50 protein-coding genes, 1 tRNA gene and 1 CRISPR repeat array (2 of these 52 only partly in view) are annotated in these 57,671 nt (G+C 58.2%); of the genes, 43 read left to right on the top strand and 8 right to left on the bottom strand.

What is annotated here, in order from left to right; all coding sequences use genetic code 11:
• The 21 genes from B3H65_RS06230 to B3H65_RS06330 all read left to right on the top strand — a co-directional run.
• A protein-coding gene (locus B3H65_RS06230; protein ID WP_286684564.1) for a substrate-binding periplasmic protein crosses the window boundary here: on the top strand, window positions 1-45 show its final stretch. 990 nt of this gene lie to the left of the window's left edge; only the last 45 of its 1,035 coding nucleotides appear in the window; the start codon falls outside the window, past its left edge; it ends in the stop codon at window positions 43-45.
• Between the two features lie 148 nt (window positions 46-193).
• Window positions 194-781 (top strand): ribosome hibernation-promoting factor, HPF/YfiA family, encoded by a 588-nt coding sequence (hpf, locus tag B3H65_RS06235; RefSeq protein WP_117679522.1) that lies wholly within the window; start codon window positions 194-196, stop codon window positions 779-781.
• A gap of 76 nt (window positions 782-857) precedes the next feature.
• Window positions 858-1,814, top strand: coding sequence for a DegV family protein (locus B3H65_RS06240; RefSeq protein ID WP_286684565.1), 957 nt, complete (start codon window positions 858-860; stop codon window positions 1,812-1,814).
• Between the two features lie 40 nt (window positions 1,815-1,854).
• Entirely contained in the window at window positions 1,855-2,937 is a 1,083-nt protein-coding gene (locus B3H65_RS06245; protein ID WP_286684566.1) for an NAD(P)-dependent oxidoreductase, read from the top strand.
• A 6-nt stretch (window positions 2,938-2,943) separates the two neighbouring features.
• The gene (locus B3H65_RS06250; RefSeq protein ID WP_117679519.1) at window positions 2,944-3,357 is read left to right on the top strand and encodes a hypothetical protein; all 414 of its coding nucleotides are present in this window, start codon (window positions 2,944-2,946) and stop codon (window positions 3,355-3,357) included.
• Between the two features lie 4 nt (window positions 3,358-3,361).
• Complete coding sequence (locus B3H65_RS06255) at window positions 3,362-4,057, top strand: hypothetical protein (RefSeq protein WP_286684567.1); 696 nt, start codon at window positions 3,362-3,364, stop codon at window positions 4,055-4,057.
• A 6-nt stretch (window positions 4,058-4,063) separates the two neighbouring features.
• Window positions 4,064-5,158 carry an isocitrate/isopropylmalate dehydrogenase family protein gene (locus tag B3H65_RS06260; protein ID WP_286684568.1) on the top strand — a complete coding sequence of 365 codons (1,095 nt, stop codon included), beginning with the start codon at window positions 4,064-4,066 and terminating at the stop codon, window positions 5,156-5,158.
• Between the two features lie 83 nt (window positions 5,159-5,241).
• Complete coding sequence (locus tag B3H65_RS06265; protein WP_286684569.1) at window positions 5,242-6,450, top strand: hypothetical protein; 1,209 nt, start codon at window positions 5,242-5,244, stop codon at window positions 6,448-6,450.
• A gap of 164 nt (window positions 6,451-6,614) precedes the next feature.
• On the top strand, window positions 6,615-7,088 hold the full coding sequence (locus B3H65_RS06270) for a YhcH/YjgK/YiaL family protein (RefSeq protein ID WP_009140826.1): 474 nt from the start codon (window positions 6,615-6,617) through the stop codon (window positions 7,086-7,088).
• A 34-nt stretch (window positions 7,089-7,122) separates the two neighbouring features.
• A complete protein-coding gene (locus B3H65_RS06275; RefSeq protein WP_286684570.1) occupies window positions 7,123-7,935 on the top strand; it encodes a purine-nucleoside phosphorylase in 813 nt (270 codons plus the stop codon).
• A 115-nt stretch (window positions 7,936-8,050) separates the two neighbouring features.
• Window positions 8,051-8,126 (top strand) — tRNA-Thr (locus tag B3H65_RS06280).
• Between the two features lie 583 nt (window positions 8,127-8,709).
• On the top strand, window positions 8,710-9,156 hold the full coding sequence (locus B3H65_RS06285; protein ID WP_286684571.1) for a PTS fructose transporter subunit IIA: 447 nt from the start codon (window positions 8,710-8,712) through the stop codon (window positions 9,154-9,156).
• Window positions 9,156-9,440 (top strand): preprotein translocase subunit YajC, encoded by a 285-nt coding sequence (yajC, locus tag B3H65_RS06290; protein WP_009140809.1) that lies wholly within the window; start codon window positions 9,156-9,158, stop codon window positions 9,438-9,440. Before B3H65_RS06285 ends, yajC begins: the two co-directional genes overlap by 1 nt.
• A gap of 75 nt (window positions 9,441-9,515) precedes the next feature.
• Window positions 9,516-9,998, top strand: a complete 483-nt coding sequence (agaV, locus tag B3H65_RS06295; RefSeq protein ID WP_286684572.1) for a PTS N-acetylgalactosamine transporter subunit IIB — start codon at window positions 9,516-9,518, stop codon at window positions 9,996-9,998.
• Between the two features lie 92 nt (window positions 9,999-10,090).
• Window positions 10,091-10,888, top strand: coding sequence for a PTS mannose/fructose/sorbose/N-acetylgalactosamine transporter subunit IIC (locus tag B3H65_RS06300; protein WP_009140807.1), 798 nt, complete (start codon window positions 10,091-10,093; stop codon window positions 10,886-10,888).
• Window positions 10,878-11,960, top strand: a complete 1,083-nt coding sequence (locus tag B3H65_RS06305; protein WP_009140806.1) for a PTS system mannose/fructose/sorbose family transporter subunit IID — start codon at window positions 10,878-10,880, stop codon at window positions 11,958-11,960. Before B3H65_RS06300 ends, B3H65_RS06305 begins: the two co-directional genes overlap by 11 nt.
• 147 nt (window positions 11,961-12,107) lie before the next feature.
• Window positions 12,108-12,839: a GntR family transcriptional regulator gene (locus B3H65_RS06310; RefSeq protein ID WP_009140805.1), complete on the top strand. Its 732-nt coding sequence runs from the start codon at window positions 12,108-12,110 to the stop codon at window positions 12,837-12,839.
• Window positions 12,840-12,951: 112 nt separating this feature from the next.
• Window positions 12,952-14,118, top strand: a complete 1,167-nt coding sequence (locus B3H65_RS06315; RefSeq protein ID WP_286684573.1) for an SIS domain-containing protein — start codon at window positions 12,952-12,954, stop codon at window positions 14,116-14,118.
• Window positions 14,119-14,326: 208 nt separating this feature from the next.
• The gene (gene nagA / locus B3H65_RS06320) at window positions 14,327-15,487 is read left to right on the top strand and encodes an N-acetylglucosamine-6-phosphate deacetylase (protein WP_286684574.1); all 1,161 of its coding nucleotides are present in this window, start codon (window positions 14,327-14,329) and stop codon (window positions 15,485-15,487) included.
• Window positions 15,488-15,511: 24 nt separating this feature from the next.
• Window positions 15,512-16,387, top strand: coding sequence for an aldose 1-epimerase family protein (locus B3H65_RS06325; protein ID WP_286684575.1), 876 nt, complete (start codon window positions 15,512-15,514; stop codon window positions 16,385-16,387).
• Between the two features lie 80 nt (window positions 16,388-16,467).
• Entirely contained in the window at window positions 16,468-17,403 is a 936-nt protein-coding gene (locus B3H65_RS06330) for a hexose kinase (RefSeq protein ID WP_286684576.1), read from the top strand.
• A gap of 193 nt (window positions 17,404-17,596) precedes the next feature.
• Here B3H65_RS06330 and lacG (B3H65_RS06335) read toward each other — a convergent pair whose 3' ends face one another.
• Together lacG (B3H65_RS06335) and B3H65_RS06340 are read right to left on the bottom strand one after the other, a co-directional pair.
• A complete protein-coding gene (gene lacG, locus B3H65_RS06335; RefSeq protein ID WP_286684577.1) occupies window positions 17,597-19,027 on the bottom strand; it encodes a 6-phospho-beta-galactosidase in 1,431 nt (476 codons plus the stop codon).
• A gap of 139 nt (window positions 19,028-19,166) precedes the next feature.
• Window positions 19,167-21,053 (bottom strand): lactose/cellobiose PTS transporter subunit IIB, encoded by a 1,887-nt coding sequence (locus B3H65_RS06340; protein WP_286684578.1) that lies wholly within the window; start codon window positions 21,051-21,053, stop codon window positions 19,167-19,169.
• Between the two features lie 388 nt (window positions 21,054-21,441).
• Here B3H65_RS06340 and B3H65_RS06345 point away from each other — a divergent pair, with 388 nt between their 5' ends.
• Window positions 21,442-22,485, top strand: a complete 1,044-nt coding sequence (locus B3H65_RS06345) for a LacI family DNA-binding transcriptional regulator (RefSeq protein ID WP_286684579.1) — start codon at window positions 21,442-21,444, stop codon at window positions 22,483-22,485.
• Between the two features lie 153 nt (window positions 22,486-22,638).
• Here the strand turns inward: B3H65_RS06345 and lacG (B3H65_RS06350) are convergent, their stop codons facing one another.
• Both lacG (B3H65_RS06350) and B3H65_RS06355 read right to left on the bottom strand, forming a co-directional pair.
• Entirely contained in the window at window positions 22,639-24,048 is a 1,410-nt protein-coding gene (gene lacG, locus B3H65_RS06350) for a 6-phospho-beta-galactosidase (protein WP_286684580.1), read from the bottom strand.
• A 127-nt stretch (window positions 24,049-24,175) separates the two neighbouring features.
• Window positions 24,176-25,936 carry a lactose/cellobiose PTS transporter subunit IIB gene (locus B3H65_RS06355; RefSeq protein WP_286684581.1) on the bottom strand — a complete coding sequence of 587 codons (1,761 nt, stop codon included), beginning with the start codon at window positions 25,934-25,936 and terminating at the stop codon, window positions 24,176-24,178.
• Between the two features lie 344 nt (window positions 25,937-26,280).
• Here B3H65_RS06355 and B3H65_RS06360 point away from each other — a divergent pair, with 344 nt between their 5' ends.
• The gene (locus tag B3H65_RS06360) at window positions 26,281-27,294 is read left to right on the top strand and encodes a LacI family DNA-binding transcriptional regulator (protein ID WP_286684582.1); all 1,014 of its coding nucleotides are present in this window, start codon (window positions 26,281-26,283) and stop codon (window positions 27,292-27,294) included.
• Between the two features lie 166 nt (window positions 27,295-27,460).
• Here the strand turns inward: B3H65_RS06360 and B3H65_RS06365 are convergent, their stop codons facing one another.
• Window positions 27,461-27,799: a PTS lactose/cellobiose transporter subunit IIA gene (locus B3H65_RS06365; RefSeq protein WP_009140793.1), complete on the bottom strand. Its 339-nt coding sequence runs from the start codon at window positions 27,797-27,799 to the stop codon at window positions 27,461-27,463.
• Window positions 27,800-28,066: 267 nt separating this feature from the next.
• Between B3H65_RS06365 and B3H65_RS06370 the strand changes: the two genes are divergently transcribed.
• The 10 genes from B3H65_RS06370 to cas2 all read left to right on the top strand — a co-directional run bounded on the left by B3H65_RS06370 (window position 28,067) and on the right by cas2 (window position 38,051).
• Window positions 28,067-28,831, top strand: coding sequence for a DeoR/GlpR family DNA-binding transcription regulator (locus tag B3H65_RS06370; protein WP_278561820.1), 765 nt, complete (start codon window positions 28,067-28,069; stop codon window positions 28,829-28,831).
• A gap of 79 nt (window positions 28,832-28,910) precedes the next feature.
• Entirely contained in the window at window positions 28,911-29,339 is a 429-nt protein-coding gene (lacA, locus tag B3H65_RS06375; protein ID WP_281694581.1) for a galactose-6-phosphate isomerase subunit LacA, read from the top strand.
• 12 nt (window positions 29,340-29,351) lie between these two features.
• Window positions 29,352-29,870 carry a galactose-6-phosphate isomerase subunit LacB gene (gene lacB, locus B3H65_RS06380; protein WP_286684583.1) on the top strand — a complete coding sequence of 173 codons (519 nt, stop codon included), beginning with the start codon at window positions 29,352-29,354 and terminating at the stop codon, window positions 29,868-29,870.
• A 329-nt stretch (window positions 29,871-30,199) separates the two neighbouring features.
• Window positions 30,200-32,446 (top strand): CRISPR-associated endonuclease Cas3'', encoded by a 2,247-nt coding sequence (locus tag B3H65_RS06385; protein ID WP_286684584.1) that lies wholly within the window; start codon window positions 30,200-30,202, stop codon window positions 32,444-32,446.
• Window positions 32,447-32,705: 259 nt separating this feature from the next.
• A complete protein-coding gene (gene cas5c / locus B3H65_RS06390; RefSeq protein ID WP_286684585.1) occupies window positions 32,706-33,371 on the top strand; it encodes a type I-C CRISPR-associated protein Cas5c in 666 nt (221 codons plus the stop codon).
• Window positions 33,368-35,158 (top strand): type I-C CRISPR-associated protein Cas8c/Csd1, encoded by a 1,791-nt coding sequence (cas8c, locus tag B3H65_RS06395; protein ID WP_286684586.1) that lies wholly within the window; start codon window positions 33,368-33,370, stop codon window positions 35,156-35,158. The genes cas5c and cas8c overlap by 4 nt, the downstream gene beginning before the upstream one ends.
• A gap of 2 nt (window positions 35,159-35,160) precedes the next feature.
• Window positions 35,161-36,054: a type I-C CRISPR-associated protein Cas7/Csd2 gene (cas7c, locus tag B3H65_RS06400; protein WP_286684587.1), complete on the top strand. Its 894-nt coding sequence runs from the start codon at window positions 35,161-35,163 to the stop codon at window positions 36,052-36,054.
• Between the two features lie 14 nt (window positions 36,055-36,068).
• Entirely contained in the window at window positions 36,069-36,722 is a 654-nt protein-coding gene (cas4, locus tag B3H65_RS06405) for a CRISPR-associated protein Cas4 (protein WP_286684588.1), read from the top strand.
• Window positions 36,719-37,753: a type I-C CRISPR-associated endonuclease Cas1c gene (gene cas1c / locus B3H65_RS06410; RefSeq protein ID WP_286684589.1), complete on the top strand. Its 1,035-nt coding sequence runs from the start codon at window positions 36,719-36,721 to the stop codon at window positions 37,751-37,753. The genes cas4 and cas1c overlap by 4 nt, the downstream gene beginning before the upstream one ends.
• 10 nt (window positions 37,754-37,763) lie before the next feature.
• Window positions 37,764-38,051: a CRISPR-associated endonuclease Cas2 gene (gene cas2 / locus B3H65_RS06415; RefSeq protein WP_286684752.1), complete on the top strand. Its 288-nt coding sequence runs from the start codon at window positions 37,764-37,766 to the stop codon at window positions 38,049-38,051.
• 173 nt (window positions 38,052-38,224) lie between these two features.
• A CRISPR array of direct repeats spans window positions 38,225-41,360; the repeat unit is 33 nt; unit sequence GTCGCTCCCCACACGGGGAGCGTGGATTGAAAT.
• Window positions 41,361-41,501: 141 nt separating this feature from the next.
• On the opposite strand, the gene B3H65_RS06420 is transcribed toward cas2, so the two are convergent.
• Window positions 41,502-42,302 carry a DeoR/GlpR family DNA-binding transcription regulator gene (locus B3H65_RS06420; protein WP_286684590.1) on the bottom strand — a complete coding sequence of 267 codons (801 nt, stop codon included), beginning with the start codon at window positions 42,300-42,302 and terminating at the stop codon, window positions 41,502-41,504.
• Between the two features lie 391 nt (window positions 42,303-42,693).
• Here B3H65_RS06420 and B3H65_RS06425 point away from each other — a divergent pair, with 391 nt between their 5' ends.
• The 6 genes from B3H65_RS06425 (at window position 42,694) to B3H65_RS06450 (ending at window position 49,328) form a co-directional block, all read left to right on the top strand.
• Window positions 42,694-43,542 (top strand): class II fructose-bisphosphate aldolase, encoded by an 849-nt coding sequence (locus B3H65_RS06425; protein ID WP_286684591.1) that lies wholly within the window; start codon window positions 42,694-42,696, stop codon window positions 43,540-43,542.
• Window positions 43,543-43,748: 206 nt separating this feature from the next.
• Window positions 43,749-44,903, top strand: a complete 1,155-nt coding sequence (locus tag B3H65_RS06430) for an aminotransferase (protein ID WP_286684592.1) — start codon at window positions 43,749-43,751, stop codon at window positions 44,901-44,903.
• A gap of 767 nt (window positions 44,904-45,670) precedes the next feature.
• Window positions 45,671-46,891, top strand: coding sequence for a DMT family transporter (locus tag B3H65_RS06435; RefSeq protein ID WP_278561800.1), 1,221 nt, complete (start codon window positions 45,671-45,673; stop codon window positions 46,889-46,891).
• Between the two features lie 150 nt (window positions 46,892-47,041).
• Window positions 47,042-47,812 (top strand): glucose-6-phosphate isomerase family protein, encoded by a 771-nt coding sequence (locus B3H65_RS06440; RefSeq protein ID WP_286684593.1) that lies wholly within the window; start codon window positions 47,042-47,044, stop codon window positions 47,810-47,812.
• Between the two features lie 38 nt (window positions 47,813-47,850).
• Window positions 47,851-48,657: a 4Fe-4S binding protein gene (locus B3H65_RS06445; protein WP_286684594.1), complete on the top strand. Its 807-nt coding sequence runs from the start codon at window positions 47,851-47,853 to the stop codon at window positions 48,655-48,657.
• Between the two features lie 50 nt (window positions 48,658-48,707).
• A complete protein-coding gene (locus B3H65_RS06450) occupies window positions 48,708-49,328 on the top strand; it encodes a flavodoxin family protein (RefSeq protein ID WP_286684595.1) in 621 nt (206 codons plus the stop codon).
• 457 nt (window positions 49,329-49,785) lie between these two features.
• On the opposite strand, the gene B3H65_RS06455 is transcribed toward B3H65_RS06450, so the two are convergent.
• Window positions 49,786-50,862: a threonine aldolase family protein gene (locus tag B3H65_RS06455; RefSeq protein WP_286684596.1), complete on the bottom strand. Its 1,077-nt coding sequence runs from the start codon at window positions 50,860-50,862 to the stop codon at window positions 49,786-49,788.
• Window positions 50,863-51,090: 228 nt separating this feature from the next.
• Here B3H65_RS06455 and hisS point away from each other — a divergent pair, with 228 nt between their 5' ends.
• From hisS to B3H65_RS06470, 3 genes are all read left to right on the top strand, one after another.
• On the top strand, window positions 51,091-52,404 hold the full coding sequence (gene hisS / locus B3H65_RS06460; protein ID WP_286684597.1) for a histidine--tRNA ligase: 1,314 nt from the start codon (window positions 51,091-51,093) through the stop codon (window positions 52,402-52,404).
• A 316-nt stretch (window positions 52,405-52,720) separates the two neighbouring features.
• Complete coding sequence (locus B3H65_RS06465; protein WP_349675990.1) at window positions 52,721-55,459, top strand: phosphoenolpyruvate carboxylase; 2,739 nt, start codon at window positions 52,721-52,723, stop codon at window positions 55,457-55,459.
• 331 nt (window positions 55,460-55,790) lie between these two features.
• A complete protein-coding gene (locus tag B3H65_RS06470) occupies window positions 55,791-56,948 on the top strand; it encodes an ATP-binding protein (RefSeq protein ID WP_286684599.1) in 1,158 nt (385 codons plus the stop codon).
• 101 nt (window positions 56,949-57,049) lie between these two features.
• Here B3H65_RS06470 and B3H65_RS06475 read toward each other — a convergent pair whose 3' ends face one another.
• Window positions 57,050-57,619 carry a TraX family protein gene (locus tag B3H65_RS06475; RefSeq protein ID WP_286684600.1) on the bottom strand — a complete coding sequence of 190 codons (570 nt, stop codon included), beginning with the start codon at window positions 57,617-57,619 and terminating at the stop codon, window positions 57,050-57,052.
• Between B3H65_RS06475 and B3H65_RS10490 the strand changes: the two genes are divergently transcribed.
• Window positions 57,506-57,671 carry the start of a hypothetical protein gene (locus B3H65_RS10490; protein WP_414630711.1) on the top strand. Its footprint extends 227 nt past the window's final position, so only the first 166 of its 393 coding nucleotides appear in the window; it begins with the start codon at window positions 57,506-57,508; its stop codon lies beyond the right edge, outside the window. The two genes, B3H65_RS06475 and B3H65_RS10490, sit on opposite strands and share 114 nt — an antisense overlap.

Below are 57,671 nucleotides of genomic sequence, written 5' to 3' on the forward strand. Positions count from 1 at the left end.
ACCCTGGAGGACCCTGCCGTCGATAGCGAGGCGGAGGCCCTCTAATCCAACGGCGCGCCTTTCCAATCGATCAATCGGCGTCTGGCTGGATATGTTTCGCAAATGGACAAGCGAATATTTCTGGTTGAGCCTTGCATGAATGTGGGTACAACGAGAGTACGAAGTCATATCCCCGGATAGATTGGAGTCACGTATGGATATCAAGGTTTCTGGGCGTAAAACCACAGTTACCGATGCTCTGCGTGCTCACGTCGATGAGAAGATCGGCGAGGCTTGCAAGGTGTTTGACATCGAACCCATGACGGTCGATGTTGTTCTTCGTTATGAGAAAAACCCTTCAAACCCCAATCCCGCCATCGTCGAAGCTACCGTTCGCGCTCGCGGTTCCGTCATTCGCGTTGCCGAGCACGGTGCAGATATGTATGCCGCTATCGATCTGGCAGCTGATAAGGTGACCCGCCAGCTCCGTAAGTTCAAGACCAAGGTTGTCGACAACCGCCAGCAGGGTCTGTCCGCCGCAGAGGTCGCTCCCGTCCCGCGCGTTACCGACCTCGCCGACCTGCTTATTCCCGAGGACGAGGAAGACGGCCAGCTTGTTCGCGAGAAGTACATCGAGCTCACGCCCATGACCGAGGAGCAGGCGTTGGTCCAGATCGACCTGCTGGGCCATGACTTCTACGTCTTTGAGGACGCCGTTACAGGTTTGACGAATGTGGTGTATCACCGTAAGAATGGTGGATACGGCATCATCAAGCCCAAGTATGAGGCTCCTACCGAGTAGAATGCCATTACGTGCATGAATAGGGTGGCGGTCATCCCGTGCGGGGTGGCCGCCATTTTTAGCTTGGAAGGACTGCATGAACACTACGCATCAGAGCAGCGGCCACGAGCATAGGTGCCGAATCGTTGTCGATACCTGTTCGGACATCGCCCCCCAGGTTGCCGGGGCGCTGGAAGTTGATATTTTGGGATTCCCCTATATTCTCGACGGCGTTGAGTATACGGACGATATCTGGACGTCCATCTCGCCCAAGGAATTCTATGACAAGCTACGCGACGGGGCACGAGCCACCACGTCCGCCGTGTCTCTCGGCCGCTATCTAGAGTTCTTTACCCAGTGCGCCGAGGAGGGCACGCCGACGGTGTATCTGTGCTTCACGAGCGCTCTTTCGTCCAGCTTCAACTCTGCCGTCAACGCCGCCGAGCAGGTGCGCCGCGAGCATCCTGATTTCGAGCTCTACGTGGTCGACAACTCGCTTCCATGCGCATGCGGCGAGCTGCTCGCCATCGAAGCCGTTCGCCAGCGCGCCGCGGGCCTTAGCGCAAAGCAGTTGGCGCAGTGGGCGAATGAGGCGAAGACGTGCGTTCACGGATATTTTACGCTGGACAACCTCGATGCCCTCGCTGCGGGCGGACGCATCCCTCCCGCTGCCGCCCAGCTGTCGAGCACGCTCGATATCAAGCCGGAGCTCTCCTTTGACCTGTCGGGATCGCTGACCCTTTTGGGCGTCAACCGCGGTCGCAAGAAGGCGCTCAAGTCGCTGGTTAAGTCTTTTAAGGAAAATTACGTCCAAGACCCCATCATGCCCATAGCCATTATGTCGACGGATGCCGAGAAGGACGCGGATTGGCTGGAGGCGGCTATTCGCAAGGAGGACGGCTGCTCGGATATCACCGTCATCCGCGGCTCCGTGGGCCCCAGCATTGGTTCGCATGTTGGCCCCGGTATGGTTGGCGTTGCCTTTTGGGGTATAAACCGCGCGGACAAGATCTCCCTGTCCGATCGCATCGCCAAGCGCGTGCGCGCGTCGTAGCCACATTTCATCTATAGGTTGTATTGAGATAGGAGCCAGTATGGCAGACAAGAACCTTTCTGTTGCATTTATTGGAACCGGCATCATGGGCGCGCCCATTGCCGGCCATATTCTGGACGCGGGCTATTCCGTGCGCGTCTTCACCCGCACCAAGTCCAAGGCCGCGGGCCTTATCGAGCGCGGTGCCGCGTGGGCGGAGAGCGCCGAGGCCGCGGTCGAGGATGCCGACGTTGTCTTCACTATGGTGGGCTACCCGCAGGAGGTTGAGGAGATCTATCTGGCGGGTGACGGCCTGCTGGCCACCTCTAAGCCTGGCGCGTACCTGATCGACCTCACCACCAGCTCCCCGGAGCTTGCCCGCGACATTGCCGAGGCTGCCGAGGTTTCCGGCCGCCATGCGTTTGATTGCCCGGTTACCGGCGGCGAGTCCGGCGCCATTGCCGGTACGCTGACCTTGATCGTGGGCGCTACCGAGCGGGATATCGAGCCGGTCCGCGAGGTTCTCGAGTGCTTCTCGTCCAACATCTTCTGCTTTGGCGGTGCCGGCAAGGGTCAGGCTGCCAAGCTTGCTAACCAGGTGGCGCTCGCTTCTTCCATGGTGGGCATGGCGGATGCCATGGCGTTTGCCCAGCAGAGCGGCCTTGACCTTGAGCAGACCCGCCAGATGATTTGCGGCGGCACGGGCAAGTCCGGCGCTATGGAGCAGCTGGCGCCCAAGGCTCTCGACGGCGATTACAAGCCGGGCTTCATGGTGCAGCATTTCCTGAAGGACCTGGGTTTGGCCCTGCAGGTTGCCGAGGAGAAGGAAATCGCCCTGCCCGGTTGCGACACCGCGTTTACCCTGTACGACATGCTGGACGCCATCGGCGGTGCTCGACTGGGCACGCAGGCTATCACCTTGCTGTACCAGGAGGAGGCAGATTCCGTCGCCGCCGGCCTGGATTGGTCTTTGTACACCTCCCAGCATGAGGAGGACGAGGAGTGCGGTTGCGGTTGCGGCCACGATCACGGCCACGATCACGAGTGCGGCTGCGGCCACGATCACGGTGAGGACCACGAGTGCTGCGGCGGCCACGGCCATGGTGAGGACCACGAGTGCTGCTGCGGCAACCATGGAGCGTAGCGCGGCATGACGGGTTTTTCGTTTATTGTTCTTTCCGTCCTGCTGTTCCTGTTCAGCGTGTATCTGGGTTTTCAGATTGGCTGCTGGGCGGGCGATCAGGCCGTGACATCCCGTGATTACTGGAAGATGAACATTGCCGCCGTGGTCATCGGCGTGGTGGGTTCCGTGATAATCTCGCCCTTACCGTTGCTGTACTCTGCGGTGATCGGTCTTTTGGCCGGTTGCATCGTGGGTATGAAGATGGCTTTTGGCGAGTCTACGGGTCCGTGGCGCTTCCTGGACCGCGCCCTGAATATCAACCGTTCTCATCGCGAGACCGCAAAGCGAGGCACCGGTGATGCCCGCCGTGCACGCAAGAAGACGGGCGAAAAGGCCCCCGACCTTATTTCGGTTGAGGGCGATAAGAAGGATTCGAGGTAGTTTTATGGCAGACACGTTGGAGCATGAGCTCACGCCCGAGGAGATGGAGCAGCTTACATTGGTCGAAGAGAGCCGCGATGCGCTTTCCGCGATGGTCGAGGACCTTTCTAGCCATAGTCGTCGCAAGCGCCAGACGGCGGCGCGCGTGATCAAGCTGCTCGCGGAGCGCGATGCGGCCAAGCTGGTTCCCTTTGCCGAGGAGCTGATCGACGCGCTGTACAGGCCCGAGGCCCAGACGCGCTGGGAGATTCTCGATGCGCTTACCCTGCTGATGCCCGCCGCCGGCGATGTCGACTTTGACGCTGCCTACGACGGTGCCGAGGACGCCCTGTTCGATGAGCTTTCCGCAACGTTGCGCCTGTCCGCATTCCGCTTTATGGCGGCTTGGGGCGCCGTAACGCCCGCACGCTCCACCAAGGTGTGGCCCGTAATCGACGAGGCCATCCAGTGCTATCACGGCGATCTTGAGTATCGCGATATGCTGGGCAGCCTGTACGAGTTCGCCCGCGGCGATATCGATGCCCAGGTGGCAGCCGAGCTCGCCGGCCGCATTCGCTTCGATGCCGAAAACGGCAAGGGCGCCTACCTTAAGGCGCGGTCGTCCGAGATCTACGGAACCCTTCTTGAGCGTTTTAAGCTTGAAAAGCCCCAAAAGCGCGCGCGTGCAGCAGCGAAAGCGGATGACGAGGACGAGGAGTAAGGCTACATGGCACACAAGGTCGCACTTATACCCGGCGATGGCATTGGCCCGGAGATCACGGCGGCGATGCGTCGCGTTGTCGACGCCACGGGAGTCGAGATCGAATGGAACACGGTGGATGCCGGCGCCGGCGTAATCGAGGAGTATGGCACCCCGTTGCCCCAGCACGTGCTCGATGCGGTCGAGGACGCGAAGGTGGCGATCAAGGGCCCCATCACCACGCCGGTTGGAACGGGCTTTCGCAGCGTCAACGTGGCACTGCGCAAGCACTTCGACCTGTATTCGTGCGTCCGACCCTGCCTTTCGCAGCCGGGCGACGGCTCGCGCTACGAGGACGTCGACCTTGTCATCGTCCGTGAAAACACCGAAGACTTGTACGCGGGCATCGAGTTTGACGAGGGGGATCCCCGCGTCGCGGAGATCTCTCGCATCGTGGAGGGGTCTGGCCGCAAGACGTTTCGCGCCGATTCCGCTCTTTCGCTCAAGCCGATTTCCATTACCGGTTCGCAGCGCATTGTCGAGTACGCGTTTGAGTACGCCCGCCGCTGTGGTCGCCGCAAGGTGACCGCCGTGCACAAGGCCAACATCATGAAAGCGAGTGACGGCATGTACCTGCGCATCGCCCGCGAGGTGGCCGAGCGTTACCCGGACATCGAGTTCAACGACAAGATCGTCGATGCAACGTGCATGGGCTTGGTGCAAAACCCCGCCGACTTCGACGTGATGGTGCTGCCCAATCTGTACGGCGACATTGTTTCCGACCTGTGCGCCGGTTTGGTGGGCGGCTTGGGCATGGCGCCGGGCGCCAACATCGGCCGCGACATCGCCGTCTTCGAGGCCACTCATGGTTCTGCGCCGGATATCGCCGGCAAGAACATCGCCAACCCCACCGCAGAGATTCTTTCTGCGGCAATGATGCTCGACCATCTGGGCGAGAATGCCGCCGCCACCGCGATTCGCGATGCGGTTCGCGCCACATTGGCGGAGGGTACGCAGGTGACGGGCGATGTTCGTCGCGCGCTGACCGGTAGCGCCGAGGGCGCCGTGGGCACGCAGGAATATGCGGATGCGGTGATCGAGCACCTCGCGCACGTTCATTAAGCCAAACATAAGAGTAGAAACGGGCCGTCAAGGGGTATCCTGAGACGGCTCGTATTTTGTATCGACTGAAAGGACCGATTTCAATGGGTCTTATCTTGAAGAAGGAAGAGCTTGGCTCTGAGGATGATTTCGACATCATCGAGCGCTCCGATACACCCGAGGACCTGCCCCGCGCCGAGTACGATCTAATTGCCGGCGAATCTGCCGAGGACATCGCTGCTCGCAATGAGGAGAAGCCCGACCCGGAGGCGGAGCTCGCACCCGACCCGGAGTTGCTTGGCGATGCCGTGGAGACCGCTGCTGCCGCGGCGGCAGCGCCTTCCTCGTCCAAGGAAAAGGATGAAAAGGCATCCAAGAAGCACGGAAAGAAGGACGCTTCTGCCAAGAAGGATACCCGCAATGGCGGCGGAGACGGTAACGGTGGAAACGGCAACGGCGGCAAGAAGATGCGCCGCCTGCCTAAGAACCACGGCGCCATTGGCATCGCCATCGCGGTTGTGCTGATTATCGTCGCTGGTATTGGCGGCTACTTCATTGGCAACGGCGGCTTTGCGGGCAAGGGTCCCGGCGCTTCTGCGGTCGAGGAGTCCCAGCTCGATTCCGTGCTTGCCCGTTGGAGCTACAACGGTAAGACCACTAACCTTACCGTTCGCGAGGCGATCGAGAGCCAGTACTCGCTTGACAACGCCAAGGATGATGACGGTAAGTACACGGTTCCCACCGCCGAGGTGGTTGTCGCCTACATTCGCAACCAGATTCTGCTCGCCGATGCGGAGTCTCGCGGTATTACCGTAGATGATGACGAGATGAGCGCGTTTGCCGAAGACCAGCTGGGCACGTCTGATTATTCGACCATCGCATCGCAGTATGGCGTGAGCGAAGACCAGGCAAAGCAGGTGGTTAAGGAGAACGCCACCCTTAAGAAGTTGACAGAAGAAGTTGTGCCCGATGCGCCCACCGATTCCGTTCCCGAGGCGCCTACCGAGCCCGAGGACGGCAACACCGAGACCGCTTCCAAGGACTATGCGGACTACATCATCAATCTCGCCGGCGATGAATGGGATGCCGAGAAGGGTACCTGGGCTTCTGAGGACGGCGACTACTACAGCGCCTTGAGCAGCTCAACAACCTTCTCTAAAGACAGCGCCACGTATGCGGATGCCCAGACGGCTTATTACGTTGCCTACCAGCAGTACGCCCAGAAGAGCCAGGAGGCCAGCACCGCCTGGAGGGCTTACGTCAACAACCTGTACGCCAGCGCGGACGTGTCGCTTTACGGGCTGTATATCTAACGCCCACCTATCCATGGGGCATCGACCCCAGCCAAACGGGTACCATTAACGCCGTAGCCGCGCGCTGCGGCGTTTTTGTTTGCGCGCGGGAATAAACGTGTTCGCGGCATAAGCGGTCAAAATCTCCGTGCGTTATCGCCGCCAATCAAGAAAGGGGAGAGCAGATGATCTACGGTGCTCTCGAGGACCTGCCTCGCTATCGCGGTTTCTGCCGCTCGCTGGATGTTTTGATCGATTGGCTTGCGGAGAATGATCCCGCATCGCTCGATGTGGGCAGCCACGCCATTTTGGGCGACAAGGTGTTCGCGAACGTTATGGCACCCACTACTCGTCCAGAAGAGGGAGCGCATTACGAAACGCACCGCCGCTATCATGATCTGCAGATAGATGTCGAGGGTCGCGAGTCCTTCAAAGTTTCTCAGGGTGAGACCACGCTGGTGGAACCCTTTAACGAGGCGGATGACTTCGAGTTGGTAGATGCCGTGAACGGCATCGCCGGCGATTTGGACAAGGGCCGCTTTGCGATCTTTGTAGCTAACGAGCCCCATATGCCCACGCTGGAGTTTCCCGGCGACGGTGCCGCTCCCGTAAAGAAGATCTGCTTCAAGCTTATCGCGGACGAGTTTTTCGACGAGTAACTAATAACGAATGGATGAATCGGAGGTAGAACCGATGTCTAAGGAAGACCTGGTTGAATACTGCGCTCCCAGCATGGAGCATCCCGTCGCCATTGTTCTGGGCAGCGGTCTGGGCGCGCTGGCCGATCGCGTGAAGGTTGTTCGTCGCATTCCCTATGAGGATATCGACGGCTTTCCGCAGGAGGCGCTCCCCATCGAGGGTCATCGCTTCGAGGTGCTGGTGGGTACCATCGACGGTGTTCCGGTGGTTGTGTACCCCGGCCGCGTGCACTTGTACCAGGGATATAACGCGCTTCAGGTAACGTCGCTGGTGCGTCATGCCCATCGTCTGGGTTGCCGCGACATCATTCTTACCTGCGCTTCCGGCGCGGTGCGCGATGCAAAGCCGGGTACCTTTGGCCTTATTACAGACCAGATGAACCTTACCGGGCACAATCCGCTTTCTACTCCCGAAGGTGCTGCGCACTCCTTGTTCGACACGCCGTTTGTACCCATGACCGGGGCGTATTCTAACTATCTGACCACGTTTGCCCGCGAGGCGGCCGCAGAAGTGGGCGTCGAGTGCTCGGAGGGCACGTATGTTGGTATGCTCGGCCCTTCGTTCGAGACGGATGCCGAGGTAAAGGCGCTGGGTATCCTTGGCGCGGATTACGTTGGCTGCTCCACGGTGTGCGAGGCCATCATGGCGCGTGCGCTTAAGATGCAGGTGCTGGGCTTGACCCTTGTGACCAACAAGGCGGGCGCGGCGGACAACAGCCATGAGGCGGAACTCGCTGCCGGTAACGCGGCGGCCGATGACACCACGGGCGTACTGCTGGGCGTTCTGCATAGGCTCGGCGGTCTTTAGGCGTAAGGCCCGTGCGCAAAAGTGTGGATTGAAGAAAAAGACGTCCGCAAACCTTGCGCGAAGGTTGTTTTGCACGTAATATATCCATTCGTCGGCGTTAGCGCCGCATATGCGTGCCAGCATAGCTCAGTTGGTAGAGCACCGCTCTCGTAAAGCGGGGGTCACCAGTTCAAGCCTGGTTGCTGGCTCCATTGAACTCAACAGGTCGAAGGCGGATGTCTTCGGCCTGTTTTGTTTTCTAGCGAATCCACTGGGAGCATCACGGAAGAGGCAAAGTGGGCCAGAAGCGATCTGCTCTCTAGGAGATACGAAGGCGACTGAGAAATCTGATCGGTAGGGAATGGCAATTTCTAAGTCAAATTGGGATGAAAAATGACCGTTGAACGTCGGTGAGCGGTATATGAACACCGTTCACGGAATCGTTGGTAAAATATTGAAATTCACAATCCTGTTCATACCAGTTCATAGAAATGAACCGCTCTCCACAACTGACCAGCGGGATTGATGTAGAGCATATCATGCGACGATATGTTCGTTTTAATACCCTGTAGATGGGTGGAAATTAAAACAGGTGTTCCCAATCAATAAAAATAGGCAGGTAAGCGGGTGTGCTATTACTGTAAACGGTAGAAAATCGCCAACAAACGGTGTGAGACCGTTCACGGAGCCTATGCAAATTGACGAATGGTTGACCGGTGCTAATATAGGCACCACTTATCGCGTGGTTACAACCAGTTGCGCATCTTAGCGTACACATTGAAAAGGAGTCGGTGGATGATCGGATTTATCCTGACGGGTCACGGAGAGTTCTCCTGCGGCCTTAAGAGCGCCCTCGATATGGTTGCCGGCGACCAGCCCGCATTCCAGATCGTTCCCTTTGAGGGCTCTGAGGCTGCTACCTATGGAGATGATCTTCGTTCCGCCATCACCTCCATGCGTGCCGAGTGCGAGGAGGGCGTTATCGTCTTCGTCGACCTTCTTGGCGGCACCCCGTTTAACCAGTCGATGATGATCGCTAACGACGTCGATAAGCTCGAGATCATCACCGGTACCAACCTGCCGATGATCATCGAGCTCCTGTTCGCTCGCAACGGCGCCACCGACGTGACCGCTCTTGCCGAGCAGGCCGTCACCGTTGGCCAGGCCGCCGTCACCCGTCAGTCCCTCGCCTCCGTCATGGGCGGCGACGACGCTGACGAGCTCGACGAGGACGGCATCTAATGGCCGACTTTGGAGCGAACGTCCTTGCTTCCTCCGTCGCCCTGATCATTCTTCTCGCAGTCATGGGCCTGGTCTACTACTTCTGGTCCAAGGCCAACATCAAGAAGAAGAGCAAGTACTTCGAGCAGATCCACACCGAACTTGCCCCCGGCCAGGAAGTAATGTTTGCCGGCGGCATCTTTGGAACCGTTAAGAGCGTCAATGGCGATAAGGTCGAGATAAAGGTTCGCTCAGGCGCAATCCTCGACGTCTCTCGTTATGCAATCCAGGAGATCAGCAAGTAAGACACCTCAAGGGATAAAGCATCAACCCTTTGGATGTAATAAGCCAGATCGCGTACACGAAAGGAACGGATCACCATGGCAGAGCCCAACATTCTTCTCACCCGTATCGATAACCGCCTGATTCATGGTCAGGTTGCGACCCAGTGGAACTCCACCCTGGGTTCCAACCTCATCCTCGTCGCCAACGACGAGGTTTCCGGCAACCCCATGCGTCAGAACCTCATGAAGATGGCGGCCCCGGCCGGCGTCGCCACCCGTTTCTTCTCGCTGCAGCACACCATCGACATCATCGCGAAGGCGTCGCCCAAGCAGAAGATCTTTATCGTGGCCGAAACTCCGCAGGACGTGCTTACGCTCGTCAAGGGCGGAGTGCCTATACGTAAGGTCAACATCGGCAACATGCACATGTCGGAAGGAAAGCGGCAGGTAGCCACCTCTGTGGCCGTCGACGACGCCGATGTAGCTGCTTTCAAGGAGCTTCAGGAACTGGGGGTGGAGCTTGAGATCAGGCGTGTTCCGAGCACGCCGGTCGAGGATATCAACAAGCTGTTCTCGTAACCGCTCGTTAGTATCCGCCGCGTAAGGCTTAACAGTCTTCCGCACAATCGTTAGTTTTCTTTGCAAAAGAATTTTGAAAGGAGGAGCATAAGATGGACGTCTCGTTTGTTCAGGTCGCACTTATCTTCGTGGTCACGTTTATCGCGGCTATCGACCAGTTCGACTTCCTCGAGTCCCTGTACCAGCCCATCGTCACCGGCGCTATCGTTGGCGCAATCCTCGGCGACGTGCAGACCGGTCTTGTCGTCGGCGGTACCTACCAGCTGATGACCATCGGTAACATGCCGATTGGTGGTGCTCAGCCGCCTAACGCCGTCATCGGTGGCATCATGGCTGCTGTCTTCGCTTGCTCTCTCAACATGGACGTTAACGTTGCAGTTGCTGCTGCTATCCCGTTCGCGCTCCTCGGTCAGTACGGCGTGACCCTGTTCTTCACGCTTCGTGCTCCCATGCTTGAGTCCTTCCGCGCTGCTGCCGTCAAGGCTGACACCAAGGCGATCACCCGCCTGACCGTCATCTCCGAGTGCATCCTCGGCCTCATCTTCGCCGCTATCGTCACCCTGTTCTTCATCGGTGGCCAGGCCTTCGGCAACGCTGTTGTCGAGGCAATCCCCGAGTGGGTCAACACCGGCCTTTCCGCTGGTGGCGGCATGATGAAGTTCGTCGGCTTCGCAATCCTGCTGAAGATTATGATGAACCGCGACATGTGGGGCTTCTTCTTCATGGGCTTTGGCCTCGCCCTCATCGCGGTCAACATCCCGGCTATCGCCGGCCCTGCCCTGCTTATCCTGACCTTTATCGGCTTCGGCATCGCTTTCTGGGACTTCCAGCAGCAGACCGAGCTCAAGGGCGCTGCTTTTGACGGAGGTGACATGAGCGATGGCATCTAATGAGTTTGTTGTACCTGCACAGTATGAGGATCTTACTCCCGCTCCGCAGGTTGATTCGAAGACGCTGAACCGCATGGCTCTTCGTTCCTACTGGCTGCAGTCCTCGTTCAACTATGAGACCATGCAGTCCGGTGGCTGGCTGTTCGCTATGATCCCCGGCCTCGAGAAGGTTCACACCAACAAGAACGACCTCGCTGCGTCGATGTACCACAACCTGGACTTCATCAACACGCACCCGTTCCTGGTCACCTTCGTTATGGGTATCGTTCTCTCCCTCGAGCAGAACAAGCTTGATACCCAGACCATCCGCGCCGTCCGCATCTCCGCTGCTTCGCCTCTGGGCGGCATCGGCGACGCCCTGTTCTGGCTGACGCTCGTGCCCATCACCGCCGGCATCACCTCGAACATGGCTATCGAGGGCAACATCGCGGCTCCGTTCATCTTCCTTCTCATCTTCAACCTGGCCCAGGCTGCTTGCCGCTTCGGCCTCATGAAGTGGGCTTATAAGGTTGGTACCGGCGCTATCGATGCTCTGACCGCCAACATGCAGGCGTTCACCCGCGCTGCTTCCATCCTCGGCGTTTTCGTCGTCGGCGCTCTGACCGTCACCATGGGTGGCACCCAGATCAACCTCACCATCCCCAACGGCACCACCCGTGGCCTCGCTGCCAACACCGTGATCGTGTCCAACGAGGATGCTGAGAACTTCGCCGGCCTCGAGGGCATCGACACCGAGACCGCTGAGCCCGGCACCATGGCTCTCACCGACGTCGACGGCAACCCCCTGAAGGCTGCTGACGCCGATGGCAACGCTGTTGATTGCGGCGTTGTCGACCTGGGCAACGGCATGAGCTCCGTTACCTACGGCACCGTCACCGAGACCGAGGTTAGCTACTCCGTGGCTTCCACCCTCGACACGGTTCTCCCCAAGCTGGTTCCGCTGGCTCTCGTGCTTATGCTTTACTTCCTGTTCGCTAAGCACAACTTCACGCCGATCAAGGGCATCGTCCTGCTGCTCATCATCGGTCTGCTTGGCGCTGGCCCCTTCGGCCTGTGGCCTAGCATCTGGTAAGGCTCTATGGCCCGGTGCGCTCATAGAGATGTGGGCGCACCGCCCCTTACTACATGTGTGTGTATGTAGGCCGTAACTCGTACGTATCGGGTTACGGCCTTTTTATCCCCCTGCGGGAACGATTACTGGAAAAGGAGGCGAAAACTCATGGCAATCGGCGCGCGCAAGCAGCCTTTGTACGATCAGCTAGTTGACATTTTGTCCGAGAAGATTGACCACGAGTATCGTCCCGGCGATCTTATGCCATCCGAGCGCGAGCTGTCTGAGCGCTATGGTCTTTCCCGTACTACGGTGCGCTTGGCTCTTCAAGAGCTCGAGCGCCTTGGCCTGGTGATTCGCCAGCACGGGCGCGGCACGTTCGTCGCCGACCGCTCTGCGCAGACCACCAACCTCATGCAGTCCTATAGCTTTACGGAGCAGATGCGTGAACTCGGGCGCGTTCCCGAGACCACCATCTTGGAGTTCTGCGAGTTCGAGGCTGATAAAAACCTCGCCGAGCATATGGGCACCCGCATCGGCGAGAAGCTTTTCAAACTCAAGCGTCTTCGCTCGGCGGACGGTATGCCCATGATGATCGAGCGCTCTTATCTTCCGGTTAGGAAGTTTCTCTCCCTCAAGCGCCCCATGCTTGAGAAGAAGCCCCTCTACGATGTTATCGAGCAGGATTTTCGCGAGAAGATCCGCGTGGCAGAGGAGGAGTTCTTCGCAAGCATCGCCCGTCCCGCGGACGCTCGTTTACTGGATATTAGCGAGGGTGCACCGGTGCTGGATCTTGTCCGCACCACGTATAACGTCAGCAACGAGATTGTGGAATACACGCTTTCCGTTGCTCGAGCGGATCAATTCAAATACAAGGTCTTCCATCATAGGAATGACTAGATATATGGCGGTTTCGTTAGGTTTATTTTTTGGTTAACTGGTTACAACCAGCAAACCATATAAAGCATATACTACAAGGTAGTGAGCCTTCTAGGAAAGAGAGGTATTGTTAATGTTCGAGAAGGATATTGAGAGCCTGAAAGCCCTTGGTGCCGATATCACCACCGGCGAGATCAAGCAGCAGCCCGAGCTGTGGCTGGACACCCTCAACATCTACAAGGACAACAGGGACGCTATCGACGCCCTGCTTGCCGACGCTCGCGCCATGGGCGAGGGCCGCTTGTCCGTCATCTTCACCGGTGCCGGCACTTCTGACTACGTCGGCGATACCTGCGCTCCCTACCTTCGTCACGCTGGCGATACCAACCTCTATGATTTCAAGCCCATCGCGACCACCGATATCGTTTCGGCTCCCCGCGACTTCCTGCGTGCCGAGGATCCCACCCTGCTGGTCTCCTTCGCCCGCTCCGGCAACAGCCCCGAGTCCCTTGCGGCCGTCGAGGTTGCCCGCAAGTTCGTGAAGAACATCAAGTTCCTCAATATCACCTGCGCTCCCGAGGGCAAGCTCGCCGTTCAGTCCGCTGACGACCCCGATGCCCTGACCCTGCTGATCCCACGCGCCAATGACAAGGGCTTCGCCATGACCGGCTCCTACAGCTGCATGACGCTGCTCTCCACCCTGATTTTCGATTCCGCCGATCTCGCTACCAAGGAGGCCTGGGTCAAGCAGGCTGCCGAGATGGGCGAGGAGGTCGTTGCTCGCGAGGAGGAGATCGCCTCCATGCTGGCCGGCGATTTCAACCGCGTTACCTACCTTGGCTCCGGCTCCTTCGTTGGCCTGGCTCAGGAGTCCCAGCTCAAGATTCTCGAGCTCGCTCACGGCCTGGTCGCAACCTCTTGGGATTCCTGCATGGGCTATCGCCACGGACCCAAGTCCTTTGTCGATGACAAGACCCTGGTCTTCGTCTTCATGAACAACGACGAGTACACCCGTCAGTACGACCTCGATATCCTGAACGAGATCAACGGTGACGAGATCGCCCAGAAGACCGTCGCCATCCAGCAGGACCTCACCCCTGCTTTCGAGGGCGAGTCCTTCACCGTCGCCGGTCGCGAGGCTCTGCCCGAAGGCTACCTGGCGCTTCCCTTTGTCATGTTCGCCCAGGTGATCTCTCTGCTGAACTCCGTCCGCGTTGGCAACACCCCCGACACCCCGTCTCCCACCGGCACCGTTAACCGCGTGGTCAAGGGCGTCACCATCCACCCCTTCGAGGCCTAAGCGCTATCGATCACGCAAGCTTAACCTTTCTTTGAGGTTTGGAGCACTACGTGCGCGACCGCATGATGCGGTAATGAATCTGCGCCCGCCCAGTCATCAGGACGGGCGGGCGCTCTTTTTAGGTTAATCCGCTGCCGCCCATACCTTTCAGGCAAACTGGGGTATAGCTGCAGATATACGCTCATCTTACGTGTGTTAGGAGACAAGAATGAGCACCTATGCAATCAAGGCAGACGCCTTCTATCTTCCCACCCGCGTAGCCCGCGGTGGCTACCTCATGGTTGAGGACGGCGTTTTTGGCGAGCACGTGACCGAGACTCCGGACTGCGAGGTTCTGGACTACTCCGGGTACGAGATCGCCCCTGGATTTGTCGATACGCATATCCACGGTTTCGATAACCATGACATCATGGATTGCAAGGCCGAGAGCGTCGCCGCCGTTTCTCGCGGCATCCTGCGCAACGGCGTCACCAGCTATCTGCCCACCACGCTCACCGCGAGCACCGAGCAGCTTGAGAACGCCTGCGCCAGCGTCGCCGAGTACGTCGAGGCCGGCGACGACCAGCCGCACGCACGCATCCAGGGCATCTTCCTCGAGGGCCCCTTCTTTACTGAGAAGTACAAGGGCGCCCAGAACCCCGCTTACCTGTCCGCTCCCACTATGGAGAAGCTGAATGCCTGGCAGAAGGCCGCCCACGGCCTGGTAAAGAAGATCGCCGTCGCTCCCGAGTATGAGGGCGCCGTCGAGTTCACCGCAGATGCTGTCGCCTCCGGCGTCGTGGTCGCCCTCGGTCACTCCGCGGCAACTTGCGAGCAGGCCCAGGCTTGTCTCGATGCCGGTGCCAAGGTCTTTGTCCACACCTACAACGGTATGAGCGGCCTGCATCATCGCGAGCCCGGCATGGTGGGTGCTGCGCTGTCCAGCCAGGACAAGTCCTTCTCGGAGCTCATCTGCGACGGTCATCACGTCAACCCCATCTCCGCTGGCATCGTCATGTACGCTAAGGGTCACGAGCACGTCGCCCTGATCACCGACTGCATGTGCGCCGGCGGCATGCCCGATGGCGATTACTTCCTGGGCGAGCTGCCCGTCGTGGTCGCCGGTGGCACCGCTCGCCTGAAGGACGGCGGCTCTCTCGCCGGCTCCATCCTCAACATGAAGGACGCCGTCAAGAACGTTGTGGATTGGGGCATCGCCACCAAGGCAGAGGCGATCTACATGGCTACTCAGGCTCCTGCCGAGGCCAACGACATCGCTGACGCTTGCGGCTCCATTCGTCCCGGCCGCCACGCCGACTTTGTTGTCCTGAACTCCGACCTCACCCTGGTAGAGACCTATCTGGGCGGCGAGAGCGTCTACAAGGCGTAGACAACATCTAAGGAGAGTTGAGTTTTGGAGCACATTCTTAAGAACGACCAGATTAGCGTTGCCCTTACCAGCGAGGGCGGTTCCTTTACCTCTATTGCCGCCAACGGTCGGGAGTATCTGTGGCAGGGCGATCCTGCCGTATGGAGCGGGCAGGCACCCATCTGCTTCCCCATCTGCGGCGGTTTGCGCGACAACCACGCCGTGACCGCGTCCGGCAAGGAGATCGAACTGGCTCGCCACGGTTTTGCCCGCAAGCAGGAGTTCGAGTTCGTCGATGGCGATGATGTCTCTGCCGCCTTTAAGCTCAAGAGCTCGCCGGGGCTGCTCGAGCAGTATCCCTTTGATTTTGAGCTTGTCGCCCGTTACGCCATCGACGGCGCCAAGCTTGCCGTGTCGTACGAGGTGACCAACAAGGGCGATGAGGACATGCCGTTCTTCATCGGCGGCCATCCCGGCTTCGCCTGCCCGTTGGACGAGGGCGAGCAGTACTGCGATTACAAGCTGCGGTTCGAGGCCGATGAGGCCGAGAAGCTTTGCTGCGCGGTGCCCTCTACCGGCTTGATCGATGTCGAGAATCGCGTCGACAACCCCATGGTTGGACGCGAGCTGCCTCTGACGCACGAGCTGTTCGACTTCGCCGAGACCATCTTCGACGTTCTTAACAGCCATGTTGTCGAGCTTGTTAAAAAGGACGAGGAAAAAGGCGTTCGCGTGAGCTTCCCGGATATGCCCTACCTGATTGTTTGGAGCAAGCCGGAAGGCGACTTTGTCGCTATCGAGCCCTGGGGTGGTTTGTCCACCTGCTCTGATGAGGACGATGTGTTTGAGAGCAAGCGCGGTTGCCTGGTCGCCAAGCCCGGCGAGACCGTGGTTCGCGGCTTCACCGTGGAGGTCTTCTAATTAGCGATATCGACCTGCGAGTCGAGAGGTCACCGCGGCCTGAAAACAGCGCCGCTTGATTCCATCGAAAGGAACCAGCAATGATTCTTACCGTAACTATGAACCCCGCGATCGATACCGCGTATCATCTGGACCACCTCATCATCGATGACGTCAATCGCGTGGTTCCCAAGAAGACCGCCGGCGGCAAGGGCCTCAACGTCTCCCGCGTTCTGTGCCAGCTGGGCGACGACGTGATCGCTACCGGTCTTATGGGCGGCCACATGGGCGCTTACATGGGCGAGCTCATGGATGCAGACGGCATCAAGCATGATTTTACCCCCATCGCAGGCGAGACCCGCATCTGCCTGAACATCCTGCACGAGGGCAACCAGACCGAGCTGCTCGAGAGCGGCCCGGCGGTCTCCGAGGAGGAGCTGGCCGCGTTCACCGCAAAGTTCGCCGAGCTGGTCGAGAAGGCTGACTGCGTAACCATCTCCGGCAGCCTGCCCAAGGGCGTTCCCGCGGACTACTATGTCAAGCTCGTCGACCAGTGCAACAAGGCTGGCGTTCCCGTTTTGTTGGACACCTCCGGCGCGTCCCTCAACGCCGCGCTTGAAGCCGATAGCACGCCCACCTTGGTAAAGCCCAACCTCACCGAGATCAACGCGCTTCTGGGTACCAGCTATACACCGGACCAGGTGTCCGACCTTGCCGCCGCCCTGCAGACGGACGAGCGTTTCCAGGGCATTCCCTGGGTTGTTGTATCCATGGGCGCCGCCGGCTCCTTTGGTTTCAACGGTGGTAAGATCTACCGCGCCGTCACCCCGCCCATCCCTGCGGTCAACGCGACCGGCTCCGGTGACTCCACCATCGCGGGCTTCGCTCACGCCATCGCCGCGGGCGCCGATGCTGCCACGGTTTTGAGGACCGGCAACACCTGCGGTAAGCTCAACGCCATGGATCCGCAGACCGGTCATTTGGTAATCGACCGTTGGGATGAGGTCTACAACGCCGTCGAGGTGACTGAGCTCTAGGCTTTTGCCTGCGAATGCTGACAGCTTGTTACAAGGGGAGGGGAGTCCTGCGGGGCTTCCCTCCTTTTTGATATGAAGGACGAGGATCTACGCCGGTGGATACCGGTAAAAACCAATGCGCCCCCTGCAGCTGCGGTGCTGACAGGGGGCGCATGCGTTTGATGATATGCGGTGCTAGTAGGTGATGCGATGCTTACAGGCAGCGGGTCTGGGCGACGCGTTTGAACCAGTACGCGCTGGCCTTGGGCGTGCGCCGCTGGGTTTCAAAGTCAACGTAGAAGAAGCCGTAGCGCTTGTTATAGCCGTTGGTCCAGCTGAACTGGTCCTGCAGGCTCCACATAAAGTAGCCGCCAACGTCGACGCCGCATTCGATGGCCTTAACGATCCAGCGCAGGTGGTCTTCGACGTATGCGATGCGCTCGGAATCGTCCACGGTGCCATCGACAAGCTGGTCTTTGCGACCCATGCCGTTTTCCGTAATAAACAGCTGCTTGTAATTGGGATAGCGCAGCGAAATATCCATCATAAGGTCGAACAGGCCCTTGGGATAGATGATCCAATCCCAGTCCGTGGTGGGAACGCCGGGGCGTACGGCGCGCTCGCCCACGCCCGCCACGCGCCAGCGGCCGGTGCCCTTGTCGCCCGTGCCGTTGTGATGAAGGTCGGTCTCACCGTCGAACGCCTTGAGAAAACGGCTCTGGTAATAGTTGATGCCCAGGCAGTCGTTGAGCTGCGCGGCGCGGCGCATGATCGAGAGGTCATCGTCCAAAAACTCAACGGAGCCGTTGCTCGCTTGGCAGAGATGCTCGATGATCTGGAGCGTATCGGGGGCGTAGTCGCCGCGGAAGGTGGCGTCGAGCAGCAGGCGGTTTTGCAAAACGTCGTCGTTTTTAGCTGCCTGGATATCGCCGGGGCAGGCGGGGTCATAGGGGTATTTGTATTCCAATGCGTGGATGACGCCGATTGTTCCGGGATAGCCGCCCTGCTTGTAGGCCAAGACGGCGCGGGCGTGGGCGAGCATCATGTTGTGCTGGGCCTGCAGGCACTCGTGCAGGCAGCCCTTCTTGCCCTGCGGCCAGGTGCCCTCGACGTAGCGGTTGAGCGTGGCCGCCGCGATCTCGTTGAACGTGAACCAGCGGGTTACCTCGGGGTATTCGTCAAAGCAGAAGCGGGCGTACGCCTCAAAGGCGTCGATGGTGTCGCGGTTGAGGAAGTCGCCGTTGGCGTAGAGCGCGGCGGGGGAGTCGAAGTGGTGCAGGGTCACATATGGCTCGACTCCGTGGGCGCGGCAGCTGGCGAAAAGGTTGTGGTAGAAGGCTACGCCTTCAGCGTTGGGCTCGCCCACGCCGCCATTGGGAAAGATGCGGCTCCAGGCGATCGACACGCGGATGCCGTTCATGCCAAAGCGCTCGCACAGCTCGAGGTCGCTATCGTAGCGGTTGTAGAAGTCGCAGGCGGGCTCGGGCGAAAAGCGGCCTTGCTGGGCGAGGTAGTCGTCCCATGCGACCTTGCCCTTGCCATGGGTCTGGCAGGCGCCTTCTACCTGGTAGGCGGCGGTGGCGCCACCAAAAACAAAGTTGTCCGGAAAGCGCTGGGGGGTATCGGCGGAAAAGATGGGGCTCATGGCGAATCCAATCTTGTTTGAAGGACTGTTAGGGCTGAAAGGGGTTGGGGGCGGTCCGGGAGAAGGCGCCGGAGCGTGCTGCTCCCGGACCGCGGGAATGGGGGGCTCTATTCGAGCGTGCTGTCGCGCGCGTAGGGATCTAGATGCCCAGTTGCTGGGCTACGAATGCCAGCGATGCCTCGCCGTCGCGGGTGAGGTCGATGTACTGCTTGCCGCGGGTGACGCAGCAGGCGACGCCCATACGCTCGCCGTCGGCCTTGAGGTCGTCGAAGTATGACGCCGCTTGGGGTGCCAAGATAACCAGGTCGAAGTCGGCCATGATTTCGATGTGGCTGCCGTAGGCATCTGCTGCGGTCTCAAGGTCGATGCCGTGCTCGCGGGCGGCTTTGGCCAGCGCGTTGGCGAGCAGGCCGGAGGTGCCGCCTCCCTGGCACAAGACCAGGACGCGACGGCCGTTGAGCGCTGCATAGGGGTCGCCCGCCGCGGCGATGGTGCTGGACGAGGCACTGGAGGCTGCGTCATCAGATGCAGCGGGGGATACGGCAGGGGCGGCGTTATTCGTGGATTCCTCGTCCATAGACTGGCCGGCGGCGCGCTTTTTCTCCGCTGCCATGCTCGCGGCAGCCTGGGCGACGGCTCCGGTAGCGACGCTTGCCGTATCCGCCTTGCCTTGGAACGCCGCGTTCATGGCTGCTTGCTTCTGGGCGGCGCGCTGGGCGACCTCCGCCTGGTCCGCGGCTGCCTCTTCGGCGCATTTCTCGCGGTCGTATACCTTGAAGAAGGGGAAATAGATGAGGAAATCGACAATCAGCAGGGCGGGGATGAGCAGGAACGCAAGGGGCTGAAGTCCCAGACCCATGGCGATGCCAACGGGTGCGGGGGTGGTCCAGGGAAGGCTGAACATGAAGCCGTTCATACCCAAGACGTCGATGAAGAACTTGGTAATCCAGATATTGGCGATGGGCGCGAAGATGAACGGGATGAAGAAGATGGGGTTCAAGACCATGGGAGCGCCGAAGAGGAACGGCTCGTTGACGCCAAAGCAAACCGGCACGGCTGAGGCGCGGCCCACGGCGCGCATCTCTTTGGACTTGGCGAGGAAGGCGAACATGAAGCAGATCACCAACGTGGCGCCGGTGCCGCCCATGGCGACGACGAAATCCTGAAGCGGCTTGGTGAGGACGGCGGTTGCGTGCTCACCGGCCTGGTACATGGCCATGTTGAGCTCGAGGTTGGAGATGAGGGCGGCGGAGATGGCGGGCTCGACGATGGAGGGGCCGTGGACGCCTACAAACCAGAAGAGCGACATAGCGCCGTAGATGATGGCGAGGCCCAGATAGCCGTCTGCTGCGGAGAAAAGCGGCTGGAACACCTGGATAACGCCTTGGGCGAAGCAGAAGCCAAAGATGTTGCGGAACGCAAAGTCAAAGCCCCAGAAGAAGACCAGGCAGACGCCAAAGGGGATGATGTCCTTGAAGGTCTGGGAGATATTGGGCGGCACCTGTTCGGGCATCTTGATGGTGATGTTGCGCTTGATAAAGAACTTGTAGATGATGCCGGTGGCGAACGCGCATATAAAGGCGGTTAGCAGGCCCTTGGATCCCATGTAGCCGTTGGCGAGGCCGGAGATGGAGACGCCGTTATCCGTGAAGCTGATGGCGTCGCTGGAGAGCAGCAGAAAACCGATGAGCGATGCGATCATGACCGAGATGAAGTTGATCTGGTTGTTCTTGGGCAGGTCGCGGTTCTGCGCATCGCAGAAGTGCTTGGCCGTGGTGGCCGCTGCGCAGATGCCGACGATGCCCATGGAGTAGTTGTAGGCCTTCATGAGAACGTCGTTGATCTCTGCCGGCCAGTAGAAGCCCCAGACATTGGGGACGGCGCTGACCAAAAGGAAGATGCTGGAGACGATGATGATGGGCATGACGGAGATGAAGCCGTCGCGAATTGCCTTGAGGTACTTGTTGCGCGCGATGGCGTTGAAGAAAGGCTTGCCTTTCTCGATGAGCGCTATGAGCTTTTCCATGGACCCTCCGTTTGCATGGGTTTGCTTTTGCAGCCACTAAACGCGCTGGTAAAGATGGCTGCCAAGGCGAGCTTGTGCTGTTTACGAGTATGTTTTGCCCGGATGTTACTCGCTATGAGCACGTGCTCATTTCTACAATGAGCACGTTAACATGAGTTGATGGCGGTGCAAGGGGTGTTGGGGGTAAAGGGATGCGAGCGGTCGATTATCGGCGGCAAGCGGCGGGATAGATGCAGGCAGGGGCGCGCGGAAAAGACGATTATCCTCGTCCAATGGGCACGTGCTCTTCAGCTTGCGCTCAGTTGATGCTACATTTACCAGAGCAGCAGTTTAAACAGCAGTTTGAGCATCAATCTGAGAGCATGCGCAATGCGAGGGGAGCCGTTGGATGGAACGGGATAACAAGATGGCGGCAGATTCCGCGGTTCACAAGCCTGGCAGGGCGGTGTCCATGGCAGACGTCGCTAAGCTCGCCGGCGTCTCCCGGCAGACGGTGTCGCGCGTGGTCAACGGGCAGGCGTGCGTGGTCGAGGAGACTCGAAAGCGCGTTATGGACGCCATGGACCAGCTTGGCTTCTACCCCAGCTTTGCCGGCAGGTCGCTGCGCGGCGGCAAGTACGGCTGCATTGGCCTGTGCATGTTCGATATCACCCATACGGGTAACGTCGCTACGCTGGAGGGGCTTATGTCCGCCGCCCGCGAGTACGGTTACGCCGTCACCTTGATCGAGTTTGATGAGAGCGAGTCCGTGCGCCTGCGGGACACCGCGCGTCGTCTGGCGGAGCTCCCCGTGGACGGCATGGTGTTCAACACCAACAGAACCATCGAGGATTTTGACGAGTTCGAGCCGCTCAACGGCCTGCCCACCATCATCATCTCCATGAAGGAGCACCCGCGCTGCACCACTATCGATTCCGATCAATACGGTTGCTCGCAGCTTGTGGTCGACCACCTTCGCTCGCGCGGCCATACGCAGATCAGGCACCTGGCCGGTCCCAAAGACTCGATCACGGCGGATTTCAGGACGCGCGGTTGGCAAGACTCGCTGGAGCACGCGGGGCTCGAAGTTGTTGAGCCCCTACACGGGGACTGGACCGCGGATAGCGGCTACGAGCTTGGCGAGAAGCTCGTCCAAGACGCTGAGATGACGGCGCTGTACGCGGCCAACGATCAAATGGCTATGGGCGCCATCATGGCGTTGCGCGCCCACGGCAGGCGCGTGCCGGAAGACGTGAGCGTCATAGGCGTGGACGATTCCATGCAGGGTATGGTGCCCCACAATGACCTGACTACGGTGCGCTTCGACATGCGCGAGCGCGGCCGCAAGACATTTGACTACTTCTTCGCCCAGCTATCGGGAGAATCAAAGGTCGAGGCGGTGCGCCTGCCGGGCGAGCTGGTCGAGCGCGGCACCGTGACGGACGCCCGCTAGGTTTTTTTGCGGCGCCGCGCCGTACTGAAAAAGCCCTGGTCCAGATGGCTTGGTCTGGAACAGGGCTTGTGCGTGGGTGTGGCTGCGGCTAGCGGTGCGACTAGCGGTGCGACGGCAGGTGCGGACGATGCTGCTGCGTGGTGAAAGATGGGTTTACAGACAGTGGGTCTGTGCAACGCGCTTAAACCAGTAGGCGCTGGCTTTAGGCGTGCGCTCCTGGGTCTCGTAATCCACGTAGAAGAATCCGTAGCGCTTGTTGTAGCCGTTGGTCCAGCTGAACTGGTCCTGCAGGCTCCACATAAAGTAGCCGCCTACGTTGACGCCCGCCTCGATGGCTCGCAGCACGGCGGCGAGATGCTTCTCGACGTAGTCGATGCGGGGGGCATCGTCCACAAAGCCGTCAACGAAGGGGTCTTTGTAGCCCATACCGTTCTCGGTGATAAAGATCTCCTTGTAGTTGGGGTACTGCAGGCGAATACGGACAAGGAGGTCAAAGAGGCCTTCTGGGTAGATGATCCAGTCCCAATCCGTGGTGGGGATTCCGGGCTTGTTTACGCGCTCGCCAACGCCTGCTAGGCGGAAGCGGTCCGTTCCCTTTTCTCCCGTGCCGTTGTGATGCAGGTCATTTTCACCTTCGTAGGCGCGCAGGAAGCGGCTTTGGTAATAGTTGACTCCCAAGTAGTCGTTGAGCGCTGCGGCTTCGCGCATAATGGCAAGATCGTCTTCGCGAATCTCGATGCTGCCGCCGGAAACCGCAGCGAGGCGGTTGGCAACCTCGAGCGTGTCCGCGGCGTAGTCGCCTCTAAACGTGGCGTCGAGAAGGAATTGGTTTTGCAGTACGTCTTCGTTTTTAGCGGCGTTGATGTCTGCGGCAGAATTCTCGTCCAAAGGATACTTGTACTCAAGCGACTGGATAACGCCGATCTTGCCGGAGAACCCACCGTGCTTGAAGGCGAGGACGGCTCGGGCATGGGCGAGCATCATGTTGTGCTCGCACTGGAAGCACTTTGCCAGGTTAGCTTTTTCACCGCCGGGGAAAGTTCCCTCGATGAAGGTGTTGGTGGCGTCTGCCCAAATTTCATTGAACGTGAACCAATAGGTGACGTCGTCGGCAAACTCTTTAAAGCAGAACGTAGCGTAGTCGACAAATGCGTCTATGGTTTCACGGTTGAGGAAATCGCCTTTTTCAAACAGGGCGAGGGGCGTGTCGAAGTGGTGAAGCGTGACGTAGGGTTCAACGCCGTGCGCGCGGCAGCACTTGAAGAGGTCGTGGTAGTACTGGATACCCTCGGGGTTGACCTTGCCGGTTCCCGAGGGGAAGATGCGGCTCCAAGCGATGGACAGGCGGATGCCGTTCATGCCAAAGCGCTCGCAAAGTTCAAGATCGCGCGGGTATTGGTTGTAGAAGTCGCTTGCGGGGTCGGGGGAGAATCGACCTTGGTCCTTGAGGAAATCATCCCAAGCGACTTTTCCTTTTCCATGCGTTTGGGTTTCGCCTTCAACCTGATAGGCTGCTGTGGCGCCTCCGAATACAAAATTGGCAGGGAACTGATTAGAGCTCATGATACGGTCCTTGTTAATGCTCGATGTGCTGTTTGATTGGGCGAATTGCCCGGTGGATGAATAGGGACGCCCAGCCGTCGATTGAAGGGGACGACGGCTGGGCTATGCGTTTCACGCGAAGTTTTGGCTACAAGTTGAGCTGTTCGGCAACAAAACGCAGGGAAGCTTCTCCATCGCGGGTGAGGTCGATGTACTGCTTGCCGCGGGTGACGCAGCATGCGATGCCCATGCGCTCGCAGTCTGCTTTAAGGTCATCAAAGTAGGAGGCTGCTTGCGGGGCGAGGATAACCAGGTCGAAGTCTTTCATCATGTCGATGTGGTTTCCGTAGGCGTCTGCGCCGGTCTCAAGGTCGATGCCGTGCTCTTTGGCCGCCTTGGCGAGGGCGTTTGCCAGCAGGCCGGAGGTGCCGCCACCTTGGCAGAGCACCAGCACGCGGTGACCGTTGAGCTTTGCAAGGCAATCGGAGTTGGCGGTGTTTGCGGTCTTGGTCTTGGATTCATCGTCCGCGACTGAAGAGGCGTTGATTTTGCCCTGGAAGGCTGCAGCCATGGCGTCGCCCTTGGCGGCCGCCTTTGCAGCGAGCTCTTCCTCGAGCATAGCGGCCTCTTCCGCACACTTCTCGCGATCGTAAACCTTGAAGAAGGGGTAGTAGACCAAGAAATCGAGGGCGAGTACGGCGGCAAGGAAGACAAACGCGAGGGGCTGGAAGCCAAGACCCATGATGATGCCAACGGGGCCGGGGACCGTCCAAGGGAGCGTGTAGAGGAATCCGTCCATACCGATGATGTCGACAAAGATCTTAAGAGCCCAGATGTTGCAGATGGGGGCAAAGACAAAGGGGACAAAGAAGATGGGGTTCAAGACCATGGGGGCGCCGAACAGGAACGGCTCGTTGACGTTGAAGAGGGTGGGGATTATGGAGGCGCGCCCGATCGCCTTCATCTCTTTAGACTTGGCGAGGAAGGCGAACATGAAGCAGATAACCAGGGTGGCGCCGGTGCCGCCAAGGCAGACAACGAAGTACTGGGAAGAAAGGGAGAGCACGTGGGTTGCCTGCTCGCCCGCCTGGTAGGCGGTGAGGTTGGCGGACATGTTGGCGACAAGTGCAGCGGAGATTGCAGGCTCGACAATAGAGGGGCCGTGGACGCCGACAAACCAGAACAGGCTCATTGCGCCGTAGATGATAGCGAGGCCTACGTAGCTATCGGCAGCAGAGAACAGGGGCTGGAAAACCTGGATGACGCCCTGGGCAAAGCAAAAGCCAAATGCATTGCGGAAGATGAGGTCGAACAGCCAGAAGACGGAAATAGACACAGAGAAGGGGATGAGATCCTTGAACGTCTGGGAAATGTTGGGCGGAACCTGATCGGGCAGCTTGATGGTGATGTTGCGGGATACGAAGAACTTGTAGACAATGCCTACCACGAATGCGGAGATAAAGGCGGTAAGCAGGCCCTTTGATCCGAGGAAGCCGTTGGCGAAACCGGAGTAGGAGACGGAATCAACTTCAACGTTGATGGCGTCGCTTGAAAGGATCAGGAAGCCGACCACGGAGGCGATCATGACCGAGAGGAAGTTGATCTGGTTGTTTTTGGGCATGTCGCGGTTCTGTGCGTCGCAGAAGTGCTTGGCCGTAGTTGTAGCGGCGGCGAGCGCCAGGATGCCCATGGAGTAGTTGTAGGCCTTCATAAGAATGGCGTCGATTTCCGCAGGCCAGTAGAAGCCCCAGACGTTGGGCACGGCATCGATCAGGATGAAGATGCTCGAGAAAATGATGATGGGGATAACCGAGATGAAGCCATCGCGGATTGCTTTGAGGTACTTGTTGCGGGCGATGGCGTTGAAAAACGGCTTGCCCTTTTCAATGGTTGCAATGAGCTGTTCCATTTTCCTCTCCTTTCAGGAGGATGCTAAACCAGAATGCCTTGATCTGTGCCCAAGGTTGCAGATGGCGCTGCGCTACGGCACTGCAGATTGATCGATGTTTGCGACAAGGGGGACAAAGCCCGGTAATAATCTCCCCTTGCACGCGTCCACTGGCAACCAGCATGCTTGACCGTGATGGTGGCGCTGTCAGCAATCAAAATGGCGACGTCAACATTTCAATGATGACGTTAACATTTTGAATTGAGATGCTGGTTTCTTTTAGGCTAAGCGGTTCTTTTTATGCGGTGAGCGGATTATCCAGTATGCTCAAGAGGAGTGCGCATGCTAAAGGGAAGGTGGGTGCAATGGCTGATCGAAAGCCTGCATCGATAAAGGATGTCGCGCGTCTTGCGGGTGTGTCGGAACAGACTGTTTCGCGTACTGTACATGACTCTCCCGCGGTGAGACCTGCTACAAAGGAGAAGGTGAGGCGGGCGATTGCCGAGCTTGGGTATCGTCCGAGTAATGCCGGTCGCGCGCTGCGGCGGGGTCGTTACATGGCCCTTGGCATCGCGATGGGCAATATCTCCGAGACGGGCAACCGAGACCGTCTTGAGATGTTTGTCGATGCCGCCGCTGCGCAGGGCTATACCATTGCGTTGTTAAAAATGGATCGCGAAGAGCCGCTGAGTCTTGGCCAGGCGGCTGACCGCATGTCGAGCCTGTCGATTGACGGCATGATTTACGTTCTCAACCGCACGCCGGAGGATTTTGACACGTTTGTGCCCCGTGCAGGCCTTCCGGAAGTGATCATTTCAATGCACGATCACCCTGTATGTCCTACCGTTGATTCCGACCAGGAAGCAAGCGCCCGTGCGGTGGTGAACTACCTGGTGGAGCGCGGTCATACAAAGATTTGGCACATCAGCGGCCCATTGCGATCGCTCGCAGGTGTTGCGCGCGAGAGCGGCTGGCGCTCGGCCATGCTTGATAACGGGATTGAGCCGCCACGGGTTATCGCGGGCGACTGGAGTCCGGAAAGCGGATATGCGGCCGGAGTGCTGTTGGCCGATAAAGTGCGCAGCGGCGCCTGCACCGCCGTGTTTGCATCCGACGACGCAATGGCATATGGATGTATGTGCGCACTGTCCGACGCGGGTATCTCGGTACCGGACGATGTGAGCTTGGTTGGCGCCGACGATATCTCGTCCACATTTGTTCCCAATTCCCGGCTGACGTCGCTGCATTTTGATAACTCCGCCATTGCCGAGTGGGCAATTGGCAAGCTGGTGATTCCAGAGCGCATGGAAGATGGGTGCAACCATAAGCTGTTCCCAGGTCATCTGGTCGAGCGCGGATCTGTTCGCGACCTTAGGTAACGTTGGCCTTTTGCCTGTGTCTAGATAGCAGGACGGAGCCGGGCGCAAGTGCGCTTTTCGGCTCCGTCTTTTCATGCGGCAGATGAACGAAAAAGGGTGCAGCAAGAAGGGGGACGCCGCACCCGGGGAAACAAGCTGTCGCGGGTATTTCCTGTGTAGGGCCTCTTTAGGCGAGTTTGGCCTCAAGTTGGCCGATGCGCTCATACGCATCGATGATGAACTTGGTCTGCTTCTCAAGTAGCATGGTGGTCATCAGCGTGTCTTGCGCGTGCACCATAATGAAGGTCACGTCCATTTCGCCGCCGCCCGCCTCCTGGGAAAGAAGCTTGGTCTGAACATCATGGGCGTCGATCAGCGCTTGCTTTGCAGATTCATGAAGGGAGCGCGCGCCTTCGATATCGCCTTTGCCCGCCTTTTCGCAAGCGGCGATAAGGTCGGTCTGGGCGTCTCCGGCATATGCGACGATCTCAAAACCAATCATCGAGATTTCTTCTTTAGTTGCCATGGTTCCTCCGTAAGGAATGAGCACGTGCTCAAATAGCTTGACACGCACACAGTGGACTGGAATATCCGGGCTATTCGTACAATATCATCTCAACAAAAGCAAACAGATATTCTCGTAATAAAACACCGTAAACGGTAGATATCTAGCGATAAACGGTAAAACAGTAGGAAAACAATGGTGTTCGACTTATATTGAATGCATCTTTAGAAAAGTTCTTGCATGTTGAAAGATGTTTGATTATGTTGGAAACTGTGAAAGGAGGACGTGGTGATCAAAGCTGAACGACAGGATAGGCTCATGCGCCTTATCGAGAGCCAGGGCACCGTTTCCGTCAAGGAGATCGTGGACGCCCTTGGTGTGTCGGACATGACTGTTCGCCGCGATTTGGAGGAGCTGGCGGGCGCCGGCGAGGTGATTCGCGTTCACGGGGGAGCCCGTAGCGCGTCCTCGCAGCACCGCTCGATGATCCGCCACGAATACAGCCATATCGAGAAGCGCGCCCGCCATGCGAGCGAGAAGATCGATATAGCGCGTACGGCAGCGAGCCTGGTCGAGGAGGATTCGACGATCTTTTTGGGCACGGGAACCACCATCGAGCAGATGGTTCCGCTGCTGCCCTCGTGCCACCTGCGCATCATCACCAACTCGCAGTCCATCTTCACCCTGCTGGAGCCCAACGAGAACTACGAGCTCTGCCTCATCGGCGGCATGTACCGCAGGCGCACCACCGCGTTTGTGGGCCCCGTGGCGGAGGACGCTATCTCGACTCTGGGTATAGACGTCGCCTTTATCGGCGCCAACGGCATCTGCTTTGACGCGGTCTCGACCTCCAATATGGACGAGGGACGCTTTCAGCAGCTCGCGTTCGACCAAGCGGATACCCGGTATCTGGTGGCGGATTCCAGCAAGATCGGCCAGCGGGACTTCTACACGTTCTACAGGCTTTCAAACATCGACGCGCTTATCTGCGAAGGTTCGATTTCGGACGAGAAGCGCCAGCAGGTCGAGGAATTCACCAAGGTGATCTGCTAGCTTCTTCGCGGGCGGCGTCGGTGCCTGGACAAGGTAACCAAGCGCGCATATCGGGTGCGCGCACGTAAAGGAGGACAGCATGAGGGTTGTCATCGGTTCTGATGCGGCGGGCATGCCGCTCAAGGAGCTCATCAAGGAGACGCTGCTCGAGGACGGCCACGAGGTGGTCGACCTTTCCGTCGAGCCCGCCGCGGACTTCGTCGACTCCGCCGTCGCGGTGGCGCACGACCTGCTTGAGAACGAGGGTTCCCAGGGCATCTGCTTCGACGAGTACGGCGTGGGCAGCTATATGGCCGCCACCCGCGTCAAGGGCATGGTCGCCGCCAACATCTCCGACGAGCGCAGCGCGTATATGACCCGCGAGCACAACAACGCCCGCATGATCTGCCTGGGCTCCGGCGTTGTTGGCAACGACGTCGCCAAGAAGATCGCCCGCGAGTTCCTCAAGGCAGACTATGCCGCCGGTCGCCACCAGATCCGTGTCGACATGCTCAACAAGATGGCGTAAAGGAGACCTCAGATGATCATTGCACTTGGCTGCGACCATATTGTTACCGACGAGAAGACCTACCTGCACGATCGCCTCGAGGAGGCCGGTTACGAGGTGCTGGACTGCGGTCCCTACAGCCACACCCGCACCCATTACCCCATCTACGGCAAGGCCGTGGGCGAGGCCGTCGCTTCCGGTAAGGCCGACCTGGGCGTAGTGCTCTGCGGCACCGGCATCGGCATCACCAACTCCGTCAACAAGGTTCCCGGCGCCCGCTGCGCCCTGGTCCGCGACATGACCAGCGCCCTGTACGCCCGCCGCGAGCTCAACGCCAACGTGATCGGTTTTGGCGGCAAGATCACCGGCGAGTTTTTGATGGCCGACATCATGCTCGCCTTCATCAAGGAGAGCTACGAGCAGACCCCCGAGCATGACGCGCTTGTCGCCAAGATCGACGCCGTCAACCATGCTGACCCCGTGGCACAGGCGGATCCGCACTTCTTTGACGAGTTCCTGGAGAAGTGGGACCGCGGCGAGTATCACGATTAATTTGCTGCGCTAAACCTATCAAGCCGTAACGATTGCGGGAGGGCACGTATCCCTTCACGTTCGCCCGAATCGTCCATAGCGGTAGCATCGAGCCGCGGCAACTGCCAGCGGTGCGAAGGCGCCGGTTCCGTATGACTTACGGGGCCGGCGCTTTGCTTTATATTCGGTTGGGCGGGTGGCGCTCCTCGTGCGAAGATAACCGTAATGAGGGGCATCAAATTGTTTGCGAGGTCATTTTTATGTCCGGACGAACGTTTATGATTGGCACAGAAACCATACCTTCGACGTAGTCGTTTCCATTTAATGGCTGATTATGGGGTGGTGCCGATATGGGGGATATGGATTACTTGGCGCATGTTAGCGAGGACGGCTTGCGCCGAGAACCGGTGAGTGTGCATCTTAGCCAGGTTGCCGATATGGCTGCTTCATTTGCCGATGTGTTTGGCGGAAGCGCATGGGGATACGCTGTCGGCATGGCGCACGATATTGGGAAGTACTCAAAAGCGTTTCAACATCGCCTACTTGATGGTGGTCCAAAATGCGATCATTCGACCGCGGGCGCCGTCGAGCTGGCAAAGCAACCGTTTGGCTGGATGCTCTCATACTGCGCTGCAGGGCACCACGGAGGGCTGCCGAATGGCGGAACCCTGCCCGATGATGGCGCGAGCCTAGCGGGGAGAATCGCAAAGGCAGGCAGGGGAGAGCTGCCCGACTATACTGAGTATAAAAATGATGTATCAGTCTCTGTGCCTGTTGGGCTGCCAATGTTTGGAATCGACAAGATGGCTCAGTCGGACATGGCGTATGCGCTCGCATTTCGTACTCGCATGCTGTTTAGCTGCTTGGTCGATGCAGACTATCTTTGCACTGAGCGTTTTATTGACAATAAAGACAGGGAGCTGGGTGGCCATGATGACCTTGTCAGGCTCCAAGGCATGCTTGAAAAGAAGATCGCTTCGTTTTATCCTCCGGCAACCGATTTAAATGCTGCGCGGTGCCATCTTCTTGAGCAATGCGCGGAAGCCGCTGAGGGAGAGCCTGGCGTCTATTCGCTAACAGTTCCAACGGGAGGTGGTAAAACGCTGTCTTCCATGAGGTTCGCCTTACGTCACGCCTGTGCCCATGGCATGCGAAGGGTTATATACGCTGCTCCCTACACATCGATCATCGAGCAGAACGCAGATGTGTACCGAGGTCTTTTTGGGTCAGATAATGTGCTCGAGCATCATGCTGATTTCGATTTCGACACCTTGGGGGAATCGGGCGGTCGCATGCGGTTGGCTGCCGAGAATTGGGATGCGCCTGTTGTGGTCACCACCAACGTTCAAGTATTTGAATCGTTGCACTCAGATAAAACGTCGAGGTGCCGCAAGCTTCACAACATTGCCGGCAGCGTCATTATTCTCGATGAGGCGCAGATGATTCCAACGGATTATTTGAGGCCTTGCGTGAGGGCGCTTGCAGAGCTGGTTAATCGCTATGGATGCACGGTGCTCCTGTGTACCGCGACCCAGCCCGCTATCAATCCGTTCTTTGCCGAGACGGGTCTTTCTGTCAAAGAGGTCGCAGGCGACGTGGATCGCCTGTTCGATACATTGAGGCGCGTGACATATATTGGCCTAGGCAAAATTGATGACTCTGGACTTGCCCGTCGGCTTGCTTCACATAACCAGGCACTGTGCATTGTCAACAGCAGGGCCCAGGCAAAGAATCTGTTCAATTCTCTCGTGGAGCTTGCTGGCGAGGACGGCTGCTACCATTTGTCCACGCTTATGCACCCTGCTCATAGAAGGTCGACTCTAAAAGAGATCCGGACGCGGCTGGCATCCGGGGCGCCTTGCTGCGTTGTCTCCACCAGCTTGGTTGAAGCGGGTGTTGATCTGGATTTTCCTGTTGTGTACCGAGCGGTGGCGGGGCTAGATTCCATTGTTCAGGCTGCCGGACGCTGTAATCGCGAGGGAAAAATGAACTATGCGGATGCAAGGGTATTTCTGTTTAGCCCTGAAACGAGCTACGCCTTGCCTATTGAGACGAAGCATCGCATTGGGGTTATTGGCACAACTGATCCCCGTTTGTTTGAAGTTGAAGAGCTTGGAGATGTCGGTACCCCAGATAGTGTCGAAAGGTACTTTAAGGCGCTGTATTCCTACAAGGAATATGGCTCTTCGAGTTCCGGTGTTTCAGGCTTAGACAAACAGGGGATAGTGATGGCCCTGTCGGAGCCAAGGGTTCTAACCCTAATAGAGGGTGCTCCTAAAGCCCTTTCATATCCTTTTCGGGACGTTGCGTCGTCTTTCAAGATAATCGCGGATGGCTCGTATTCGGTGGTGATTCCTTGCGGGGAAATTGAAGGGGACCTCGAATTGTTGATGAGCGGGACGATCTCGAGAGACGCAATCCGTCATGTATCTTGCTATGCGGTCTCCGTTTACGAGCAGGATCTGAAAGCTCTCTATGCCTCTGGTTTGGTCGATCGCGTGGCAGACGATTTGTTCTTGTTGCTCGATGCCAATACTTATTCAGAAACTACGGGCTTGGATGTAAGGGCGGAAGGGGGCAAGGGGGTGTTCCTATAGATGCTGGCCGGCAGGCTAGTGCCTGCCGGCCAAAGGGATGTACCACCAATCGGTGAGTACATTTCAATCCTCTGCACACGTTGGTGGGCAGACACTACTAGTTTTTCATACTTTTGAGAATAAAGGAGCTTTACTTTTGCCCAATTGATAATGGCCATCATTCTAACCATTCGTTAAGTACGAAGTTTAATATTGATACCTATTCTATAAGGTGCTAGTCTTGAGCTAGCAAAATCAAAACAGGAAGGAGGTGGGAGCTATGGCATACGGGTTCATGATCGAGATGTGGGGAGACAGGGCTCTTTTCACTCGTCCAGAGTTTAGTGTTGAGCGCATGTCGTATGACGTTATAACACCAAGCGCTGCACGGGGAATAATCGAGTCGGTTTTTTGGCATCCTGGCTTGGTCTATCGAATCGATAGGATCCATGTTCTTAATCCGATACGTTTCACCAACGTCCGCAGGAACGAGGTGAAATCGAAGGCGCTGGGCAGCTCTTTGCGTTCTGCGGCATCGGGTACAGCGCCGCTGCCATATATCAACACTAAGGAGGACATCCAACAGCGAGCTTCAACCATCTTGACCGGCGTTCACTATGTTGTGGAAGCGCATTTTGACATGACGGACAAGGCGGTCGAGGCTGATAATCCAGGAAAATTCTGCGAAATGCTTAAACGGCGGCTTAGAAAAGGCCAGTGTTATTCTCAGCCGTATTTCGGCACGCGAGAATTTCCCGCTTTCGTTAAAGAGTGGAATCCCAATAAGCCTGTTAGCGTATGCGAAGAGAATCGCGGTGAACGTGATTTGGGATTTATGCTTTACGACATGGATTACTCGGATCCTAGAAACATCGTGCCGATGTTTTACAGGGCGGTCATGCGCGATGGCGTCATCGATGTGGCTGGTAGCGAGGTGCATCGATGATTATCAAAGCGTTGGCAGATTATTACAACCAGTTGTTGAGTGACGGGATTGATGGTATCTCCCGTCCTGGTTGGATTTCTCGATCAGTCGGGTATATTATCGAGCTTTCAGCGAATGGAACAATACGCAATATTGTTCCGGCAGATTCCAAGCGCGGCTGGATGCTGTCTGTTCCAGAGCAGGAGAAGCGTTCGAGTGGTATTGCTGCGTTTTTCCTCTGCGATACATCGACGTATCTTCTTGGCGTAGATTCTAAGGGTAAACCCGACCGTGCTATCCGCTGTTTTGAAGCGGCACGAGCCCTCCATCATGCCGTTCTCGATGGGTGTGAGTCCTTGGCAGCGAAATCGATTCTTCGCTATTTTGATACCTGGGATCCTCAGAGGGCATGTGACTGTATGCCGTTTGTTCGAGAACGGGAAGGGCTATGCTCCGGCAAATTCGTAACATTTTCCGTCAGCGGTCCAGATGGTCTTTTTGACCCCTCGTGCGATCAGGGGGTTATGAAGGCTTGGGATAAGTTTTTGGCGAAGCAGAGCGGTGAAAAAGAATCCATGGTTTGCCTCGCGAGCGGGGAGCGAGCCCCGATCGCGCGCCTTCATCCTGCGATTAAGGGTGTGTACGGAGCTCAGTCGATGGGCGCATCCCTTGTCGGATTCAATTGTCCGGCGTTTGAATCGTATGGACATGAGGGGGAACAGGGATTGAATGCCCCCGTAAGCGAACGTATTGCAACCGCTTATGGTGCCGCTCTTAATTATTTGCTGCAAGCAGATTCTCACCATGTTCGTTTGGGAGACACAACGGTCGTTTATTGGTCTGAACGAGAGGACAAGGGTAACTGTGATCTATTCAGTCAGCTGCTTGCAAGCCCCTTCGATACCAAGGACCAGAATGAAATCGAAGCAAACTTAGATAGCGTCATGAAGTCCATGGCGGTTGGGAAGCAGATCGCTTTAGACCATGTTGATCTAGGGGCGAACTTCTTTGTTTTGGGATTGGCACCGAACGCCGCAAGGCTATCAATTCGCTTCTTCCAAAAGGGCACGTTTGGTCATTTCCTCTCTAACATTTGCAAGCATTATGAGCAGCTCGAAGTGATTCATGCGCCCGGAGCTAGGAAGTACTTATCTCCCTATGTCCTTTTGAAAGAAGTTGAAAATCCCAATTCCAAGAAACCGGTTGTATCTTCGGTTGTGGGTGGCTCTCTGATGAGATCTATTCTGACGGGTGCCCCTTATCCCGAATCGTTGTATGAGAATGCGCTACTGAGGATTCGAGCGACAAATGAGAATCAGGACGCGCATACAAGAAAAGTCAGCTACGGCAGGGCGGCCATCATCAAGGCGTATCTGCTGAGGAACGGTCGGATGAATCAGGAGGAGATTACGGTGGAACTAAATGAGCGGAGGCGTTCGACCGCCTATGCTTTGGGAAGAGCGTTTTCCATTATGGAATCTGCACAGGAGCAGGCCAATGGGTCTAGCCGTCTGGCGGCGAAATATCTGGACTCTGCATGTTCTACGCCTGCGACGGTGTTCCCGGTTCTTTTTAAATTGAGCTCGGCGCATTTCGAAAAGCTGATGAGGGAGAAGCCTGGGATGGCAGTTTGGTTACGTCGCCAGTTCCTAGACATTGTGGGCGAAGAGGAGATGATTCCAGAGCTTCCAAGGCACCTTAATCTGAGGGAACAGGGGGAGTTTTTCTTGGGTTATTACCAGCAGACGCAGGCTCGCTTCAAATCTAAAAAGCAAGCCGAGACCGATAATCAGAACCTGGAGGATTAATCATGTCTGATTGCATCAAGAATCGTTATGACTTTGTTGTCTACTTCGATGTTGAGAACGGTAATCCCAACGGAGACCCCGATGCGGGTAATATGCCTCGCGTCGATCCGGAAACTGGGTATGGCTTGGTTACCGATGTGTGCCTGAAGCGCAAGATACGAAATTACGTTGAGACGGTTAAAGAAGGGGAGCCAGGCTTTGAGATTTACATCAAAGACGGCGTGCCGCTGAATACAAGTGACTTCAGGGCGTTCGAGGAGCTCAACGTCGATCCCAAGGATGTGAAGAAGCTTAAGAAGGATGATCCGCAGCTCGATTTGAAGCTTCGCGATTTTATGTGCAGAGCCTTTTACGATGTGCGTACCTTCGGTGCCGTTATGACTACCTTTATGAAAAACGGATTGAACTGCGGTCAGGTGCGTGGCCCCGTGCAGCTTACGTTTGCTCGCAGTGTCGATCCTATTATTCCTCAGGAAGTTACCATTACTCGCGTGGCAATTACTACTGAAGCCGACGCCGAGAAGAAGGGTACTGAAATGGGCCGCAAATATGTGGTGCCCTACGCCCTTTATCGTTGCGAGGGATTTGTCTCCGCAAACCTTGCGCGAAAGACAACGGGTTTCTCGGATGATGATCTCAGCCTGTTGTGGGAGGCAATTATAAACATGTTTGAACATGACCATTCAGCTGCGCGCGGCAAAATGGCAGTCCGCTCCCTTGTGGTTTTCAAGCATGATTCTGAGCTCGGTAACGCTCCGTCCTACAAACTGTTCGATGCTGTTTCCGTTAAGCGCAAGGAGGGTATTGAGTACCCGCGCTCGTTTGCGGATTACGGGGATGTTGAAGTCGACGAAAGCGTTTGCGGAGACGGCGTTGAGTTGATCCGAATGCTCTAAAGGGCGGTTTCATCGTGGCGTATGACGAAGATCAGTTTCTGGCATTGTCGGGTATCCAGCACTTTGTGTTTTGTAAACGGCAATGGGGACTAATTCATATCGAACAAGCTTGGCAGGAGAATGCCCTGACAGTTTTGGGCGATCAAATGCATCGTCGTGCGCATGATGCTGAGGAGAGGGAGCGCCGCGGGGACCTTCTTATTCTCCGCGGGCTCTCCGTTAGATCAAATACTCTTGGAGCGGTGGGGCAATGTGATGTTGTCGAATGCAAGCGTGCTAATTCTGGCTGCAGCCTTCATGGAGAAGAGGGCTTCTGGTCGATAACGCCTGTTGAGTACAAGAGGGGCGAATCCAAGGAGAGCGATGCGGACCGCCTGCAGCTATGTGCTCAGGCGATATGTCTTGAGGAGATGCTTGCGTGCGAGATACCCTTTGGAGAACTTTATTATGGAAGAACCCGCTCGAGGGAACACGTTGCGTTTACGGATGCGATGCGTGGCCAGGTTAATTCCATGTTTAGCGAGATGCATCGGTGTTTTGAACGAAGGCACGTGCCAAAAGCTCATAAGAAGGCAGAGTGCAGGGCGTGCTCTCTTGTGGATGTCTGCATGCCTAAGCGCATGCTTGAAGTTGAGAAGTATATAGAAGCCACGCTGGAGAGCGAATGATGAAGAAGCTGCTCAATACGCTATATGTGCTTTCTGAAGATCTTTACCTGGCGCTGGATAACGAGAATGTTGCAGCGAAGAGAGAAGGGGAAATTGTCGGAAGAGTGCCCCTGCACACTTTGACCGCAATCATCTCTTTTTCATATCTGGGTGCTAGTCCCGCATTGATGGGTGAATGCGCCGAGCGTGGTATAGCCCTGTCCTTTTTTAATCCGCGTGGCAAGTTTCTAGCAGATGTTCACGGGGAGCGATATGGCAACGTGTCGCTGAGGCGCCTTCAGCATAAAATGACGAGTGATCGAGAGAAGAGTGTTCCTATTGCGCGGAATTTTATCTTGGGAAAGGTCTACAACTCAAAGTGGGTGCTCGAGCGGGCTCGTCGAGACCATGGACTGCGCATAGATTGCGGCTCCGTTGAGCTGGCATGTTCGAAAATGGCAAACTCTCTAGAGCGAATACGAGTTTGTGAAGATCTTGATAGCCTGAGGGGTATTGAGGGCGACGCTGCTGCTGAGTACTTTTCAGTTTTTGATGAGCTAATCCTGCGGAATAAGGAAGCTTTCTTTTATCGGGGCAGGTCTCGTCGTCCTCCTTGCGACCGCGTTAACGCGATGTTATCTCTGTTTTATTCCGTCCTGGCGAGAGACTGCTCCTATGCGCTTGAAGGAGTGGGTCTCGATCCGTATTTCGGTTTCTTGCACGTGGATAGGCCGGGTAGGAGGTCTTTGGCTCTCGACCTCATGGAGGAGCTTCGACCGGTTTTTGTTGATCGCTTTGTGATTACTGCCATCAATAATCAGATTGTTTCGGAGCATTCATTTGAAGAGTTACCGACTGGGGAGACGTATTTGAGCGAAAAAGGCCGACGCGCTCTTTTTGATAGCTGGCAAGAACGAAAACGGTCGATGATTACTCATCCATTTTTGAAGGAGAAGATACCGAGGGGTCTTGTTCCACATATTCAGGCGCAATTGCTTGCGAAGGCAATGCGAGGCGAAATCGATGGCTATCCGCCATTTCTATGGAAGTGATCGGGCAATGATGCTTCTTGTTACGTACGATGTGAATACGACTCATGCGGCAGGCGCTCGACGCTTACGCAGGGTTGCAAAATGTTGCATGGCATACGGTCAGCGCGTTCAGAATTCGGTATTTGAATGCAGCGGAGAATATGCAACCCTGCTTGAAATGAAGCAAAGATTGCTTTCTATTATTGACCACAATGAGGATAGCCTTAGGTTTTATAACCTTGGAAATCGATATAGCGAGAAGATAGAGCATCACGGTGTAAAGCCTTCATATGATCCCGAGGGATTTTTGGTCCTTTGAGAACTGGATAATGAAATGCGAACTTCAGGTAATCAGGGAAACGTGGCGGGTTCGCACCGATTTTGAGAGAATAGCCGGGTGTTTTCGATACGTAAATGACCAGACAACTGATCGTGCTGGCTTCTTAGTTCACAAGATATTGTTTTTGGTTCTGAATAGTAGAATATATTGCGGTCGCTCCCCACACGGGGAGCGTGGATTGAAATGAGATATTGCAGCAGCAGCTCGCCAAGGCAGAGGGTCGCTCCCCACACGGGGAGCGTGGATTGAAATACCGTCGAGAACGGTATCGTCAACCTTTGCAACTGTCGCTCCCCACACGGGGAGCGTGGATTGAAATATCCCCGCCGACAGGGTGGAGGAGAAGAGCGCTAGTCGCTCCCCACACGGGGAGCGTGGATTGAAATCGCAACTACCTCGACACCACCGTCAACAACGCGAGTCGCTCCCCACACGGGGAGCGTGGATTGAAATTATCGCCTGGTTGCGTTCATCGCCCTCCGTGCCCGTCGCTCCCCACACGGGGAGCGTGGATTGAAATGGAGTGCTCGCGCTGCCGCTGATCGCGGGGGCCAGTCGCTCCCCACACGGGGAGCGTGGATTGAAATCACGACGGCAGCGGCGAGTATCGCTCCGGTTGGAGGTCGCTCCCCACACGGGGAGCGTGGATTGAAATACCCCATTTGTTGGCATGTATGATTTTAATTGGCAGTCGCTCCCCACACGGGGAGCGTGGATTGAAATAAGAGCTTCGCGCAGGACCCGCGCAACCCGAACAGTCGCTCCCCACACGGGGAGCGTGGATTGAAATTCAAGCAGGTACCCGGACCTCGGCGAGGACGGAGTGTCGCTCCCCACACGGGGAGCGTGGATTGAAATAAGACTGGGACTGGGATGCCGTTGCCGCCACAAGTCGCTCCCCACACGGGGAGCGTGGATTGAAATGGCTACGTGAAACTGCTCATCCATGAGGAATGCGAGTCGCTCCCCACACGGGGAGCGTGGATTGAAATTCGATCGAGACGGAAATCTCCGAGAGCCTTACCGGGTCGCTCCCCACACGGGGAGCGTGGATTGAAATAAAGACGTGCCCCATGGCGATTACGAGGTAGCCGGTCGCTCCCCACACGGGGAGCGTGGATTGAAATATCAAGCAGTTCATCGACAAGGCGGCAGGGGACGGTCGCTCCCCACACGGGGAGCGTGGATTGAAATTCCAAGATCCCTACAGACACATTCAAGAAACTCCAGTCGCTCCCCACACGGGGAGCGTGGATTGAAATCATGTACTACTTCTTTGCTGTGTTTTTGGACTTATGTCGCTCCCCACACGGGGAGCGTGGATTGAAATCGCAACAGCGGCGGCATCGACCAATCTCCGACCATGTCGCTCCCCACACGGGGAGCGTGGATTGAAATATTTGCGAGTTTGACAACGTTGTTGATTGTGACATGTCGCTCCCCACACGGGGAGCGTGGATTGAAATATAACCTATGTCCCCGTATGGTTGCCCCTTAACGTCGCTCCCCACACGGGGAGCGTGGATTGAAATGATGTACTTAGCGATTGACTGACGGAACTCGGCGTCGCTCCCCACACGGGGAGCGTGGATTGAAATGAGGCCGCGCCGCCGAAGGTCACCATCAACGGCCAGTCGCTCCCCACACGGGGAGCGTGGATTGAAATTTATTAGCAATAGTCACTATGTACCACCTCCAACGTCGCTCCCCACACGGGGAGCGTGGATTGAAATCTGCGTCTCTGCTTCAATGGAACAGTACATGCCGGTCGCTCCCCACACGGGGAGCGTGGATTGAAATGTATATCGCGTGGCGTGGCGCTGATAACATCTCTAGTCGCTCCCCACACGGGGAGCGTGGATTGAAATCAACAGGTGTCTAAACATAGAGCTCACCCCACCGTCGCTCCCCACACGGGGAGCGTGGATTGAAATCAGTAAACCGGCTCGTCTGTTGCAACAGCTGTGTAGTCGCTCCCCACACGGGGAGCGTGGATTGAAATACGACATCCTGGCAGGAAGGCGCCGAGTTCGACGTCGCTCCCCACACGGGGAGCGTGGATTGAAATAACCGTTGCGGCGGCGCCGTCGTGTCGCTCGTGAACGTCGCTCCCCACACGGGGAGCGTGGATTGAAATGGAGCGGGGCGCTTGACGCGCTCGCCGTTCGGCAGGTCGCTCCCCACACGGGGAGCGTGGATTGAAATACCGTTTGCGCCAACCGCTACACCCTGCGACTGCAGGTCGCTCCCCACACGGGGAGCGTGGATTGAAATACCAAGCCCGTCGATGAGACGGTCATCGTATGCCGTCGCTCCCCACACGGGGAGCGTGGATTGAAATGCTTCACCGTGGGTGCCGTGGGAGCGCATCGTCGTCGCTCCCCACACGGGGAGCGTGGATTGAAATCAGTAGACGGGTTCGTTAACGGCACGCGCAATGTAGTCGCTCCCCACACGGGGAGCGTGGATTGAAATCACGCGGCGGCGAACTGCTCCGCGCTCATCTGCGCGTCGCTCCCCACACGGGGAGCGTGGATTGAAATTCGTACCCTGCTAGGCACCTCGTCGTTAGACTGTAGTCGCTCCCCACACGGGGAGCGTGGATTGAAATTGAACAGCTGCGATACGGCCGTGAGTGATGAATAGTCGCTCCCCACACGGGGAGCGTGGATTGAAATACCGCCTGCTCGACCTGCTCCACCACGTCATCATCGTCGCTCCCCACACGGGGAGCGTGGATTGAAATAACCAGAACGATACGGTTGCGCAACTCCATCTCACGTCGCTCCCCACACGGGGAGCGTGGATTGAAATCTGCGTCTCTGCATCGATGGAACAGTACATGCCGCGTCGCTCCCCACACGGGGAGCGTGGATTGAAATGACATAGATCGTAAATTGACCGATGCGGAGGTCGCGTCGCTCCCCACACGGGGAGCGTGGATTGAAATGAGTACGGCCTCGAATACGGCCAGAACAACAAGGGTCGCTCCCCACACGGGGAGCGTGGATTGAAATCCAAAGCGCGGTGACCGTTGCCGTGCAGCGCCGCAGTCGCTCCCCACACGGGGAGCGTGGATTGAAATTTGCTCGCGTTATCGCCTGTGAGCTGGTCGAACCGTCGCTCCCCACACGGGGAGCGTGGATTGAAATAACGAGGAGCGTTACGGCGAGAGGGCGCGGGAGCGTCGCTCCCCACACGGGGAGCGTGGATTGAAATAACGTCGCGCGGAACCTAGCTCTTGATGGGGACGAGGTCGCTCCCCACACGGGGAGCGTGGATTGAAATCGGGACGGCAGCTCGACGAAACCGTACACTAACGCACTTTTTGACACACCCACCCAGTCGGGGCAGGGCGTGGCGGGATCGCGACAGGCTTACAGCAGGGGATGCGGCGAGGAACGCGGCGCGGAAGACCTGCCACCAGGCCTACGCCAGCAGCAATCGCGGCGCTCGAGCGCCCTCGGGCAGCTCGGCGATGGCGGCGGCGACCACCCCGTCAGGGTCCTCGTCCATAACAATGGCCTCGACGTCCTCGATGCCCGCAAAGCGCATAAGGCCGTCCGCGGACGTCTTGCTGGCGTCCATCAGCGCGCAGACGGATGATGCGGCGCCAATAAACGCCTGCTTGAGTTGAGCCATCTGCGGGTAGTCTGTCATGAACCCGCGATTGGGTACAAAGGCGCCGGGGCAGAGCACCGCCAGGTTGGCATGAAGCACCTCGAGCGATCGCAGCGCCAGCATGCCGTGCAGGTAGCGGTGGCCCTTGCGCAGCGCGCCCCCAAGTAGGATCACGTCGACGGTGGGCATGCTCTCGTCGATGAAGTCCGCGATGGTGATGTCCGCGGTGATGACGGTGATGCCGGAGCGCATGTCGAGCATGCGGACAAATTCCAGTGCGGTGGTTCCAGAGTCCACTAGCACCGTGTCCCCATCGCGGACCAGCTCGATCGCGCGGCGGGCGATGGCTTGCTTGGCCTCGGCGTTGACGTTGATGCGACGGTCCTGCACGGAGACCGTGAGCGCCTTATGCAGCGAGACCGCCCCGCCGTGCGTGCGGCGAAGCTTGCCGTCGGCCTCCAACGCGTCCAGGTCCGCGCGGACGGTCACCACGGAGACGCCAAAGGTGCGAGCCAGCTCGGTTACCTGTACGGATGCGTTGTGGTCGAGCATCGACATGATGGCCGCGCGCCGTTCTTCGGCAAACGAGTGCGAGCTGGTGGTTGCCATGGCGAGTCTCCTTTTGCAAGCGGATGCTTCTCTTCTAATGATTGCGCCGCCGGTTCTTTGGATGGGTACCTCTAAAAGTGTAGCGCCTTTATGGAGATTCTAGTTTTCATTTCTTTCTAATTAAGAAAGAAATCGGCTTTGCATCACTTTCTTTTATGGTGATTAGAAGGTGTGGACGAGGAAATCTCAAGCGCCGCGTCGCGATAGGGTGGAGCGCGGGCTTTCGTTCCCTTTTCTTGCCATACGCGCGCCGACAGCGCCGCCTGCGTGTCGCACGTCTACCTAACTGCGCAGATTCCGTACAATACCAAACAAGGAGCGCCGGTCTATAGGGGGTCGGCGATGTAGGTGCCCGCAAAACCCAGCGGAGCACAGGAGGGAGCGCACGCTCATGCTCGTTACCACCAAGGAGATGCTGCTCGACGCGCAGAAGAACCACTACGCCGTCGGCGCCTTCAACGTCGAGAACCTCGAGTTCGTCATGGCCGTCCTGGCCGCCGCCGAGGAGACCAAGTCCCCCGTCATCATGCAGACCACCTCTGGCACCATCAAGAAGACCGGTCTGGACTACTTCTACGGCATGGTCAAGGCCGCTGCCGAGCGCGCCTCCGTGCCCGTGGCCCTGCACCTGGACCACGGCGACGGCTATGACCGCTGCATGAAGGCCCTGCGCACCGGCTACACCTCCGTCATGATCGACGGCTCCCACGAGACTTTCGAGGACAACATCGCCCTCACCAAGCTGGTCGCCGACGCCGGCGCCGCTATGGGTATCCCCGTCGAGGCCGAGCTTGGCAAGGTTGGCGGCAAGGAGGACGACGTCGAGGTCGAGGGCGAGTCCCCCTACACCGATCCCGCCGAGGCCAAGGAGTTCGTCGAGCGCACCGGCTGCACCTCCCTCGCCATCGGCGTCGGCACCTCTCACGGCGTGTACACCGAGGAGCCCCACATCAACCAGGACGTTGTGAAGGCTATTCGTGCCGCCGTCGACGTGCCGCTGGTCCTGCATGGCACCTCCGGTGTGCCCGATGAGCAGGTTGCCGAGGCTGTCAAGAACGGTATCTGCAAGGTTAACTACGCTACCGAGCTGCGTCAGGCCTACACCAAGGGCTACATGGCGTATATGGCCGAGAACCCCAAGAACTTCGATCCCAAGAACCCGGGCAAGGCCGGTGCCGAGGAGATCACCAAGATCGTCAAGATCCGCATGGAGAACCTGGGTTCCGTTGGCCGCGCCTAATCGCGCAGACCGCATAAGCGAATAGAAGGCGCCCGTCTGGCAATTGTCAGGCGGGCGCTTTTTACTTCTAAGTAGCTCTATGTAACTTGCCGCCATAGCGCGAAGCTTGATGCTCGCCGCTGGTCGAGTCGATGCGCTCAAGCGCCTTCAAGTTTGGTAGGGTCTAGGCGGGTACAGGCTGGCCGCGGTTATAAGGGGTAGCGTCTATGAACATCAAGCCCATTGGGGTCGAGGAGTGGCTCAACGAGCTGGAGACGTCTGCTACGCTGGATCTCGCCCAATCCACCATCGCCTCGCTGAAGACGGATGAAATACTTGCGCTTGCGGACGATGAACGGGGTGGCCCCGGCATGGGTGCTCGCGCCTTCTATGATGAACTGGGTTCAAAGAAGCAAAACTACGGTTGGATAGAGGGTTCGCCGGATTTCAAGCAAGAGGTGGCCAAGCTCTATCGAGGCACGGACGGCCGCGGCGTGGACCCTGCGAACGTGCTGCAGATGAACGGGGCTACGGGTGCCAACTTGGCCGTGCTCTATACGTTGGTGGAGCCCGGTGACCATGTGGTGGCGGAATATCCAACCTACCAGCCGCTTTACGAGATTCCGCGCGCATTGGGAGCAAAGGTCGACCTATGGCGCATCCATGAGGAGGACGGCTGGCAGCCGCGCATCGAAGAGTTGGAGCGCCTGGTTACCCCGGACACCAAGCTGATCTGCATCAACAACGCCAGCAATCCCACGGGCACGGTCCTGTCGCGTGAGCAGCTGGAGGTAATCGCCCAGATAGCCCGCAGTGCTGGCGCCTATGTGCTTTCGGACGAGGTGTACCTGCCGCTCGAGGATAGAGACTCCTACTGCAGCATCGTCGACGTGTACGAGCGCGGTATAGCGACCAACAGCCTTTCCAAGACCTATTCCGTGCCGGGCATCCGCATTGGCTGGACCGTGTGCGACGCAGAGCTTGCCGATCGCCTGCGCACGTGCCGGGATTACAGCCTTATTTGCGCCGGGGTCTTCAACGACGCCATGGCCGTCCACGTTTTGCGTCATCGCGACCAGATTTTGGCGCGTAACCGCGACATTATGCTCCGCAACCGCGCCATCGTGCAGGAATGGATCGCTGGCGAGCCACGCGCGAGCTGGGTGCCGCCACGCGGCGTGTCCACGTCGTTTATCCGCCTGGATCTTCCCATGGACGATGAGGCGTTTTGCAGAAAGCTGCTTGCGACGCGCGGGGTGCTCTTGGTTCCGGGTGGCCGCTTTGAGCTGCCGTGCGGCGCGCGCTTGGGCTATTGCGCACAAGAGGAGACGCTGCGCCGCGGCCTGGACGAGCTTTCCTGCGCGCTGCGCGAGTTGGACTAGCATCCTAATATGAGCCATTTTTAGCCAATTAGGGCGCTTCAGATAGGGCTAGCTGGCTGTGGGAGCCGGCTGGTTGGTAATGAGCTGTACGGTAGAAAATGAATGGCAGCCAAAATTGCTATTGCCAAGGTGTTATAGTATCGCCACCGGCGGAGTCCGCGTGCGGGCGGCGCTTCTCACGAGAGGAGCAAAGCCTATGGATACAATCCTGCAAGTCGTTCGCGCCCTTGGGGCGCTTTCAAGCATCGCAAGGCTGCTCTTGGAGCTGTTCGAGCGATGGAATCGACGTAAGCACATCGCGGAAGACGAAAGGCAAAAGTAAGGGCTCGGATCGCAGCCGAGCCCTTAAGATAGAACACCTTGCGTCGCCCGCGTACAGTTAATCTAGAACGGGTTCCGCTGGTATTAATTTAATTCTACCCCTTAATGGTTATATTGTGCCACTTCATACAAAACGTTCACGTGCAATATATGCAATATATGCGATATATGCGAGCTTGGCGCAGGGTTATCTTGCCGGCTTTCATGTTTAAGCGTCTTTTGATTCGCGCTATCAGCTAGAAGGGCCGTCAGGATGAGAAAAGCTGGCAAAAAGATAAACAAACCCGCCGCTGACGCTTTAGCGTGGTGCGTTGAGCTGGGCATTAGGCGTATGGTACAGTTTTTTGAATGCCGGGGGGCCGGCGTTTCATGATGTTGCCGAGTGGCACCCGCGCATGCGCGCGAGTGCGGACACCACGCTCGGGGTGCGCGGGGGGGAGCCGGATATGGCCGACGACATTCGCGGGCGTGTAGAAGACGACATTTGTTCGGTGCGCACTATCGAAGATGTGCGCGCGATGAAGAAGGCGCATAAGGGAGGGACCTGGAAGTACGCATGCGCGTGCAGGTCCGGTGTGCGCTACGAGGGAGAAGGCGAGGCGTGGAGATCGTTGAAGACGATGATTGACGAGAAGAAGGACGGCGCGCAGCCGGGTAGCGCTGCTGCTGCCATGGCGAAAGAGCCCGAGCGCGACTTGTTTGGCGACGGTGACGGCGTCGAGGTCGCACCGGAGGACCGCGGGCCGGGCGCCCTGCGCGGTGCGGGTGCGCGCTCCCCGTTGTTCTGGAAGCTCATGTTGGTGTCCATGGCGCTTATCTGGGGATACTCGTTCCTCACCATGAAGACCGTGCTGGACACCATTCCTACTTTCACTCTTTTGGCATCGCGATTTCTTCCCAGCGCGGCCATCATGTTCGTTCTCTTCCATAAGAGGATTCGCGCTCACCTCAACTTTGAGTACGTGGGGCTGGGCTTTATGATGGGCTGCGTCATATGGTCGGCATATGGCACCCAGACGCTGGGCCTGGTCGATACCACGCCGGGCAAGAACGCCTTTTTGACCGGTACGTACTGTATCCTCGTCCCCTTTATCGCGTTTATCCTGTTCCGTGAGCGCATCACAAAATGGCACGTCAGCTCAGCGGTCCTGTGCCTGGTGGGCGTTGGTTTTGTAGCGTTGGACAACTTCTCGATTCAAATGGGCGACCTGCTTACGTTGGTTGGCGCCGTGTTCTTTGCCTTGGATATGGCGGTTGTTGGGCACATTGGCCGCACGCGCGACGTGAGCGTTCTTACCAGTTGGATGTTCCTGTTTGTGGGCCTCTTTTCGCTGATCACCTCCTTTGTGGCGGAGCCCCGCGTTCCCGCCGAGGCCTGGACGCCCACGGTCGTGGGGCAGCTGGCGTTTTTGGCGGTCATGTGCACCACGGTGGGTCTGCTGCTGCAGAACCAGGCCTTGAGCCACGTGCCGCCCGCGACCGGCTCGCTGCTCCTTAGCCTTGAGAGCCCGTTTGGCGTGCTGTTTTCCGTTATCATGGCGGGCGAGGTCCTTACGGCGAAGCTGGTTTTGGGCTTTGTCCTTATCTTCTTGTCCATCGTGCTGTCAGAGACGCATTTCAGCTTCTTGGCGAAGTTTTTGCCTGATCGCAAGAAGGCGCGCGCGTAGCGGTGGACGAGTGGGCGGGGTTGCGGCTTCGCATTATCGCTATGAAAGAACTATTATTGAAGAGCTTCGGTGGCGCCGAGGCTCTTTTTTCTTGGGTAGGCGGCGGCGCGATAAGTTGCGCGGCGCAAGCCAGACTCGAAAGGATCGCATATGGACTACTATCCCGGGTTCGATATCTCGTTCGATAGCGCCACCCATGAGTTCGCATACGGCAAAGGAGTATATGGTCCCAAGTCAGAGCTGCGGCTTTTGGACGATATTCGTCCATCTCTTGAAGACCCCGCTTGCAGCGGCCCGGAGGTGCTGTACAGCATAGCGATGGATGTTGGGCGCGAGACGGACCGCGATATGATCGTCGAGCGCAATCTGCTGTTTGGCGTTGTCTGGTATTCGAGCGGGAGCATGGGCGAGGAGCCCGTTCGTTCCCAGGGGCACATCCACGCCGTCTTTCCCTCGTGCAACGATTCCACGTGCGAGGTCTATGAGATATGGGATGGAGAGGCGTGCATCTACATGCAGCAGTTCTCCGGAGATGATGCAGGTCGTTGCATTGCAGTCCATGCCAAGGCGGGAGACGTGGTGGTGGTTCCCCCGGGTTGGGTCCACGCAACAATCAACGCCAAGCCTGATAGCAACATGATCTTTGGCGCCTGGTGCGTGCGCGATTACGGCTTTGAGTACCAAAACGTGCGCGAGCACGGGGGCATCGCCTATTTCCCCGTGCTTCGCGATGGCTGCTTGTACTGGAAGACCAACGCGCGCTATCTGTCTTCGGTGTTTTGCGAATGTGGGGCGCGCGAGTACCCCGAGCTGGGTATTGAAGCGGGCGTGCCGATCTATAGCCAGTTTTGCAACGATCCGGACAAGTTCTTCTTTGTCTCTAATCCGCAGATCGCGCAAGACGTGTGGAAAAGGGCGTGACGCGGCAAACTTTGCCGCTGCGAGAATTGGAGATAAGCGTGGAGATAAAACGCGTACATGCCCTGGTCTTTAGCGGTGCGGGAACAACCACGGCGGTTGCTCGCCGCTTTTGTGAATCGTTCGCCAAGGCATCTAATCAACTTGGGATGCCCGTCGAGGTCGAGGTGGACGATATCACGCCTGCGGCGTCCGCCGTGCCGGCCATCGGTGCGAACGAACTGGTGGTTGTTGCGGTGCCCTCGTACGGCGGGCGCGTTCCCGCTCCCGTGGCGTCGCGATTGAGCAAGCTTGGGCATGTAGGCACCCCCGCCATCATGTTGGTGACGTACGGCAACCGCGCGGTGGACGATACGTTTATCGAGCTGGCAGACACGCTTGAGTCCAAAGGGATGGTGCCCGTGGGCGGTGCTGCCGTGGTCGCGCATCATTCGCTTATGACTAACGTTGCGCAGGGTAGGCCCGATCAAGATGACCTCTCCGTGGTGGACGAGCTTGCGCGCCAGGTCTCGTCCAAACTCGCTCATGCCGCTTGCGCGAGGGATGCACGGTTGGGGAGCGTGCCGGGTGGCCGTCCCTATAGGGAGTTTGGTGGCGTTCCGTTCAAGCCAAGGACGGACGAGGAACTCTGCGTGCGTTGCGGAACCTGCGTGGTCCAGTGCCCGGTTTGCGCAATCGATGCAGAGGACCCCACCAAGACCGATGCGGATGCGTGCATATCCTGCATGCGCTGCATCGACGTGTGTCCGCGCGGGGCGCGTGAGATTGGCGGCGGCCTGGCGCTGGGCGCCGCGCGCAAGGCGTTTGCGGTCAAGTGCGCAAAACGGCAAAAGTCCTACTTGCTGTAGTGCTGGCTGCTGCAGAGCGAAGAGTATGCAATAAGATTTGGGAGGCAACCATGAAGGCATTGCTTATTAACGGAAGCCCGCATAGGCAGGGGTGCACCAACCTGGCGCTGGAGTACGTGGCGAAGGGTCTTGCCGAGGGCGGCGTCGACGCGCAGATAGTGTGGTTGGGCTCAAAGCCTCTGGCGGGCTGCATGGCGTGCAACGCGTGCCGTAAGACGGGGCGCTGTGTCCACGATGACGTGGTTAACGAACTGATCCCGCTCGCAAACGAGGCTGACGGTATCGTGATCGGCTCGCCGGTCCACTACGCCGCCGCATCGGGTCAGGTGACATCGGCCATGCACCGCTTGTTCTATACGGGTGCGGTCGATTGGTCCGGCAAGGTGGGCGCCAGCGTTGTAAGCTGCCGCCGCGGCGGTGCTAGCGCGGCATTTGACCAGCTTAACAAGTATTTCACCATCACGGGCATGCCCATTGTCTCGTCCTATTACTGGAACCAGATCCACGGTAACACGCCGGAAGAGGCGATGAGGGACGAGGAGGGCCTGGCTACCATGCAGCAGCTGGGTCTCAATATGGCGTGGCTGATCAGCTGCATCAAGGCGGGCGAGAAGGCCGGTGCTGCATATCCCGGCCGCGTGCACAGCGCCAAGACCAACTTTATTCGTTAGTGCCTGTTTCCTGGCGTTTGATATCCGGTATGAAGGCCCCGTTTATAGCGTGGGGTGCATGTGGCGCGGTTGTGCCTCAGTGCATCCCGCGATATTACGGGGCATTATTATGACCTTGCGTGAGGCATAGGCGTGCTGCCCGTGCAAAAGTGAAGGATAATTGCATCGATTATAAAATGTGCCGAGTAGCTGCCGCTAAACGCCAACAAAATCGCAGGTAAATAATTGCTACTTGCAATGTATATAAAGCGGGCAGCCACTTTCAATGCAATTATCCGCCACAACCTCGAAAATGTGTCGATTCGGGCGGGCGAAAGGCGCGCTCTGCAAGGTGAAAAAGGACCAAAGAAGCGATCTGCCCCCTTGGTCCAAGGAATGCCGCATGCTTTAAGGGCCCTCTAATGCCAAAAGGGTATCCGGGGCGATAGAAAGACAGCCGGGCTCGGTCGAAAAGACGCTACAGCGTGCGTGCAAACTCGATGAGCTCCTCGCAATCGTCCAAAGTGGTTGCCCAGCTGGTGACAAAGCGCACTACCACGCGATCGGCGCCGGTAGGATCTTCGGCAACCATGGTTTCGGCGCCGCAAGCCTTGGCGAAACGTGCAGCCTGCTCGCGCGTGGCCCAGACGAACTGCTGGTTGCCGGTGACGTCGAGGTAGAGCTCGAAGCCAGCGTCCTGCAAGCCGCTTGCGAGGGCGGCGGCGCAGGCGTTGGACTGGTCTGCGTAGCGCCAGTAAGGGGCGTCCATGGTGCCGCCGTCGGTGGGAGCGGAGAAGGCGGCCTGGTATTGCACGCCCATCAGGCGGCCTTTGGCGTTGAGAAGGCCGGCGCGCTTAGTGAGGTAGGGGATGCGGTCGATAGCGCGTTTCGCGCGGTCGCTGCGTGGGTTTACCACCAGGGCCTCGCCAAACAGCATGCCCGCCTTGGTACCGCCCAGGGTGAAGGCGTCGGCGCGTGCGGCAAGGTGCTCAAGGGTGAGATCGCAGCCCGGCGAGGTGAGGGCGCTGGCCATGCGGGCGCCGTCGACGTAGACGGCAAGGCCGTGCGATTGCGCCCAGTCGCACAGCGCGTCAAACTCCGCTTGGGTATATGCGTGGCCAAACTCGGTGGTGTTAGAGAAATAAATCATGCCCGGGCGGGTGGTGTGGCAGCCGCCAGAGGTCATGTCGCGCCAGACGCGCTCGGCCCCCTGCGGGGTGAGGATGCCAAAGGGGTCGCGGGTGGCCAGCAGGCGGCGTCCGGTGCCTTCGACAGCGCCCGTCTCGTGGATGGTGGGGTGCGCATCTGCAGCGAGAACGGGCCCCTCGAACTCGTCCGTAAGCGCAGAAATGGCAAGGATGTTTGCCGCGGTGCCGCCGGGGATGAACTTAACAAAGGCATCCGGCTGGTCGCAGGCGGCGCGGATGAGGTCGGCCGCGGCGGCGCAGAATTCATCCTCGCCGTACCCTGGCATCTGCTGGGCATTGGTGCGGACCAGCGCGTCGAGAATCTCCGGCGCGGCACCCTCGCTGTAATCGTTCCTGAACTGACGCATTGCTTCTCCCTTGTAAAACGGACCCGCTCGCAGAGACGTAGGCGCGAGTTAAATCTGGCGGCTTGCTATGGCTGCGGCGGGGTCGTGTAGTATTGGAGCGTATGATACCGCAGGCAGGGCAACGGGCCTTGGCAAGCACATATAATGGTGCAGTTGGAAATACTCGTCCGTTAACCATATCTTGGGCGAAGAGATAGTTGGCAGCAAGCTGCAAGGAAGGATGGTCGCATGCAGGCACAGAGGGCTGAGGGCACCAAGGACCTTATCGGGCGCGACATGCGCGCATGGCAGAAGATGCAGGACGTGGCGGCGGAGGTATTTGGCCCCTTTGGTTTCGAGGCCGTCGAGACTCCGGCGATCGAGCAGTTGGACGTCTTTGTCCACGGAATCGGCCAGTCCACCGACGTGGTCCGCAAGGAGATGTTCCGCGTCTTTTCCGGCGCCAACTTCGAGCGCGTGCTACAGGAGGGTACCGATGCCAAGCTCAAGGCCAAGCAGCGCCTGGCGCTTCGTCCCGAGGGTACGGCCGGCGTGGTGCGCGCGGTGGTCGAGAACAACCTGGTGCCGCAGGGCGCCGCTCCCGTGAAGCTGTACTACGCAGAGGCGATGTTCCGCGGCGAGCGCCCGCAGAAGGGACGCCTGCGCCAGTTCCACCAGGTGGGCATCGAGTGGCTGGGCGCTCCGGACCCGGCGGCGGACGCCGAGTGCATCATCATGCTCATGCGCTTCTACGAGCGCCTGGGCTTCGACCTCTCTAAGCTGCGCCTGCTGATCAACTCCATGGGCGACCCTGCATGCCGCCCCGCCTATCGCGATAAGGTGCGCCAGTTCATCCTGGACCATGCGGACGAGATGTGCGACGAGTGCCGCGAGCGCGCCGAGCTCAACCCGCTGCGCGCCTTTGATTGCAAAAACGAGCACTGCCACCAGGTCATGGCGGACGCCCCGCTCATGCCCGAGCACCTGTGTGACGATTGCCGAGACCATTATGCCAAGGTCAAGCAGTATCTGGACGAGGCCGGCATCGCCTACATCGAGGACCCCACGCTGGTGCGCGGCCTCGACTACTACACCCGCACCGTCTTCGAGGTGGAGGCGCCTGGCGCGGGCGTCGGCTCCATTGGCGGCGGCGGCCGCTACGACGGCTTGGTCGAGCTGGAGGGCGGCAAGCCCACGCCGGGCGTCGGCTTTGCCGTGGGTTTCGAGCGCGCCATGCTCGCCCTGGAGGCGTTTGGCGGAGAGATGGCCGATGACGTCGAGCGCTGCGCCTACGTGGCTAACGCCGGCGCCGAGCTGCGCGGCGAGGTGTTCTCCCTTGCCAACCTGCTGCGCTCCGCCGGCATCCGTACCGAGTGCGACTACCAGGGCCGCTCGCTGAAGAGCCAGTTCAAGCAGGCAGATAAGGTTGGCGCCGCATATATGGTGGTCATTGGCGGGGACGAGCTCGCCTCCGGCAACGTTCGCCTGCGCGATATGGGCACAGGCGAGGAGAAGCTGGTCGCCCGCGCGGAGCTTGTGGACGAGCTTTTGGGCCGCCTGTAACTGCATCCCGATTCCGGCTGCGAGCCATGCGCCCGCGGCCGGTTCTTGTTTTTGCCTTCAACGGCTTGCGGCGAAAGCGGCATGCGGTTACTGTTTTTATCGGCCGTCTGCCGGACAAAGCAACTCGTCCGCCGATTTTAGAGAAACGTTAAAGATTGCTTTTGCTAACTAAAGCGTCGTCTCTGTAAACCAATGCGGGCATATAATCGTTTCGGCATTGTCCAACCTTTGTTTTGTTAGTCACGTTCCCAATGATGGAAGGGGAGGCACCGTGGCAGAACATCTAGAAACCCAGGCGCCCGTAAGGGTAAGTCGCATCGACATCGATGAGGCGCGCGCCGCCGTGGAAGCTTTGGGCGAGATCAACATCCCCTCCGAGCTCCGCGACCACCTGGCGCTGTTCGTACGCCTGGAGCGCAAGGTCCTGCGCGAGTATGACGAGGACATCTGCAACATCTTCGATAAGCTGCTTGCCAGCGTCATCGCCGCCAACGAGGGAAACCCCGGCGAGGAGGCGGCGGGCGACCCCACTAACGAGCAGGGCATCCCTACCACTCAGAGCGCCACCGCCGATGCGTTCCGCGATGCCATCGAGCTGATCGACTCGCTGTCTCTCGACCGCGCCCAGATCATCGTCCGTGCCTTCACCACGTTCTTCCATCTGGCGAACCTCTCCGAGGAAAACTACCGCGTCGAGACCCTGCGCAAGCGCGAGAGCCGCGTGTCCATCGATTCCGCGGTCGACCCGGTCAACGAACTCACCGTCGCCTACCGCCAGATGATCGATGAGGTGGGCGAGGACAAGGCCAATGAGCTGCTGGCCCGCCTCGAGTTCCATCCCGTCTTCACGGCGCATCCCACCGAGGCCCGTCGCAAGGCGGTCGAGGGCAAGATCCGCCGCATCTCCCGTTTGCTGGCGGAGCGCCCGCGCTTGGGCGGTTCCGACCTTATGGAGAACGAGCGTCATCTTCTGCAGGAGATCGACGCGCTGCTTCGTACCTCGCCCGTGGCGCCCAAGAAGCCCACGCCGGTAGAGGAAGCCGACACAATCATCGACATCTTCGACAACACGCTGTTCGACACCATCCCCATGGTCTACCGTCGTTTCGATGACTGGATCTTGGGCGACAAGGCGGGCACGGTGCCGCCCGTGTGCCCCGCATTCTTCCATCCGGGTAGCTGGATTGGCACCGACCGCGACGGCAACCCCAACGTTACCGCCAAGGTGAGCCGTCAGGTTGCCGCCAAATTCGCTACGCACATGGTGTCCACCCTTGCCAACAAGTGCCGCCGCGTGGGCCGCAACCTCACCCTTGAGGCCAAGTACACCAAGCCCACCGATGAGCTGCTCAACCTGTGGAACCATCAGGTGGAGATGAGCGAGGTCCTCACCGATCGCGCCATGACCATCTCTGCGTCAGAGCCCCATCGCGCCGTCATGCTGGTCATGGCCGCGCGCTTGGATGCCACCGTTGCCCGCAACGCGGACACCATGTATAACAGCGCCGAGGAGTTCTTGGGCGATCTGCGCGTGGTCCAGCGCTCTCTCGCCGCGTCCGGTGCGGTCCGCGCGGCATACGGGCCGGTGCAGACCATCATCTGGCAGACGGAGACCTTTGGCTTCCATATGGTCGAGACTGAGTTCCGCCAGCATTCCGTGGTCCATACCCGGGCTCTGGACGATATCCGCGAGCACGGAATCCATGGCGAGCTCGCCCCTATGACCCGCGAGGTGCTCGATACCTTCCGCGCGCTGGGCAGCATCCAGAAGCGCTTTGGCATCAAGGCCGCCCGTCGCTACATCATCTCGTTCACCAAGAGCGCGCAGAACGTCGCCGACGTCTACGAGCTGGCGCAGCTGGCCTTCGCCCATCCGGAGGACGTGCCCGTTGTGGACGTTATCCCGCTGTTCGAGCAGCTTGAAGACCTTGAGAACTGCGTGGATGTTCTGGACGACATGCTTGCGATCCCCGCGGTCCAGCGCCGTCTGGAGCAGAGCGGTCGCCGCCTTGAGGTCATGCTGGGCTACTCTGACTCGTCCAAAGACGCCGGTCCCACCACGGCTACGCTGGCCCTGCATTCCGCGCAGGCCCGCATCGCCGCATGGGCGGAGCGCAATGACATCGACCTGGTGCTGATGCACGGTCGCGGCGGCGCCGTGGGTCGTGGCGGCGGTCCTGCCAACCGCGCCGTCCTGGCTCAGCCCGCGGGTTCGGTCAACTGCTTCTTCAAGCCAACCGAGCAGGGCGAGGTTATCTTCGCTCGCTACGGCAACCCGGCGCTGGCGCAGCGCCACGTGGAGAGCGTCGCGGCGGCCACGCTGCTCAACTCCGCGCCGTCCGTGGAGCGCACCAACACCCAGACTACCGAGCGCTTCGCCGATATGGCGGCGCGTCTGAACGATGTGGCGCACAACACCTATCTGGATTTGCTGAACACCCCGGACTTCACCCCGTGGTTCTCTACCGTGACCCCGCTGACCGAGGTTGGCCTGCTACCCATTGGCAGCCGTCCGGCCAAGCGCGGTCTGGGCGCCAAGTCTCTGGACGATCTGCGCACCATCCCCTGGGTCTTCTCCTGGAGCCAGGCGCGCATCAACCTGGCCGCGTGGTACGGTCTGGGCAGCGCATGCGAGGCCCTGGGCGACCTGGAGCTGCTGCAGCAGGCGTATGCCGAGTGGCCCCTCTTCAGCACGTTTATCGACAACATCGAGATGTCCATCGCCAAGACCGATTTCCGCATCGCCAAGATGTACCTAGCCTTGGGCGATCGCGACGACTTGGCGACCAAGGTGTTCGAGGAGATGCAGCTCACCCGCAAGTGGACGCTCGCCATCACCGGCAGCACCTGGCCGCTTGAGAAGCGCCGCGTGCTGGGTCGTGCCGTTCGCGTGCGCAATCCGTTTGTCGACGCCCTGTCGCTGGCGCAGGTCCGCGCTCTGCGCGAGGTCCGCATGAACCAGGACGAGCTGTCCGAGGAGGCTAAGGCCGAGTACATGAGCCTGATCCTCGCCACCGTGACCGGTGTCTCCGCAGGTCTCCAGAACACGGGGTAATACCCTCGTCCCTCGTCCGCATGTGGATCACGTGCGACTTGAACGTCAAATTGTACGCTTGCGCAATCGAGCCCGGGTGCCTTTAGAGGCGTCCGGGCTCTTTTTGTTTGCAATGCCGATGAACGATATGGGCATCGAGTTGGGTGATGGGAGTGGGGCATGAGCATGCGCGTCAGAGGGAGAAGCGTCGTTTTTGTCGCATTGCGGTCTGACAAGGCGGAGCGTCGGGAGGCCGTAAAATAGCCTAATGTCGAATTCTGGAACTCTCTAATGTAATATTATGGAAATAACTAATGCATGATCCTGGAGAAAGGCACTGGTGAGGATACGTATGATTAATCGAATCATGGCGGATCAGATGCGGGCGCAAGCGCAGTGGTTTCCAGTCCTTTCGGTAACCGGTCCTCGTCAGAGCGGCAAGTCGACACTGGTCAAGAGTGTTTTTGATGCTTACGCTTATGCCAATCTTGAAGACCCGCAGCTGCGCCGCGAGGCATTGGAAGATCCTGTGGGGTTCATTCGAACTCGTCCGTCAAAACTAATCATCGATGAGGCGCAATATGCTCCCGAGTTGTTTTCAGTTATTCAGGTAGTGTCGGACGAGCGTGGTGAGGCGGGGCAATATATCTTATCGGGTTCGCAGAACTTTCTGCTCACTAAGCGCATCGGCCAGTCGCTGGCGGGAAGGGTCGGCTTGCTCAAATTGCTTTCTGTTTCGTATGAAGAGTGCCGTGATTATAACCCGGCGTGCAGCCCCGAGAGCTTTATGTTCACGGGCGGTTATCCGCGCCTATTGAGCACGGGGATGCCCGCCTCGATGTTTTTCTCCAGCTATCTTGATACATATGTTGAAAGAGATGTAGCCGAGTACCTTGACGTAAGGAATCTAACTGCATTTAGGAGATTTGTTCGACTATGCGCTCTTAGTGCCGGAAACCTTGTGAACTATTCGAGCCTCGCGCGCGATGCGGATATCGATGCGCGCACTGCAAAGGCTTGGCTGTCCATGCTTGACGCGAGCTACATTACATTTACGCTGCAACCGTATTATCGAAATGCTGGCAAGCGACTTACCAAGAGTCCCAAGATCTATTTCCATGATACGGGGCTTTTATGCTACTTACTGGGCATTTCTAGCGCTGAACAGCTTGTGTCCAGTGAGTATTTCGGTGCGATTTGCGAGAACTTTATTGTGTCGGAGACTCAAAAAAGACACCTCAATCGCGGCGTTCGGCCAGAACTGTATTTCTATCGCGATGACCGAAAAGTCGAGGTTGACCTCTTGGATTTTACCGATGCGCATGAAAAAAAGCTCGTTGAGGTGAAGTCGGGGCAAACGTACCACGATGCGCACGCACGTCATCTTCAAACCGTGGGGGATGAGCTGGGTATTCCCGTGGCGAATCGGTATGTTGTCTCAAGGGTAGAGCATGGTTTTAAATCATCGGCTGCAGCAGTTGTCACGTACGGTGAATGGCTGCTTGGATAGCGGGTTGATGCTATGGGGCATGGGCTTCGTATTCTGGGGGACGCTTGGACTTTTTGATTTGATATGACGAAAACTATTGCCGCAGGTGTTATGGCGGGGTGCTACATCATGCGGGCGACCGCCATGAGAATCCACAGATGTATGGGGTAGAACCAGTAAAAGAGATTCTTTGCGGCGGTTGTGTTGAGGCTGCGTGCGTCGTTGTAGAGCAGTACCAGGGGAACGACCGCGACCATCATCCATTCGCTATCGAAACATAGGGTGTTGAAGAGTGAAATCCCCGTGGCACCATAGCTCCAGCCAAGGTATGCGTTGGCAAATAGGATTGCGCACCATATCGTGACACCCAAGCATGCGATGCCACGGCGGTTGTGGAAGAAATGGAAACAGGCAAGAACGGGGAGCAGGTATATGCCGCCCTCGCATGGCAGCGATAAGCATGCAAGAGCAACCGCTGCGACAACGTGAACCGCGCGTTTGCCGGCTTGACCGTATAGTTGCAATACGGACCACAATGAATGGCATGAGAAGCGGACTCGGCGTATCGGAGGTACGCGATGGTGTTGGTGGACGAGGTGCGGGTGGACGATGGTCCATATAGCATTGTTGCTCAAATGGTAGTGATGCCGCGGGGCATCACCGTTACGGCGGTGTCGCCGAATTATGCTCACCTAGGGGCGACCGCGCAGGCCATTCCAAGACCGGAGACAGGTAGAACGGCGA

It is taken from the genome of Collinsella sp. UBA1693 (assembly GCF_002320115.1).
GTDB lineage: Bacteria > Actinomycetota > Coriobacteriia > Coriobacteriales > Coriobacteriaceae > Collinsella > Collinsella tanakaei.

Bases quoted from the DNA above. Each gene is read 5' to 3' on its own strand.
- B3H65_RS06360 (WP_286684582.1), top strand. From the start codon at position 26,281: ATGGCTGATCGAAAGCCTGCATCGATAAAGGATGTCGCGCGTCTTGCG.
- B3H65_RS06340 (WP_286684578.1), bottom strand. From the start codon at position 21,053: ATGGAAAAGCTCATAGCGCTCATCGAGAAAGGCAAGCCTTTCTTCAAC.
- B3H65_RS06255 (WP_286684567.1), top strand. From the start codon at position 3,362: ATGGCAGACACGTTGGAGCATGAGCTCACGCCCGAGGAGATGGAGCAG.
- B3H65_RS06470 (WP_286684599.1), top strand. From the start codon at position 55,791: ATGATTAATCGAATCATGGCGGATCAGATGCGGGCGCAAGCGCAGTGG.
- B3H65_RS06385 (WP_286684584.1), top strand. From the start codon at position 30,200: ATGGGGGATATGGATTACTTGGCGCATGTTAGCGAGGACGGCTTGCGC.
- B3H65_RS06455 (WP_286684596.1), bottom strand. From the start codon at position 50,862: ATGCGTCAGTTCAGGAACGATTACAGCGAGGGTGCCGCGCCGGAGATT.
- lacG (WP_286684577.1), bottom strand. From the start codon at position 19,027: ATGAGCCCCATCTTTTCCGCCGATACCCCCCAGCGCTTTCCGGACAAC.
- B3H65_RS06260 (WP_286684568.1), top strand. From the start codon at position 4,064: ATGGCACACAAGGTCGCACTTATACCCGGCGATGGCATTGGCCCGGAG.
- B3H65_RS06450 (WP_286684595.1), top strand. From the start codon at position 48,708: ATGAAGGCATTGCTTATTAACGGAAGCCCGCATAGGCAGGGGTGCACC.
- B3H65_RS06440 (WP_286684593.1), top strand. From the start codon at position 47,042: ATGGACTACTATCCCGGGTTCGATATCTCGTTCGATAGCGCCACCCAT.
- cas5c (WP_286684585.1), top strand. From the start codon at position 32,706: ATGGCATACGGGTTCATGATCGAGATGTGGGGAGACAGGGCTCTTTTC.
- B3H65_RS06355 (WP_286684581.1), bottom strand. From the start codon at position 25,936: ATGGAACAGCTCATTGCAACCATTGAAAAGGGCAAGCCGTTTTTCAAC.
- B3H65_RS06240 (WP_286684565.1), top strand. From the start codon at position 858: ATGAACACTACGCATCAGAGCAGCGGCCACGAGCATAGGTGCCGAATC.
- nagA (WP_286684574.1), top strand. From the start codon at position 14,327: ATGAGCACCTATGCAATCAAGGCAGACGCCTTCTATCTTCCCACCCGC.
- cas2 (WP_286684752.1), top strand. From the start codon at position 37,764: ATGCTTCTTGTTACGTACGATGTGAATACGACTCATGCGGCAGGCGCT.
- B3H65_RS06435 (WP_278561800.1), top strand. From the start codon at position 45,671: ATGGCCGACGACATTCGCGGGCGTGTAGAAGACGACATTTGTTCGGTG.
- cas1c (WP_286684589.1), top strand. From the start codon at position 36,719: ATGATGAAGAAGCTGCTCAATACGCTATATGTGCTTTCTGAAGATCTT.
- B3H65_RS06365 (WP_009140793.1), bottom strand. From the start codon at position 27,799: ATGGCAACTAAAGAAGAAATCTCGATGATTGGTTTTGAGATCGTCGCA.
- B3H65_RS06425 (WP_286684591.1), top strand. From the start codon at position 42,694: ATGCTCGTTACCACCAAGGAGATGCTGCTCGACGCGCAGAAGAACCAC.
- B3H65_RS06305 (WP_009140806.1), top strand. From the start codon at position 10,878: ATGGCATCTAATGAGTTTGTTGTACCTGCACAGTATGAGGATCTTACT.
- B3H65_RS06245 (WP_286684566.1), top strand. From the start codon at position 1,855: ATGGCAGACAAGAACCTTTCTGTTGCATTTATTGGAACCGGCATCATG.
- lacB (WP_286684583.1), top strand. From the start codon at position 29,352: ATGATCATTGCACTTGGCTGCGACCATATTGTTACCGACGAGAAGACC.
- lacG (WP_286684580.1), bottom strand. From the start codon at position 24,048: ATGAGCTCTAATCAGTTCCCTGCCAATTTTGTATTCGGAGGCGCCACA.
- B3H65_RS06300 (WP_009140807.1), top strand. From the start codon at position 10,091: ATGGACGTCTCGTTTGTTCAGGTCGCACTTATCTTCGTGGTCACGTTT.
- B3H65_RS06330 (WP_286684576.1), top strand. From the start codon at position 16,468: ATGATTCTTACCGTAACTATGAACCCCGCGATCGATACCGCGTATCAT.
- yajC (WP_009140809.1), top strand. From the start codon at position 9,156: ATGGCCGACTTTGGAGCGAACGTCCTTGCTTCCTCCGTCGCCCTGATC.
- cas7c (WP_286684587.1), top strand. From the start codon at position 35,161: ATGTCTGATTGCATCAAGAATCGTTATGACTTTGTTGTCTACTTCGAT.
- B3H65_RS06420 (WP_286684590.1), bottom strand. From the start codon at position 42,302: ATGGCAACCACCAGCTCGCACTCGTTTGCCGAAGAACGGCGCGCGGCC.
- B3H65_RS06265 (WP_286684569.1), top strand. From the start codon at position 5,242: ATGGGTCTTATCTTGAAGAAGGAAGAGCTTGGCTCTGAGGATGATTTC.
- B3H65_RS06285 (WP_286684571.1), top strand. From the start codon at position 8,710: ATGATCGGATTTATCCTGACGGGTCACGGAGAGTTCTCCTGCGGCCTT.
- hisS (WP_286684597.1), top strand. From the start codon at position 51,091: ATGCAGGCACAGAGGGCTGAGGGCACCAAGGACCTTATCGGGCGCGAC.
- B3H65_RS06315 (WP_286684573.1), top strand. From the start codon at position 12,952: ATGTTCGAGAAGGATATTGAGAGCCTGAAAGCCCTTGGTGCCGATATC.
- B3H65_RS06430 (WP_286684592.1), top strand. From the start codon at position 43,749: ATGAACATCAAGCCCATTGGGGTCGAGGAGTGGCTCAACGAGCTGGAG.
- cas8c (WP_286684586.1), top strand. From the start codon at position 33,368: ATGATTATCAAAGCGTTGGCAGATTATTACAACCAGTTGTTGAGTGAC.
- B3H65_RS06345 (WP_286684579.1), top strand. From the start codon at position 21,442: ATGGAACGGGATAACAAGATGGCGGCAGATTCCGCGGTTCACAAGCCT.
- B3H65_RS06250 (WP_117679519.1), top strand. From the start codon at position 2,944: ATGACGGGTTTTTCGTTTATTGTTCTTTCCGTCCTGCTGTTCCTGTTC.
- B3H65_RS06310 (WP_009140805.1), top strand. From the start codon at position 12,108: ATGGCAATCGGCGCGCGCAAGCAGCCTTTGTACGATCAGCTAGTTGAC.
- lacA (WP_281694581.1), top strand. From the start codon at position 28,911: ATGAGGGTTGTCATCGGTTCTGATGCGGCGGGCATGCCGCTCAAGGAG.
- B3H65_RS06275 (WP_286684570.1), top strand. From the start codon at position 7,123: ATGTCTAAGGAAGACCTGGTTGAATACTGCGCTCCCAGCATGGAGCAT.
- hpf (WP_117679522.1), top strand. From the start codon at position 194: ATGGATATCAAGGTTTCTGGGCGTAAAACCACAGTTACCGATGCTCTG.
- B3H65_RS06270 (WP_009140826.1), top strand. From the start codon at position 6,615: ATGATCTACGGTGCTCTCGAGGACCTGCCTCGCTATCGCGGTTTCTGC.
- agaV (WP_286684572.1), top strand. From the start codon at position 9,516: ATGGCAGAGCCCAACATTCTTCTCACCCGTATCGATAACCGCCTGATT.